Source organism: Streptomyces seoulensis (genome assembly GCF_004328625.1).
GTDB lineage: Bacteria > Actinomycetota > Actinomycetes > Streptomycetales > Streptomycetaceae > Streptomyces > Streptomyces seoulensis.
Window position 1 is genome coordinate 4297796 of sequence record NZ_CP032229.1, and the last position, 57671, is coordinate 4355466.

The 57671-nt window shown below is 71.5% G+C and carries 50 protein-coding genes (2 of these 50 running past the window's edge); 31 read left to right on the top strand and 19 right to left on the bottom strand.

Annotated elements, in window-relative coordinates; translation table 11 throughout:
* The 3 genes from D0Z67_RS20105 to mce form a co-directional block, all read right to left on the bottom strand.
* Positions 1-87, bottom strand: the beginning of a protein-coding gene (locus tag D0Z67_RS20105; RefSeq protein ID WP_031181240.1) for a coiled-coil domain-containing protein. The gene continues 849 nt to the left of window position 1, outside the view; 87 of the gene's 936 nt are visible here — the first part of the coding sequence; it begins with the start codon at positions 85-87; the stop codon falls past the left edge of the window.
* A gap of 157 nt (positions 88-244) precedes the next feature.
* Positions 245-4090: a polarized growth protein Scy gene (gene scy, locus D0Z67_RS20110; RefSeq protein ID WP_031181241.1), complete on the bottom strand. Its 3846-nt coding sequence runs from the start codon at positions 4088-4090 to the stop codon at positions 245-247.
* Positions 4091-4298: 208 nt separating this feature from the next.
* On the bottom strand, positions 4299-4739 hold the full coding sequence (gene mce, locus D0Z67_RS20115) for a methylmalonyl-CoA epimerase (RefSeq protein WP_031181242.1): 441 nt from the start codon (positions 4737-4739) through the stop codon (positions 4299-4301).
* A gap of 149 nt (positions 4740-4888) precedes the next feature.
* On the opposite strand from mce, the gene D0Z67_RS20120 reads away from it, so the two are divergent.
* The 3 genes from D0Z67_RS20120 to D0Z67_RS20130 all read left to right on the top strand — a co-directional run bounded on the left by D0Z67_RS20120 (position 4889) and on the right by D0Z67_RS20130 (position 8440).
* Positions 4889-6088: an acetyl-CoA C-acetyltransferase gene (locus D0Z67_RS20120; RefSeq protein ID WP_031181243.1), complete on the top strand. Its 1200-nt coding sequence runs from the start codon at positions 4889-4891 to the stop codon at positions 6086-6088.
* Between the two features lie 45 nt (positions 6089-6133).
* Entirely contained in the window at positions 6134-7090 is a 957-nt protein-coding gene (gene meaB / locus D0Z67_RS20125) for a methylmalonyl Co-A mutase-associated GTPase MeaB (protein WP_031181244.1), read from the top strand.
* Positions 7091-7225: 135 nt separating this feature from the next.
* A complete protein-coding gene (locus D0Z67_RS20130; protein WP_031181245.1) occupies positions 7226-8440 on the top strand; it encodes an MFS transporter in 1215 nt (404 codons plus the stop codon).
* 102 nt (positions 8441-8542) lie between these two features.
* Here the strand turns inward: D0Z67_RS20130 and D0Z67_RS20135 are convergent, their stop codons facing one another.
* The 4 genes from D0Z67_RS20135 to D0Z67_RS20150 form a co-directional block, all read right to left on the bottom strand.
* A complete protein-coding gene (locus tag D0Z67_RS20135; RefSeq protein WP_031181246.1) occupies positions 8543-9019 on the bottom strand; it encodes a MarR family winged helix-turn-helix transcriptional regulator in 477 nt (158 codons plus the stop codon).
* A 92-nt stretch (positions 9020-9111) separates the two neighbouring features.
* Entirely contained in the window at positions 9112-9918 is an 807-nt protein-coding gene (locus D0Z67_RS20140) for an AIM24 family protein (protein WP_031181247.1), read from the bottom strand.
* Positions 9915-10565, bottom strand: coding sequence for an AIM24 family protein (locus D0Z67_RS20145; protein WP_031181248.1), 651 nt, complete (start codon positions 10563-10565; stop codon positions 9915-9917). The genes D0Z67_RS20140 and D0Z67_RS20145 overlap by 4 nt, the downstream gene beginning before the upstream one ends.
* Before the next feature lies 1 nt (position 10566).
* On the bottom strand, positions 10567-11199 hold the full coding sequence (locus tag D0Z67_RS20150; RefSeq protein ID WP_031181249.1) for an AIM24 family protein: 633 nt from the start codon (positions 11197-11199) through the stop codon (positions 10567-10569).
* A 198-nt stretch (positions 11200-11397) separates the two neighbouring features.
* On the opposite strand from D0Z67_RS20150, the gene D0Z67_RS20155 reads away from it, so the two are divergent.
* Together D0Z67_RS20155 and D0Z67_RS20160 are read left to right on the top strand one after the other, a co-directional pair.
* Positions 11398-11742: a DUF3817 domain-containing protein gene (locus D0Z67_RS20155; protein ID WP_031181250.1), complete on the top strand. Its 345-nt coding sequence runs from the start codon at positions 11398-11400 to the stop codon at positions 11740-11742.
* A complete protein-coding gene (locus D0Z67_RS20160; RefSeq protein ID WP_031181251.1) occupies positions 11739-12032 on the top strand; it encodes an MTH1187 family thiamine-binding protein in 294 nt (97 codons plus the stop codon). The genes D0Z67_RS20155 and D0Z67_RS20160 overlap by 4 nt, the downstream gene beginning before the upstream one ends.
* A 23-nt stretch (positions 12033-12055) precedes the next feature.
* Here the strand turns inward: D0Z67_RS20160 and D0Z67_RS20165 are convergent, their stop codons facing one another.
* A complete protein-coding gene (locus D0Z67_RS20165; protein WP_031181252.1) occupies positions 12056-13033 on the bottom strand; it encodes an ArsR/SmtB family transcription factor in 978 nt (325 codons plus the stop codon).
* Between the two features lie 81 nt (positions 13034-13114).
* Between D0Z67_RS20165 and D0Z67_RS20170 the strand changes: the two genes are divergently transcribed.
* From D0Z67_RS20170 to D0Z67_RS20185, 4 genes are all read left to right on the top strand, one after another.
* Complete coding sequence (locus D0Z67_RS20170) at positions 13115-14353, top strand: MFS transporter (protein WP_037774962.1); 1239 nt, start codon at positions 13115-13117, stop codon at positions 14351-14353.
* An 11-nt stretch (positions 14354-14364) separates the two neighbouring features.
* Positions 14365-14874 carry a MarR family winged helix-turn-helix transcriptional regulator gene (locus D0Z67_RS20175; RefSeq protein WP_031181254.1) on the top strand — a complete coding sequence of 170 codons (510 nt, stop codon included), beginning with the start codon at positions 14365-14367 and terminating at the stop codon, positions 14872-14874.
* Positions 14875-14941: 67 nt separating this feature from the next.
* On the top strand, positions 14942-15280 hold the full coding sequence (locus D0Z67_RS20180) for a DUF3817 domain-containing protein (RefSeq protein WP_031181255.1): 339 nt from the start codon (positions 14942-14944) through the stop codon (positions 15278-15280).
* Positions 15281-15354: 74 nt separating this feature from the next.
* Positions 15355-17055 carry a coenzyme B12-dependent isobutyryl-CoA mutase large subunit gene (locus tag D0Z67_RS20185; protein ID WP_031181256.1) on the top strand — a complete coding sequence of 567 codons (1701 nt, stop codon included), beginning with the start codon at positions 15355-15357 and terminating at the stop codon, positions 17053-17055.
* Positions 17056-17062: 7 nt separating this feature from the next.
* Here the strand turns inward: D0Z67_RS20185 and D0Z67_RS20190 are convergent, their stop codons facing one another.
* On the bottom strand, positions 17063-17713 hold the full coding sequence (locus D0Z67_RS20190; RefSeq protein WP_031181257.1) for a TetR/AcrR family transcriptional regulator: 651 nt from the start codon (positions 17711-17713) through the stop codon (positions 17063-17065).
* A 223-nt stretch (positions 17714-17936) separates the two neighbouring features.
* Here D0Z67_RS20190 and D0Z67_RS20195 point away from each other — a divergent pair, with 223 nt between their 5' ends.
* The 4 genes from D0Z67_RS20195 (at position 17937) to D0Z67_RS29945 (ending at position 22159) form a co-directional block, all read left to right on the top strand.
* A complete protein-coding gene (locus tag D0Z67_RS20195) occupies positions 17937-18908 on the top strand; it encodes a tetratricopeptide repeat protein (RefSeq protein ID WP_031181258.1) in 972 nt (323 codons plus the stop codon).
* Positions 18909-19531: 623 nt separating this feature from the next.
* Positions 19532-20185: a DUF6230 family protein gene (locus D0Z67_RS20205; RefSeq protein ID WP_031181259.1), complete on the top strand. Its 654-nt coding sequence runs from the start codon at positions 19532-19534 to the stop codon at positions 20183-20185.
* A 116-nt stretch (positions 20186-20301) separates the two neighbouring features.
* A complete protein-coding gene (locus D0Z67_RS20210; protein ID WP_031181260.1) occupies positions 20302-20829 on the top strand; it encodes a DUF6114 domain-containing protein in 528 nt (175 codons plus the stop codon).
* Positions 20819-22159: a hypothetical protein gene (locus D0Z67_RS29945; protein ID WP_031181261.1), complete on the top strand. Its 1341-nt coding sequence runs from the start codon at positions 20819-20821 to the stop codon at positions 22157-22159. Before D0Z67_RS20210 ends, D0Z67_RS29945 begins: the two co-directional genes overlap by 11 nt.
* 94 nt (positions 22160-22253) lie before the next feature.
* On the opposite strand, the gene pyk is transcribed toward D0Z67_RS29945, so the two are convergent.
* From pyk to pta, 3 genes are all read right to left on the bottom strand, one after another.
* Positions 22254-23684 carry a pyruvate kinase gene (gene pyk / locus D0Z67_RS20220; RefSeq protein ID WP_031181262.1) on the bottom strand — a complete coding sequence of 477 codons (1431 nt, stop codon included), beginning with the start codon at positions 23682-23684 and terminating at the stop codon, positions 22254-22256.
* A 118-nt stretch (positions 23685-23802) separates the two neighbouring features.
* The gene (locus tag D0Z67_RS20225; protein ID WP_031181263.1) at positions 23803-25011 is read right to left on the bottom strand and encodes an acetate kinase; all 1209 of its coding nucleotides are present in this window, start codon (positions 25009-25011) and stop codon (positions 23803-23805) included.
* Positions 25008-27098 (bottom strand): phosphate acetyltransferase, encoded by a 2091-nt coding sequence (pta, locus tag D0Z67_RS20230; protein WP_031181264.1) that lies wholly within the window; start codon positions 27096-27098, stop codon positions 25008-25010. The genes D0Z67_RS20225 and pta overlap by 4 nt, the downstream gene beginning before the upstream one ends.
* A gap of 205 nt (positions 27099-27303) precedes the next feature.
* On the opposite strand from pta, the gene D0Z67_RS20235 reads away from it, so the two are divergent.
* Positions 27304-28329 carry an ATP-dependent 6-phosphofructokinase gene (locus D0Z67_RS20235; protein ID WP_031181265.1) on the top strand — a complete coding sequence of 342 codons (1026 nt, stop codon included), beginning with the start codon at positions 27304-27306 and terminating at the stop codon, positions 28327-28329.
* 35 nt (positions 28330-28364) lie between these two features.
* On the opposite strand, the gene D0Z67_RS20240 is transcribed toward D0Z67_RS20235, so the two are convergent.
* Both D0Z67_RS20240 and D0Z67_RS20245 read right to left on the bottom strand, forming a co-directional pair.
* Positions 28365-29054, bottom strand: coding sequence for a response regulator (locus D0Z67_RS20240; protein ID WP_031181266.1), 690 nt, complete (start codon positions 29052-29054; stop codon positions 28365-28367).
* Positions 29051-30805 (bottom strand): sensor histidine kinase, encoded by a 1755-nt coding sequence (locus D0Z67_RS20245; protein ID WP_078873300.1) that lies wholly within the window; start codon positions 30803-30805, stop codon positions 29051-29053. The genes D0Z67_RS20240 and D0Z67_RS20245 overlap by 4 nt, the downstream gene beginning before the upstream one ends.
* 123 nt (positions 30806-30928) lie before the next feature.
* Here D0Z67_RS20245 and D0Z67_RS20250 point away from each other — a divergent pair, with 123 nt between their 5' ends.
* Complete coding sequence (locus D0Z67_RS20250; protein WP_051887685.1) at positions 30929-32344, top strand: cation:dicarboxylate symporter family transporter; 1416 nt, start codon at positions 30929-30931, stop codon at positions 32342-32344.
* 82 nt (positions 32345-32426) lie between these two features.
* On the opposite strand, the gene D0Z67_RS20255 is transcribed toward D0Z67_RS20250, so the two are convergent.
* The gene (locus D0Z67_RS20255) at positions 32427-33041 is read right to left on the bottom strand and encodes a TetR/AcrR family transcriptional regulator (protein WP_199812174.1); all 615 of its coding nucleotides are present in this window, start codon (positions 33039-33041) and stop codon (positions 32427-32429) included.
* Positions 33042-33172: 131 nt separating this feature from the next.
* Here D0Z67_RS20255 and D0Z67_RS20260 point away from each other — a divergent pair, with 131 nt between their 5' ends.
* From D0Z67_RS20260 to D0Z67_RS20335, 16 genes are all read left to right on the top strand, one after another.
* Positions 33173-34897: an MFS transporter gene (locus D0Z67_RS20260; RefSeq protein WP_051887664.1), complete on the top strand. Its 1725-nt coding sequence runs from the start codon at positions 33173-33175 to the stop codon at positions 34895-34897.
* A gap of 95 nt (positions 34898-34992) precedes the next feature.
* A complete protein-coding gene (locus D0Z67_RS20265; protein WP_131589674.1) occupies positions 34993-35331 on the top strand; it encodes a hypothetical protein in 339 nt (112 codons plus the stop codon).
* Between the two features lie 52 nt (positions 35332-35383).
* Complete coding sequence (locus tag D0Z67_RS20270) at positions 35384-35713, top strand: hypothetical protein (RefSeq protein ID WP_031181272.1); 330 nt, start codon at positions 35384-35386, stop codon at positions 35711-35713.
* Positions 35714-35735: 22 nt separating this feature from the next.
* On the top strand, positions 35736-36044 hold the full coding sequence (locus D0Z67_RS20275) for a pore-forming ESAT-6 family protein (RefSeq protein WP_031181273.1): 309 nt from the start codon (positions 35736-35738) through the stop codon (positions 36042-36044).
* 59 nt (positions 36045-36103) lie between these two features.
* Positions 36104-36505: a DUF6507 family protein gene (locus tag D0Z67_RS20280; protein ID WP_031181274.1), complete on the top strand. Its 402-nt coding sequence runs from the start codon at positions 36104-36106 to the stop codon at positions 36503-36505.
* Complete coding sequence (locus tag D0Z67_RS29950; RefSeq protein WP_051887671.1) at positions 36502-38724, top strand: YwqJ-related putative deaminase; 2223 nt, start codon at positions 36502-36504, stop codon at positions 38722-38724. Before D0Z67_RS20280 ends, D0Z67_RS29950 begins: the two co-directional genes overlap by 4 nt.
* The gene (locus D0Z67_RS20290) at positions 38724-39095 is read left to right on the top strand and encodes a toxin-antitoxin system YwqK family antitoxin (RefSeq protein ID WP_078873302.1); all 372 of its coding nucleotides are present in this window, start codon (positions 38724-38726) and stop codon (positions 39093-39095) included. The genes D0Z67_RS29950 and D0Z67_RS20290 overlap by 1 nt, the downstream gene beginning before the upstream one ends.
* Before the next feature lie 85 nt (positions 39096-39180).
* The gene (locus D0Z67_RS20295) at positions 39181-39432 is read left to right on the top strand and encodes a hypothetical protein (protein WP_031181276.1); all 252 of its coding nucleotides are present in this window, start codon (positions 39181-39183) and stop codon (positions 39430-39432) included.
* Complete coding sequence (locus tag D0Z67_RS20300; RefSeq protein WP_131589675.1) at positions 39429-39908, top strand: hypothetical protein; 480 nt, start codon at positions 39429-39431, stop codon at positions 39906-39908. Before D0Z67_RS20295 ends, D0Z67_RS20300 begins: the two co-directional genes overlap by 4 nt.
* Before the next feature lie 52 nt (positions 39909-39960).
* A complete protein-coding gene (locus tag D0Z67_RS20305) occupies positions 39961-41271 on the top strand; it encodes an EsaB/YukD family protein (RefSeq protein WP_234312741.1) in 1311 nt (436 codons plus the stop codon).
* 16 nt (positions 41272-41287) lie between these two features.
* Positions 41288-42409 carry a nucleotide-binding protein gene (locus D0Z67_RS20310; RefSeq protein ID WP_031181279.1) on the top strand — a complete coding sequence of 374 codons (1122 nt, stop codon included), beginning with the start codon at positions 41288-41290 and terminating at the stop codon, positions 42407-42409.
* The gene (locus tag D0Z67_RS20315; protein WP_031181280.1) at positions 42406-46413 is read left to right on the top strand and encodes a type VII secretion protein EccC; all 4008 of its coding nucleotides are present in this window, start codon (positions 42406-42408) and stop codon (positions 46411-46413) included. Before D0Z67_RS20310 ends, D0Z67_RS20315 begins: the two co-directional genes overlap by 4 nt.
* Positions 46410-47816, top strand: a complete 1407-nt coding sequence (locus tag D0Z67_RS20320; protein ID WP_031181281.1) for a DUF6177 family protein — start codon at positions 46410-46412, stop codon at positions 47814-47816. Before D0Z67_RS20315 ends, D0Z67_RS20320 begins: the two co-directional genes overlap by 4 nt.
* 43 nt (positions 47817-47859) lie before the next feature.
* Positions 47860-48288: a MerR family transcriptional regulator gene (locus tag D0Z67_RS20325; protein WP_031181282.1), complete on the top strand. Its 429-nt coding sequence runs from the start codon at positions 47860-47862 to the stop codon at positions 48286-48288.
* Complete coding sequence (locus D0Z67_RS20330) at positions 48285-48617, top strand: thioredoxin family protein (RefSeq protein ID WP_031181283.1); 333 nt, start codon at positions 48285-48287, stop codon at positions 48615-48617. The genes D0Z67_RS20325 and D0Z67_RS20330 overlap by 4 nt, the downstream gene beginning before the upstream one ends.
* A gap of 132 nt (positions 48618-48749) precedes the next feature.
* Positions 48750-51023, top strand: coding sequence for a HelD family protein (locus tag D0Z67_RS20335; RefSeq protein WP_199812175.1), 2274 nt, complete (start codon positions 48750-48752; stop codon positions 51021-51023).
* 49 nt (positions 51024-51072) lie between these two features.
* On the opposite strand, the gene glgB is transcribed toward D0Z67_RS20335, so the two are convergent.
* The 4 genes from glgB to D0Z67_RS20355 all read right to left on the bottom strand — a co-directional run.
* On the bottom strand, positions 51073-53427 hold the full coding sequence (gene glgB / locus D0Z67_RS20340; protein WP_078873304.1) for a 1,4-alpha-glucan branching enzyme: 2355 nt from the start codon (positions 53425-53427) through the stop codon (positions 51073-51075).
* Positions 53428-53459: 32 nt separating this feature from the next.
* Positions 53460-54854, bottom strand: coding sequence for a maltokinase N-terminal cap-like domain-containing protein (locus D0Z67_RS20345; RefSeq protein WP_031181286.1), 1395 nt, complete (start codon positions 54852-54854; stop codon positions 53460-53462).
* 106 nt (positions 54855-54960) lie between these two features.
* Positions 54961-56661: a maltose alpha-D-glucosyltransferase gene (gene treS, locus D0Z67_RS20350; protein WP_131589676.1), complete on the bottom strand. Its 1701-nt coding sequence runs from the start codon at positions 56659-56661 to the stop codon at positions 54961-54963.
* Positions 56658-57671 carry the end of an alpha-1,4-glucan--maltose-1-phosphate maltosyltransferase gene (locus tag D0Z67_RS20355; protein ID WP_131589677.1) on the bottom strand. 1095 nt of this gene lie beyond the right edge of the window, so the window shows 1014 of its 2109 coding nt (coding positions 1096-2109); its start codon lies beyond the right edge, outside the window; its stop codon occupies positions 56658-56660. Before D0Z67_RS20355 ends, treS begins: the two co-directional genes overlap by 4 nt.

Below are 57671 nucleotides of genomic sequence, written 5' to 3' on the forward strand. Positions count from 1 at the left end.
GACGAGCTTGGAGATGCGTTCGTCCACCTGAGCGCGGTCGTATCCACGCCGCACTAGCTCGAAGCCGTAGGGGGAAGTGTCGCTCATGGGGTTCCTGTCGAATGAGACCGGTGAGGTGATAGAGGGAATCCTAGGCGCCGAAGCGGTGTGTCATCGAGCGGATACGTGTTTGGTCTGGAGAATGACACCTCTTTCGGGTGGCTGACCCCCCGAAAACTTGCCATCCCCCGTCCCGATCCCCGTCCTAGCCGTCGGAGTTCTTGCCACCCGACCGGGGCGGACCCACCGTCGCTCCCGCCTTGACCCCGCTGTCCTTGCCCGCCGGGCCCTCGAACGACTCCAGCGCCTCCAGTACGTCCTGCACCCGCGAGATCTCGGTGTTGATGTCCTCGCGGCGGCGCACCAGGATCTCCAGCTCGCGCTTGCCCTCCTCGACCGTGCGCCGCGCCTCGCGGATCGCCTCGGCCTTCAGGTCCTCGGCCTCCTTGACCAGCCTGGTCTTCTTCTGCTCGGCCTCCTTGAGCAGACCCTCCGCCTTCTTCACGGCGGCGATGCGCACCTTGCCCGCCTCGGAGTTGGCCTCCGACACCAGCTCCTTGGCCTTCGCCTGCGCCTTGGACAGCTGCTCCTCGGCCGCCTTGATCAGCGCGTCGCAGCGGTCGCCCGTCGACTTCATCGTCTCGGCCGCCTCCCGGCGGGCGCGCTCGTGCAGCTCCTCGATCTCCGTGGTGACCCGCTCGCGCAGCTCCTCGGCCCGCTCCCGGATCGCGGTCGCGTCCCGGCGGGCGCCGACCAGCAGCTCGTCGGCGTCCGTACGGGCCTTCTCCACACGGGAGTTGCCCTCCACCGTCGCCTCGGACACGATCCGGTCGGCCTCGGTGCGGGCCGCGCCCACCATCGAGTCGGCCTGGCCCTCCGCGTCCGCGGTGGCCTGCTGCGCCTGCTGCCGCGCCTCAGCGAGCAGCTTGTCCGCCTCGGCCGCCGTCTCCGAGATCAGGGTGTCGACCTGCTCGGCCGCCTCCGAACGCCGCTTGTTGGCCTCGCCGCGCGCCTCGTCCAGCGTCCGGTCGGCCTCCTCGCGCGCGGAGTTGACCAGCCGCTCGGCCTCCGTCTCCGCCTCCGACCTGACCCGCTCGGCGTCGGCGCGCATCCGCTCGGAGTGCCGCTGCGCCGTACCGACCGTCTCCGCCGCCTCGGCGCGCAGCCGCTCGGCGTCGTCGGTCGCGTCCGCGATCAACTGCTCGGCGTTCGCGACCGCTTCGGCACGGACCCGCTCCGCCTCCGCCGCCGTCTCGTGCTGGAGCCGCTCCGCCTCGGAACTCGCCTCGGTGATGAGGGTGTCGGCCTGCGTCGCCGCGTCCGACCGGATGCGGTTGGCGTCCTCCCGGGCGTCCGCCCGGGTCCGGGACGCGGCCTGGTCGGCCTCCGCCAGCTTGTCCGACGCCTCGGTACGCACCCGCTGCGCGTACTCGGCGGCCTCCGAGCGCAGCCGCTCCGACTCCTCGGCCGCCTCGGCGACCGTGTGCTCGGCGAGTGCCTTGGCCGCCTCCGACTCCTCGCTCGCCTCCCGGCGCAGCCGTGTCGCGTCCTCGCCGGCCCGCTCCCGCTCGGCGTAGGCGTCGGTGCGGAGCCGCTCCGCCTCCTCCTCGGCCTCGCGCCGGGTACGGTCCGCCGCGTGCTCGGCGGCCGAACGCAGCCCGGCGATCTCCTCCTGCGCCTGCTCGTGCAGCCCGCTGACGGAGTCCCGTACCTGCGCCGCGTGGGTCTCGGCGGCGGACACCATCTCGGTGGCCCGGCGGTCCGCCTCCTCCACCAGCCGGGTCGCCTCGGCCTGTGCCTCCTCCACGCGGGTGCGCGCCGAGGCCAGCAGCTCCTCGCTCTGCTCGCGGGCCCGCTCGCGCTCCTGGTCCGCCTCCTCGCGGGCGGCGCCGAGCAGCTCCTCCGCCTCGCGGCGGCGCCGGGTGGCCTCCTCCTGGGCGGCGGCCAGCGTCTCGGACGCCTCCGTGCCCAGCCGCTCGGCCGCGGCCTGCGCCTCCGCGCGGACCCGGTCGGCGCTCTCCTGCGCCTCGGTCTTGAGCCGCTCGGCCTCGGCCGCGGCCTCCGACCGCAGCCGTACGGCCACCGACTCGCCCTCGGCACGCGAGGCGGACGCGTCCGCCGCGGCCTCGTCGCGCAGCCGCTCGGCCTCGGCCGCGGCCTGCTCCTGGAGCGTACGGATGCGCTCGGCGGCCTCCGAACGCAGCCGCTCGGCCTCCTCGCCGGCCTCGCGCCGGATGCGGGACGCCTCCTCGCGGGCCTCGGCCAGCGCCTGCTCGGCCGACTCCCGGCGCTCCTGCGCCTCGGTCTGCAGCCGGGTCAGTTCACCGGCGGCCTCCTCGCGGCGCGCCTCGGCGGCCTTCTCGGCCTCCTCGCGCAGCTCGCGGGCGGCCTTCTCGGCGTCCGCGCCGACCGTCTCGGCCCGCTCCTCGGCCTCGGCCTTGAGCCGCTCGGCCTCCTTGCGGGTGCGCTCCAGCGTCTCCTCGGCCTGCCGGCGCAGGCTGGTCGCCCGCTCGATGGCCTCGGTGCGGACCTTCTCGCTGTCGGTGGTGGCGGTCTTGCGCAGCTCGTCCGCGTCGGCCTTGGCCTTGGCGAGGAGTTCCTCGGCGGACTTGGCCGCCTCCTCGATCTGGGTGACCGCCTCCCGGCGGGCCTCGGCGCGGATCGAGTCGCCCTCGGTGACCGCGTCGGCGCGCAGCTGCTCGGCCTCGCCGCGCAGGCGCCGGGCCTCCTCCTGCAGCTCGACCGTCTTGGCCCGGTACTCCTTGGTGTCGTCCTTCGCCGTGCCCTTGAGCTCCTCGGCGATGTCGTGCGCCTCGGCGCGCAGCCGGTCCGCCTCCGCCTCGGCCTCCGAGCGGATGCGCTCGGCCTCCTCGGTGGCGGCCTTGGTGGTCCTGCGGGCGTCCTCGGACGCCTTGTTCAGGACCTCCTCGGCCGTCCGGGCGGCCTTGGAGAGCTGGCTCGCGGTCTCCTCGGCGGTGGCGCTGCGGGCGTTCTCCCCGGCCTCGGCGAGGATCTTCTCCGCCTCGGCACGGGCGTCGGCGACGATCTGCTCGGCGTCCGCCTTGGTGGACTCGGCCTCCTTGGTGGCCTCGCTGACCAGCCGGGCGACCTGCTCCTTGGCGGTGCGCGTCCGGGTCTCGTTGGCGGCCTCGGCGCCGGAGAGCGCCTTGGCGGCGGCCTCCTTCGCCTCGGTGACCAGCTTCTCCGCCTCGGAGCGGGCGCTGCGCAGCGCCCGCTCGGCCTCCGCCATCCGCTCCTCGGCGTCCCGGCTCAGCTCGGCGGCCTGCCGGCGCGCGGCGTCCGACTCGCTGGCGGTGGAGGTACGGAGCTGCTCGGCGTGGTCGGTGGCCTCCTGCGCCTGCGAGGAGGCGGCGTTCAGCAGCCGCTCGGCGTCGGTGCGGGCCCGGCGCAGGATCTGCTCGGCCTCGCTGCGGGCAGCCTCGGCGTCGGTGCGCAGCCGCTCACGGGCCTCGTGGGTCAGCCGCTCGGCCTCGGCGCGGGCGGCGGCGATGGCCTGCTCGGCCTCGGCGCGCGACTCGTCCAGCAGCCGGCGGGCCTGCTGCTCGGTACGGGCGCGCAGCTGCTCGGCCCAGGACACGTTCTCGTTGACGTGGGACTCGACGGTCTGGCGGCGCTCGGCCAGCTCCTGGTCCAGCTGCTGGCGGCGGGTGACCGCCTCCTGGTGCAGCTCCGCCTGGAGCCGGGCGGAGTGCTCGGCGTGCTCCTGGAGGATGCGCTGGGTCTGCGCGCGGGCCTGGCTCAGCTCGCGTTCGGCGTCCTGCCGCAACTGGTCGGCCTGCACCTGGGCGTTGCGGAGCAACTGCTCGGCCTGGTAGCCGATGTCACCGCCGTCGTAGGCGGGACGGGTCATCAGGGTGCGGCGCGCCTCGTGCAGCTTGGCGCGCAGCACCTCGACCTGGTAGCCGAGATCCTCGGCGTGCTGGATCGCCTTTTCCCGCTCGGTCTTCAGCCGCTTCATCTCGGCCTCGAACCGAGAGAGGTGGTCGACGTCAGCCGCCGGCTCTCGCTCCTGGCTCTCGTAGCCCCGCACTGCGCGGTCCCATCCGTCCCCTGGTGAATTTCTCCGACGAGCACCGTCCATCCGCCGGACGGGGCCCTCCGGGGAATGGTGTCAGATCAACGGCGGAGCACGGGCTGCTGCCCCGACGCTCGTCCCCCGAAACCCGGACCCCGGCATCGGTCGTCCCCCGTGTTCGGGGACGACCGCCCCCAACCCTACCGGCCCTTATGTACGAGAGTCAGTGCTCAGGTGACTCAACTGCCGCCGAAGTGACCAGTTCTGTCAGGACTCCGTGGCAATCCTTGGGGTGCAGGAAGGTGATCCGGGACCCCATGGAACCGATGCGGGGCTCCTCGTACAGGACGCGTACGCCCTTGTCGCGGATGCCGGCGGCGTCCGCGTCCACGTCCGCGGTGCCGAAGGCGATGTGATGGACGCCCTCTCCGTTCTTGGCCAGCCACTTGCCGACCGCGGAGTCCTCCCGCGTCGGCTCCAGCAGCTGGAGGTAGGAGGCGCCGCCGTCCGAGGTCTCGTTGATCTTGAGCATGGCCTCCCGGACGCCCTGCTCCTCGTTCACCTCGGTGTGGAACACCTCGAAGCCGTAGGTCGTCCGGTAGAACTCGACGGTGGTGTCGAGGTCGTGGCAGGCGATCCCGATGTGGTCGATTCGCGTCAGCATGGTTTCAGTGCAGCGCTCAGGCGGTGGTTACGCAACGTGCGCGCGATCACACCGCAATGGCGATGACGGGCTCCGGTACCGGTCAGTACATTCGAAGTAAACCCTCGTTCACTCCTCGGCTGTGCAGGCCGGTAAGGGGATCGCAGCTCATGTCTTCTGGAAAGACCACCTCTGTGATCGTCGCGGGCGCGCGGACGCCCATGGGACGGTTGCTCGGTTCGCTGAAGTCCTTCTCGGGTGCCGACCTGGGCGGCTTCGCCATCAAGGCGGCCCTCGACCGCGCCGGGATCAGCGGCGACCAGGTCCAGTACGTGATCATGGGGCAGGTGCTCCAGGCGGGTGCCGGCCAGATCCCGGCCCGCCAGGCGGCGGTCAAGGCCGGCATCCCGATGAACGTCCCGGCGCTCACCGTCAACAAGGTCTGCCTCTCCGGCCTCGACGCGATCGCGCTGGCCGACCAGCTCATCCGCGCGGGTGAGTTCGACATCGTGGTCGCGGGCGGCCAGGAGTCGATGACCAACGCCCCGCATCTGCTGCCGAAGTCCCGCGAGGGCTTCAAGTACGGCGCGATCGAGATGCTGGACTCGATGGCCCACGACGGGCTGACCGACTCCTTCGAGAACATCGCCATGGGCGAGTCCACGGAGAAGCACAACACCCGCCTCGGCATCGGCCGGGCCGCGCAGGACGAGATCGCCGCGCTGTCCCACCAGCGGGCCGCCGCCGCGCAGAAGAACGGCCTGTTCGAGGCCGAGATCACCCCGGTGGAGATCCCGCAGCGCAAGGGCGACCCGGTGCTGTTCAGCAAGGACGAGGGCATCCGCGGGGACACCACCGCCGAGTCGCTCGGCCGGCTCCGGCCCGCCTTCACCAAGGACGGCACCATCACCGCCGGGTCCGCCTCGCAGATCTCCGACGGCGCCGCCGCGGTGGTCGTGATGAGCAAGGCGAAGGCGGAGGAGCTGGGCCTTGAGTGGCTCGCGGAGATCGGCGCGCACGGCAATGTCGCCGGTCCCGACAACTCCCTCCAGTCGCAGCCGTCCAACGCGATCCAGCACGCGCTGGGCAAGGAGGGGCTGACGGTCGCCGACCTGGACCTCATCGAGATCAACGAGGCGTTCGCGGCGGTCGCCGTGCAGTCAATGGACGACCTCGGGGTGTCCACGGAAAAGGTGAACGTCAACGGCGGCGCCATCGCCCTCGGCCACCCGATCGGCATGTCCGGCGCCCGGCTGGTGCTGCACCTGGCGCTGGAGCTGAAGCGCCGGGGCGGCGGGGTCGGCGCGGCCGCGCTGTGCGGTGGCGGCGGCCAGGGTGACGCGCTGATCGTGCGGGTACCCAAGGGCTGAGTTCCTCTTTTTCCGGCGGTGTGCGCGAGTGAACGGAGCAGTTTGATGCGGGACGTCTCCTCTCTGGTGGCAGAGGCCAGGGAAGGCCGGCCCCGGGCCGTGGCCCGGCTGATCTCCCTGGTCGAGGGGGCGTCCCCGCAGCTGAGGGAGGTGATGGCGGCCCTCGCCCCGCTCACCGGCAACGCGTACGTGGTCGGTCTGACCGGCTCGCCCGGCGTCGGCAAGTCCACCTCCACCTCCGCGCTGGTCACCGCGTACCGCAAGCAGGGCAAGCGGGTCGGCGTCCTCGCCGTCGACCCGTCCTCGCCGTTCTCCGGGGGCGCGCTGCTCGGGGACCGGGTGCGGATGTCCGACCACGCCTCCGACCCCGGCGTCTACATCCGCTCCATGGCCACCCGCGGCCACCTCGGCGGGCTCGCCTGGGCCGCGCCGCAGGCGATCCGGGTGCTGGACGCGGCCGGCTGCGACGTGATCCTGGTCGAGACCGTCGGCGTCGGGCAGTCCGAGGTGGAGATCGCCTCCCAGGCCGACACCTCCGTGGTCCTGCTGGCCCCCGGCATGGGCGACGGCATCCAGGCGGCGAAGGCCGGAATCCTGGAGATCGGTGACGTCTACGTCGTCAACAAGGCCGACCGCGACGGCGCCGACGCCACCGCCCGCGAGCTGAACCACATGCTCGGCCTCGGCGAGGCCCGGGGCCCCGGCGACTGGCGCCCCCCGATCGTCAAGACGGTCGCCGCCCGCGCCGAGGGCATCGACGAGGTGGTCGAGGCCCTGGAGAAGCACCGGGCCTGGATGGAGGAGCACGCCGTCCTCGCCGAACGCCGCCGGGCCCGTGCGGCCCGCGAGGTGGAGACCATCGCGGTCACCACCCTGCGTGAACGCATCGGCGACCTCCACGGCGACCGCCGCCTCTCCGCCCTCGCCGACAGCGTCGTCACCGGCGACCTCGACCCGTACCGTGCGGCGGACGAACTCGTCGAAGGACTTACCCAGGGCTGAGGCCTGCTGCTAGCTTGACCGGCATGTTCCTCCTCATGGCATAGAGCGGCACCCCTCGCGCCAGCGCGGCTCTTCTCCTGAGCCCCGCGGCGCGCACCCGTGCCCTCGTCCCGCCTCCCGTGAGGAACCCCGCGCATGTCCGCGCCCCCTTCCGCGTGCCCCGCCGCGCCGTCCTACGCCGCCGTCCTCCGCGTCCCGCACGCCCGCCGTACCTTCGGCACCGCCCTGGTGGGCCGCCTGTCCTACGGCACCGTCCCGCTGTCCCTGCTGCTCGCCGCCCAGCGCGCCACCGGGTCGTACGCGGCCTCCGGGGCGGTGCTCTCCGTGTACGGCGCCGCCGTCGTCTTCCTGACCCCGGCGCGCGCCTCGCTGGTGGACCGGTACGGCGCCCGGCGTGCCCTGCTGCCGCTGGCCGCCGCCCACGGAGGACTGCTCTGCGTGCTCGCCGCGCTCACCTGGCGGCCCGGTGCGCCGGTGCCGCTGATCGGGGGCGCCGCCGTTCTCGCGGGCGCCTGTGCGCCGCCTTTGGGGCCGGCCATGCGGGCGGTGTGGTCCGCACTCCTCACCGACCGGGATCTGCTGCGACGCGCGTACAGCCTCGACGGGGTCGCCGAGGAGCTGCTCTTCGTGTCCGGTCCCGCTCTGGTGGGCGTCCTCGTCGCCTGGACCGTCCAGGCCTCCGGGCTGCTGCTCGGGGCACTGCTGCTGGTCGGGGGGACCGCCGCCTTCGTCACCTCCCCGGCGATGACGGGGCCCCGGCCTCGGACCGAGGGCGGTGGGCGCCGGGGTGGCGTGCGGGGGCTCGCGGCGCCCGTCGTGGTGGCTGCGGGGACGGGGCTCACGATCAGCGGGGTGGAGCTGCTGGTGCTGGCCCACGTCGGCGCGGACTCCGGGGACACCGACCTCGTCCCGTGGGTGCTGGGCGCCCTGTCGGTGGGGAGCGCGCTGGGCGGGCTGGCCAACGGGGCGATCGACTGGCGCGGCCCCGCCCGGACCCGTCTCGCCGGCTTCGCGGTGGCCCTCGGCCTGACGATCGCCGTGGCGGGGCTGGCGCCCGGGCTGCTCACGCTCGCGGTGGCCATGGCCTGTGCGGGTGCCTTCATCGCCCCGGCGCTCACCACGGCCTACCTCCTGGCGGACGAGTCGGCCCCCGCGAGCGACCGCACCCGGGCCGGCGCCTGGGTGAACATGGCCGTCAACGCAGGCAGTTCGGCCGGCGGCCTGACCGCCGGCGCCCTCCTCGGCCACCTCCCGCTGCCCCTCTGCTTCGCCCTGACCGGAGCCACCGCGCTGGCCTCGGCCGGGGTGGCCCTGCTGGGCGGGAGTCGGACCGAGCCCGCGCGGGCGTGAGCCGGGGGCCTGTCCCGGCCCCGACGGCAGAGCGCCCCGCCCTCCCCGGCACCGGTGCGGTGCGAGGGCGGGCGGGGCGCGTGACCGTGGTGCCGGCCCCGGCTACGGGCGGCCGCGCTGGTCTCTGAGGTGTTCCGCGATGGGCTTCAGGGACTTGTCGAGGTCCTGGAGGGCGTCGGGGGAGAGCAGGTCGATGAAGTGGCGGCGGACGGAGGCCACATGGTGCGGGGCCACCTTCCGCATCGTCTCCAGCCCGTGCTCGGTCAGGACGGCGAAGAGGCCGCGCCGGTCCGACTCGCAGTTCTCCCGGCGGACCAGGTCCGCGTTCTCCATGCGCGTGATCTGATGCGAGAGGCGGCTCTTGGACTGCATGGTCGCGCCCGCCAGGTCGCTCATCCGCATCCGCATGTCGTCCGACTCGGACAGATTGACGAGGATCTCGTAGTCGTTCATCGTCAGGCCGAACGGCTGAAGATCCTTCTCTAGCTGGTACGTCAACAGCCTGTTGACCTCCAGGTGGGTGCGCCAGGCGCACTGCTCCGCATCGGTCAGCCAGTGCGTGGCCGTCTCGGTCTCCATGAATGAAGTCTACCTAAGAAGTTGAATGGCGAACTACTCTGGGTGATGTGACTGTGCGCACGCGTTCGACGTCACACTCCGCAGACTACCGCTCACAGCCCGAAGCGACGCTGGAGGTCTCCCAGCTGTCCGGGAAGGCGCGGTACCCCGGAAGCCTCCGTTCCGGGCCCCATCGGCCCCGCTGCGCCCCCTCCGGGTACCCCCGGCTCGGACGGAACAGCACCCGTGGGCCGTTCCGTCATCAGCGTCTCACTGGACTGGAGCAGCACCGTCCCCGCGCCGGTGAACTCGAACTGGTGCTCCTCCCCGGAGGCCCCGCCGATCCCCGTCATCGCACGTAGACCGCCCATCACGCCGGTGAGATACGCGTGGTCGTAGTGATGGCAGGGGGAGGGGCAGTCGGCCCAGCCGACCAGCGCCTGCGGGTCCACCCGGATCGGCGGCTCCATGAAGACCACCGGCCCGTTCGAAGCGGCGACGAACTTTCCGGTTCCGATGAGCGTCAGAAAGCCGGGCACGATCGATTGTTTGAGTGCCAAGCTTGGCTGAAAAGCGATCAAGTTGCCCGCGCGAACGGTCAGGTTGCCCTGATCCAGGTCGTACGAATTCACATCGAAGGCCCGGTCCGCGAGGAGCATCTTGCCCGAGCCCTCCGCCACCACCCAGTCGCTCGCGTGCAGTGGCGAATGGAAGGAAGTACGCACCAGCCGGTCCAGCCGGCCGTGCCCGATGCCGTTGAAGTCGATCGACCCGTAGTAGGCGATCATCTTCCCCTTCTGCAGGAACCACTGGCTCCCCTTGAGCTCCACGCAGAAGGTGTACGGGTTCACGTTGTCGTCGACGGGGAGCGTCGCCGGGTCGAAGACCACCGGGCCGCCCCCGCTCGGGTAACCGCTCACAGCTTCTCCTCCGACGCCTGGACGTACACCGTGCCGTGCCCGCTCAGCTCCAGCTGGAACGCCTCGCCGGAGCCGCGCCCCACCATGTCGCGCCAGCCCAGCGCGGTGGACAGCTTGTTGCGCACCTCGCCGTGATGGGCGACGTACGCCTGGGGGTCCACATGGACCGGGCGCTGCGGGGTGATGGGCAGCTCGAAGATCCCGCCGTGCGCCATCACCGCGACCGCGCCGTGGCCCTGGAGGGTGGTGGTGAACAGGCCCTGCCCGGTCGCCTGGCCGCGCACCAGCCCCATGACCCCGCCCTGCGAGCCCAGGAACATCGTGCCCTGCCGCAGCGAGCCCTCGAAGGCGAGCAGCCGGTCCGCCTCCACGTACAGGGTGTCGCCGCCGAGGGTGATGACATGGACGTGATGGCCGCCGTGTCCGAACAGCACCGTGCCGCTGCCCTCCACCGTCATCAGCGGAGCCGCCTCCCCGGCGACCCGGCGCCCGAGCATCGACATCACCCCGCCCTGCCCGCTCTGCATGTTCGGGGTGAAGGACACCTCGCCGGTGTACGCCAGCATCGCCCCGCGCTGACTGAACAGCCGCTGCCCCGGCGCCACCCGGGCCTCGACCATCTTGGAGTTGATCTCCCGCAAGCTCATCTCACAGATCCCCCGCGATCGTGTTCCGTTCGCTGGGCTGCACATAGACCAGCCCGTCGCCCTCGAAGCGGATCTGGAACGCCTCTCCGCCGCCCTCGCCCATCAGGGTGCGGAAGGTGACCCCGGACTGGAAGGACTGCCGCACATTGCCCTGGTGCGCGATGTAGGCGCCCGGATCGACGGTCAGCGGGTACTGCGGGCTGACCCGGAGCACCACCGCCGGACCGTCGGACAGGATCGCGGCCTGGCCGGTGCCCTCCACGGTCGTGGTGAACAGTCCGTTGCCCTGGGAGGCGCCGCGCAGCCCGGTGAAGGTGGTGCCGGTGCGCAGGCCGGCGTCGGTCGCCAGCAGGTTGCTCGACTCCACGTACAGCGTGTCGCCGCGCAGGGCGACGAGATTGATCTCGGACGCCCGGTCCGCGAACCAGCAGGTCCCCTGTCCTCTCACCTCCATCACCGTCATCTGCTCGCCGGTGAGCCGCCGCGTCACCATCCCGCGCAGCCCCTCACCGCCGCCGCTCAGCTTCTTGAAGGCCATCTGCCCGTCGTACGCGACCATCGAGCCGTTCTTCGCCTTCACGGCGTCCCCGGTCACGTCGACGGCGAGGACCTTGCTTCCCTGCAGTCGGAACATCGCCACCCCGTGAAAGTAGCCTCCGGCCGGGTGGAGAGAACAGGGCCCACGGGTGGAGAGCGACCCTGAGCACACCCCTAGGGGCGCGGTTTGCCACAATGGGAGGACGCTTGTGCTTCCGTTCACAAAGCGGATCATGAGCCGGCCTCTCCATGGCCGGACCCCGCGCCCCAGCAATCGTTTCCCCGAAGGTGACCCGTGGACCTCAAGACCGCATCCGCCCTCCGCCGCCTCCGCCTGGTCTCGGCGCCGGAGGCCGTGTCCTTCCTCGTCCTGCTGCTGTGCTCGGTGCTGAAGCGGACCACGGACTTCAACGGCGTCCCCGTGATGGGCGCGGTCCACGGCGTGCTCTTCGTCCTGTACGTGGTCTTCTGGCTGGACGCCTGGAACCGGACCAAGTGGAGCTTCGGCACCGCCGCCCTCTACTTCGTCCTCTCGGTGCTGCCCACCGGCGGCTTCTTCGCCGAGCGCAAGCTGCGCCGGGAGTCCGAGAACGCCGTCATCGCGGCCCGCGCCCGCCAGGAAGGAACCGTGAACGCATGATCGTCGCCTTTTCCGTGACGCCCCTCGGCGTCGGCGAGGACGTCGGGGAGTACGTCGCCGACGCCGTCCGCGTGGTCCGCGAGTCCGGGCTGCCGAACCGCACCGACGCCATGTTCACCTCCATCGAGGGCGAGTGGGACGAGGTCATGGACGTCGTCAAGCGCGCCGTCGCCGCCGTCGAGGCCCGCGCGCCCCGCGTCTCCCTGGTCCTCAAGGCCGACATCCGCCCCGGCGTCACCGACGGCCTCACCTCCAAGGTGGAGACCGTGGAACGGCACCTCGGCGCCTGACGCCCGTACCGGACGGTCCTCCGTCAGCCCCCTGACGCCAGCGCCATCCCCAACGGCGTCCGCTCGTACAGCACTTGATGCCCGTACCGGCGGGACGTCAGCAGGCCGCTCTCGCGCAGGACCGTCAGGTGGGACGAGACGGAGGAGGCGGCGAGGTCCAGGCGGTGGGCCAGGGCGGTGGTGGACGCCGGGTCGTCCAGGGCCGCCAGTACCGCCGCGCGGTTGCGGCCCAGCAGGCGTACCAGGGCCTCAGGGGTACGGGCGCCCGGCTCGGCCCACAGGCCGCCGACACCGCGCGCTGGATAGACGAGGGTCGGCTGCCAGGGCGGGTCGAAGCCGGTGATCACGTCCGGCCAGCAGAACACGCTCGGCATCAGCACCAGGCCCCGCCCGCCGAGCCGGCGCTCGTACACCCCGCCCGGCAGGGTCAGCGTGCGGCCGTCCCAGCTCAGCCGGGTGTCCAGCTCGGTCAGCAGGGTGCCGAGGCCGGCCTCGGCGAGGCGGCGCGAGTGGAAGGCCACGTCCGCCTCCAGCAGCGCCCGCAGCCGGGGCCACTCCGGCTCCACCAGCACCCGCCACGCCACCTCCAGGGCGTCCGCCAGCTCCCGCACCATCCGTACCGGGTCCGCGAGCCACGCCCGGCCGCGCTCCGAGGCCAGCGCGCCCGGGGTGCAGGCCAGCGAACGGGCGGTGTCCTCGCGGGCCGCCTCCGGATCGGCCGCCCGTACCGCCGCGATCTCCTCCTCGAAGGTGGCCGCCGGGCCGATCGGCGGCGCCCCGAGCCAGTCCGGGGAGTGGCCCCGGCGGGGCATCAGCAGCCACAGCGGAGCGAGGTCCAGGCCGGCGGCCGCCGTACGGATGCGGCGCAGCCACGGCACGTGGTAGCCCTGCCGGTCCGGGCGGCGCAGCGTGCGTACCGCGTCCTGCGTCTCCCAGAGCGGGGAGACGGCGAACCGGCAGTTCAGGAAGTCCTCCTCACCGAAGTGCAGGTGAGAAGCCACGGCTGCCATCCCTTCCGGTGGACATTCGGCTGGAGCCGAAACTCTACGCCGCCCGGCCCGGCCCCCGGCAGGCTGCCCGGCATGTCCGCACCGCCCACGGCCCCGGTGGCTCCCCGTACCGGGTACCGCCACGTCCTCGCCGTCCCCGAGTTCCGCGCCCTGTTCGCCGCGCATGTGCTGTCCCTGCTGGGGATGGTCGTCAGCGAGATCGCGCTGTCCGTCCTCGTCTACGACCTCACCGCGTCGCCCCTGATGAGCGCGCTGGCCTTCGCGGTGGGCTTCCTGCCGTACGCGCTCGGCGGGACGCTGCTCGCGCCGGTCGCCGACCGGTTCCCGGCCCGGCGGGTGCTGGTGGTGTGCGACCTCGTGTGCGCCGCGTGCGTGGCGGTGATGGTGGTGCCCGGGACGGGGGTCGCGGTGCTGCTGGTGCTGCGCTGCGGGGTCGCCGTCGTCTCGCCGGTGTTCTCCGGGACCCGGATGGCGACCCTCGCGGACGTGCTCGGGGACGGGGACGCCTTCGTGCTCGGGCGGTCGCTGATCCGGATCGTCTCGCAGAGCGCGCTGCTCGTCGGGTACGGGACGGGCGGGCTGCTGCTGACCGTCGTCAGCCCCCGGCACGCGCTGCTGATCACCGTCGGCACCTTCCTCGCCTCGGCGGCGCTGCTGCGGTTCGGCACCCGGCGGCGGCCGGCCCGGCGGCGGGACCGGGAACAGGGCGGCGGGACCCTCGTACTGCTGCGGAAGCGGCGGGTGCTGGTGCTGCTGCTCGTCTTCTGGGTGCCGGCGATGTTCCTCGTCTTCCCCGAGGCGCTCGCCGCGCCCTACTCCCACATGCTGGGCGCGGGCTCCACCGGGCTGGGGCTGCTGATGTGCGCGCTGCCCGTCGGCACGATCGCGGGTGAGCTGTTCGCGGGGGCGCGGCTCGGGGCGGGGACGCGGGAGCGGATCGTGCTGCCGCTGCTCTGCGTCGCGGTGGTGCCGTACCTCGGGTACGCCCTCGCGCCCGGCCTCTGGCCGTCGCTGCTGCTCCTGGTGCTGGCCGGGGCCTGCTCGGCGTACACGCTCGGGCTGGACCAGTGGTTCGTGCGGGCGGTGCCGGAGGAGCTGCGGGGGCGGGCGATGACGTTGCTGAGCGCCGGGCTGATGACGATCCAGGGGGTCGGGATGGCGCTGGCGGGGGTGATGGCCGAGGTCATGGGGGTGCGGGCGGCCGTCGTGGCGGCGGGGGTGGTGGGCACCGTGTGCTGTGTGGGGCTCGCGCTGGGGTGCCGGGTGACCGAAAGCCGAGACGGGGCTGCCCGCGATATGACCGGCCGGTAGGGTCTGATGACGTGCCCAAGCCTCTCAGTCTCCCCTTCGACCCCATCGCCCGTGCGGACGAGCTCTGGAAGCAGCGCTGGGGAAGCGTGCCCTCGATGGCCGCGATCACCTCGATCATGCGGGCCCAGCAGATCCTGCTGGCCGAGGTCGACGCCGTGGTCAAACCGTACGGGCTGACCTTCGCGCGGTACGAGGCGCTGGTGCTGCTCACCTTCTCCAAGGAGGGGGAGCTGCCCATGTCCAAGATCGGCGAGCGGCTGATGGTCCACCCCACCTCGGTCACCAACACCGTCGACCGCCTGGTCCGTACCGGCCTGGTGGCCAAACGCCCCAACCCCAAGGACGGCCGCGGCACCCTCGCCGTCATCACCGACAAGGGCCGCGAAGTGGTCGACGCCGCCACCCGGGACCTCATGTCCATGGACTTCGGCCTCAGCGCCTACGACGCGGACTCCTGCGGCGACATCTTCACCCTGCTCCGTCCGCTGAGGGTGGCGGCGGGGGACTTCGAGGACGCCTGACCTGCGGGTCCTTACGGGAGCCACCCTGGGACAAGATCTCCCGGAACGCGTGGTTACGCTCGTACGTATGAAGAAGAGCGTGCTGACCCGCTACCGGGTGATGTCCTACGTCACCGGTGTGCTGCTGGTCCTGCTGACCCTGGGCGTGATCGCCAAGTACCTGCTCCACCTGGACGGCGCCGGCGACTTCACGCGGATCATCGGCATCGCCCACGGCTGGCTGTACGTGGTCTACCTGGTCTTCGCCTTCGACCTGGGCTCCAAGGCGAAGTGGCCGGTCGGCAAGCAGCTCTGGGTACTGATCGCGGGCACCATCCCGACCGCCGCCTTCTTCGTCGAGCGGAAGATCAGCCACGAGCTGGAGGCCAAGGTCGCGCAGCCGTCGCCGGCGGTCGTCAAGGCGTAACCGGTACCGCCGTACGCACTCGTACGGCGGTTTCCCATCGACATTTACTAGGACGTCCAAGTAAATTCGATGGTATGGACGCTCACGCGATCGAAGAAGGCCGCCGGCGGTGGCAGGATCGGTATGACCGCGCGCGGAAGCGCGACGCGGATTTCAGTACGTTGTCGGGGGACGCGGTCGAGCCGGTGTACGGGCCGCGTGACGGGGACGTGTACGAGGGGTTCGAGCGGATCGGGTGGCCGGGGGAGTACCCGTACACGCGCGGGCTGCACGCCACCGGGTACCGGGGGCGGACCTGGACCATCCGCCAGTTCGCCGGGTTCGGGAACGCGGAGCAGACCAACGAGCGGTACAAGATGATCCTCGCGGCGGGCGGCGGCGGCCTGTCCGTGGCGTTCGACATGCCGACCCTGATGGGCCGCGACTCCGACGACCCGCGCGCGCTGGGCGAGGTCGGGCACTGCGGGGTGGCCATCGACTCGGCCGCCGACATGGAGGTCCTCTTCGGGGACATCCCGCTCGGCGACGTCACCACCTCCATGACGATCAGCGGCCCCGCCGTCCCCGTCTTCTGCATGTACCTCGTCGCCGCCGAGCGCCAGGGCGTCGACCCGGCGGTGCTCAACGGCACCCTCCAGACCGACATCTTCAAGGAGTACATCGCCCAGAAGGAGTGGCTCTTCCAGCCCGAGCCCCACCTGCGCCTCATCGGCGACCTGATGGAGCACTGCGCGGCCGGCATCCCCGCGTACAAGCCGCTCTCCGTCTCCGGCTACCACATCCGCGAGGCCGGGGCGACGGCCGCGCAGGAGCTGGCGTACACCCTCGCGGACGGCTTCGGGTACGTCGAGCTGGGCCTCTCCCGTGGCCTCGACGTGGACGTCTTCGCCCCCGGCCTCAGCTTCTTCTTCGACGCCCACGTGGACTTCTTCGAGGAGATCGCCAAGTTCCGCGCCGCCCGCCGCATCTGGGCCCGCTGGATGCGGGACGTGTACGGCGCGAAGACCGACAAGGCGCAGTGGCTCCGCTTCCACACCCAGACCGCCGGGGTCTCGCTGACCGCGCAGCAGCCGTACAACAACGTCGTCCGCACCGCCGTGGAGGCGCTCGCGGCCGTGCTCGGCGGCACCAACTCGCTGCACACCAACGCCCTGGACGAGACCCTCGCGCTGCCCAGCGAGCAGGCCGCCGAGATCGCGCTGCGCACCCAGCAGGTGCTGATGGAGGAGATCGGCGTCGCCAACGTCGCGGACCCGCTGGGCGGTTCCTGGTACATCGAGCAGCTCACCGACCGCATCGAGGCGGACGCCGAGAAGATCTTCGAGCAGATCAAGGAGCGGGGCCTGCGGGCCCACCCCGACGGGCAGCACCCCGTCGGCCCCATCACCTCCGGCATCCTGCGCGGCATCGAGGACGGCTGGTTCACCGGCGAGATCGCCGAGTCCGCCTTCCGCTACCAGCGCTCGCTGGAAAAGGGGGAGAAGCGGGTCGTCGGCGTCAATGTCGCCACCGGCTCCGTCACCGGCGACCTGGAGATCCTCCGGGTCAGCCACGAGGTCGAGCGCGAGCAGGTCCGCGTCCTGGCCGCCCGCAAGGCCGCCCGCGACGACACGGCCGTACGCGAGTCCCTCGACGCCATGCTGGCCGCCGCCCGCTCCGGCGCCAACATGATCGAGCCCATGCTGGAAGCGGTCCGCGCGGAGGCCACCCTCGGCGAGATCTGCGGGGTGCTGCGCGACGAGTGGGGGGTGTACACCGAGCCCGCCGGCTTCTAGCCCCGCGTCAACTCACCGGTTCACCCGGCAGGGTGAGGTTCGGGGTCGGGGTGGTGAGGCCCAGGAGGAGGATGTGGGTGAAGCCCCGCGCCCACTCCTCGTCCGCCGGTTTGCCGCTGACCAGGGTGCGGTGCACCACCGCGCCCGCGGCCATGTCGAAGATGAGGTCGACCGTGCGCGCGGACTCCTCCGGGTCGGCCTCCGGCGGGAGTTCGCCGCGCTCCTGCGCCCGTGCCCGCCCGGCGAGCACCAGCCGCTTCTGCCGCTCCACGATCGAGGTGCGCACCCGCTCGCGCAGCGCGTCGTCCCGCGTGGACTCCGCGACCACGCCCATCAGCCCGCACTTGGCCTCCGGGCGATTCAGGATCGCCGCGAACTGGAGCACCACGCCCTCGATGTCGGCCGCCAGCGAGCCCCGGTCGGGCAGCACCAGCTCGTCGAACAGCTCCGCCACCGCGTCCACCACCAGCTCGTGCTTGCCCGACCAGCGGCGGTAGAGGGTCGTCTTCGCCACCCCGGCCCGCGCGGCCACGTCCGACAAGGTGAGCCCGGACCAGCCCAGTTCCACCAGGCTCTCCCGCGTCGCGGCCAGGATCGCGGCATCCGCGGCGGCGCTGCGCGGGCGCCCGGTACGACTGGCGGGGGTGCGGCTCTGCATGAAGAGGACCATATCCGGGCACCCCGGATCCCCGTGAGGGAGATCACCGGAAACCGCTGTCGCTCGACCCCCCACTGCTATTACGCTACGACTCGTAGCGAAAGCTCGTGACGGACGTACACGGGCGATGACCACAGGCGCGGGTGGGGACCCGGCGCCGTACGCGATCGCCGACCACGATCGTTTTTTTCCTTCATGCGCCGGAACGGGGGAGGATAGACGCATGCAGCCACGGAACATGTCCATGAGCGGCGTCGTCGACCTCGCCGCGGTGAAGGCGGCCCAGGAGGCCAAGGCCAAGGCGGAGCAGGCGCGCGCCGAAGCCGCCCGGCACGGCGGCGCCGGCGCGGTGTCGCCGGCCGACCTCGTCATCGACGTCGATGAGGCGGGCTTCGAGCGCGAAGTCCTCCAGCGCTCCGCCGAAGTCCCGGTCGTCATCGACTTCTGGGCCGAATGGTGTCAGCCCTGCAAGCAGCTCAGCCCGCTGCTGGAGCGGCTGGCCGTCGAATACAACGGGCGCTTCCTGCTCGCCAAGGTCGACGTCGACGCCAACCAGATGCTGATGCAGCAGTTCGGGGTCCAGGGGATTCCCGCCGTCTTCGCGGTCGTCGCGGGACAGGCGCTCCCCCTCTTCCAGGGCGCGGCCGACGAGCAGCAGATCCGGGAGACCCTCGACCAGCTGATCCAGGTCGCCGAGCAGCGCTTCGGCCTGACCGGTCTGACGGTCGACCCGAACGCCGCTCCGGGCGCCGCCCCCGCCGCCGAGGCGCCGGCGGGCCCGTACGACGCCCTGCTGGCCGCCGCCGTGGAGGCGCTGGACGCGGGCGACCTCGGCGGTGCCGTCCAGGCGTACCGCAATGTGCTGAGCGACGACCCGGCCAACACCGAGGCCAAACTCGGTCTCGCGCAGGCCGAGTTGCTCCAGCGCGTGCAGGGCATGGACCCGCAGCGGGTGCGCAGGGACGCGGCCGACAAGCCCGGTGACGCGGAGGCCCAGATCGCCGCCGCCGACCTGGATCTGGTGGGCGGTCATGTCGAGGACGCCTTCGGCCGGCTGACCGACACCGTGAGCCGTACCGCCGGCGACGACCGGGAAGCGGTGCGCCGGCGGCTGCTGGAGCTGTTCGAGGTCGTGGGTGCCGACGACCCGAGGGTGGTGGCGGCGCGCAGGGCCCTGGCGCGGGCGCTCTTCTGACGCGGCGTCGGGGCGCGTCGCGCGTGTTGCCGGGTTCGCCGAGTGGCCGGTCTGGTGCATGAGTGATCACGCTTTACCAAAACTTGGTAAACCGGCCTGCTGTTACTGCGAGTAAGTCACAGCCGTTGATCTGTCCGGCTTCGCCCGGGGTTCAACGGCTTTGCTCTGCCCACTGATGGCACGGTCTGTCGCGCTCCGAGACCGCTGGGTCGTTGTTCGGTTATCGCGCCGTTACTAGCCGGTAACGGCGCCCCTTGTGCGGGCGGCGAGAATGCACCACGATCGGCCACGCTCGGTCCAATTCCGCACCCCGGCAGCCGGCCGGGAAGCGGGAGTCTCTGGGTCCCCACCGAGCAGAGCCGGCGGCAGTGGCGCCGGCTCTGGGGCAGGGGGGTCTTCACCGTCCCGGTGAAGCCTGTCCCGAAGGTTGTGCGTGATGTGCGTCAGGCGCGACCAGTGGTTGTCGCTCGGGGGTGAACGCCGGTTGTTCGGGCGCGGGTTCGTGCCGAAGAGCACGGGCGCTCCCCTTCCCGAGGACGTAGCACTTCTCCCATCCCTGCCCGGCCGAGCCGCCCGTTGGGGCGATTCCGGGACAGGAGATGTACGTCCGAGAAGGAGGAAATATGGAGTCCCAGGTGCGTGGCGGGACCAGATGGAAGCGCTTCGCTGTGGTCATGGTGCCCAGCGTCGCCGCTACGGCCGTGATAGGCGTCGCCCTCGCGCAGGGTGCTCTCGCCGCGTCGTTCAGCGTGTCCGGTCAGTCGTTCAAGGTGACCGCCGAGACGCTCAACGGCACCGGTTTCTCGCAGTACGGCGCGATCGACTCGGGTTACACCCTGACCGGCGAGAAGACGGCCCACCCGGTGGCGGTGTCGGCGTTCTCCAAGGCCACGATCCACAAGATGTGCCAGTCGGTCGTCACCCCGGGCATCCCGGGGATCGGCTCGGTCACACTGCGGCTGACGGCAGGTGAGAGCTCCGACGCGAAGAAGCAGGTCGAGGCCGACAACCTGTACATCGACGTCGAGGACCTGGGCGCCGACGCCACGTTCCACGACATCAACATCGGTGTCGCGGGCAAGGACCTCAAGGGTCCCGGCATCAAGAGCGGTGAGATCGCCAACAAGCAGGCCAACCCGTACGGGTTCGCCCAGGAGGCGACCAAGGCCGAGCTGACCGATGTGAAGCAGACGGCGTGGGCCACCACCGCCGGAACCTTCAAGCTCAACGGTCTGCACATGGCGCTGTCCACCGGCACCAAGGCCGAGTGCTACTAGGCACTGCCTGAACGGGCGGGGGAGTGAAGGCTCTCCCGCCCGTCCACTCGCAGGCCGCCGCTGACCCGCGGCCCCCATCTCCACCACAGCAATGCCGCACCAGGGAGCTGTTTTCCATGAGCGCCGAGACTCCTGCCGCCGCACCCGGCCAGTTCACCCGCCGGAGGCTGCAGTTCCGCGCCTGGCGGGGCGCCCGGCCTTTCTGGGCCGGTCTGTTCGTCATGCTCGGCGGCTTTCCGATCATGTACTTCCCGTACGCCCATCTTCAGATCGGTCATCTGACGGTGGCGATGGCCACCACCGCCGGAGCCGGTTCGCTGATCATCGGCGTGCTGCTCATCGTGCTGGGCATCAGCCTCTGGTTCCAGAAGCACGTACGGGTGTTCGCGGGCGTCGCGGCGATCCTGCTCGCGCTGGTGTCCATCCCCGTGTCCAATTTCGGCGGCTTCGTCATCGGCTTCCTCCTCTCCATGGTGGGCGGTGCCATGGGCATCGCCTGGACGCCCGGACCGGGTGCCAAGGCGGAGGAGTCCGGCCGGTACGGCGTCCCGGCCCCGCGCGGCGCGGAGCCGGTGGACGCGCCGATGGACCTGTCAGGAACGAGCCCGGCCAACGAGGTGAACGGGAGGCACAGTGCCGGCTGACGAGGTGACCCACGGGCCCGATGTGGACGGGTCCCGTGCGAGAACCGGGCCCCGCCACGCGGCCCCCAAGAAACTGCTGTTCACCCGGCTCCACATGCCGGCCGGGAAGGCCATCGCCTCCGTGGCGATGCCGACCGCGGTACTGATGGGCATGGGATTCACGTCCACGCTCGCCATCGCCGACAGCGGCGGCGGCACCCCGGCCTCCAACAGCCAGAAGGCGGCCGACTACAAGAACTGCGTCGAGGCGCTGGGCGGCAAGGTGGACGACACCTCCGCGAGCCCCTCGCCCTCCGCCGCCGAGAGCACCGGAACGGCCAAGCCCAGCCCCTCGGCCTCCGCCGGGGACAAGGCCGGCAACGCCGATGAGGGGGACGGCAAGACGTCCTCGCCGGATTCAGGTTCCGGCGACGACGGCAAGGACGGCAAGACCGCCGACGGTTCCTCCTCGGCCGCCTCGAAGCCCCAGGCCGCGCAGCCGCCGGCCGCCAAGGACACCCCGTCGGCCCCGGCTTCGTCTCCGGCGGCTTCCAAGAGCGCCGACGGCGGGCTGCTCGGGACGATCGGGGACGCCCTCGGCGACGTCCTGACCGGTGGCAAGAAGGCCGGTACGCCGTCCGCGACCCCCACGCCCTCCGCGACCGGCTCCACGCCCTCCGCGACCAGCACCCCCGCGCCCTCCGCGACCTCCTCGGCTCCCGCCAGGGGCGACGAGGACAAGCAGGCGGGGAAGACGGACCCCACGGCGGGCGCCAAGAGTTCGGCGAAGGCCGGTGAGAAGGCCGAGGAGACCCCCGAGCCGAGCACCTCGGCCTCCGCCAGCCCGAGCCCCTCCGCGAGCGCCTCCGACGCCGCCAAGGGGTGCGAGAAGGCCACGGACGACGTCGGCGGCGTCGACAACAAGCAGCTCCTCGCCGACGACCCCTGGTACCTCAACGCCAGTTCGCTGCTGCTCAAGGGCGCCGACTACCAGGGCGTCGTCCAGGTACGGACCGCCAACGGCACGGTCAAGAAGGTGCTGAAGTACGTCATCTCCGGCGGCACCGACATCGGCGACCTGCACCAGACGGTGAAGGACAAGGCGTCCGGCAAGACGTACCACGTCCAGGCCGGCAAGGGCACGACGTCCACGATCCGTGACGGCGACACCACCATGTACACCGAGAGCATCTCGGGCAAGCTGTTCGGTCTGATCCCGATCACCTTCAGCCCGGACAGCCCGCCGCCGCTGAACATCCCGCTGATCTACTTCACGGACGTCACCGTCCAGCAGGCCGCGCAGTTCGGCGGCACGCTGACCATCCCCAAGCTTCACCAGTACGCGGACTGAGCCGCACCACCGAGAGCCCGTCCGGGAGCCGCACAACACCGTGGCCCGGTCCCCCTCGACGAGGGGGACCGGGCCACGGTCCTGTCTTCAGGCGTCAGTTGCGGTCGCCGCCGCCGACGTGGTGCACCCGGACCATGTTGGTGGTGCCGGGGACACCGGGGGGCGAGCCCGCGGTGATGACGACCGTGTCGCCGTCGTTGAACCGGCCCAGCTTGGCCAGCTCCTGGTCGACCATGTCGACCATCTCGTCCGTGGTGTTGACGAACGGCACCACGTGCGACTCCACGCCCCAGCTCAGCGTGAGCTGGTTGCGGGTGCCCTCGTCCGTGGTGAACGCCAGGATCGGCTGGGCCGCGCGGTAGCGGGAGAGCCGGCGGGCGGTGTCACCGGACTTGGTGAACGCGATCAGGCCCTTGCCGCCCAGGAAGTCGGCGATCTCGGCCGCCGCACGGGCCACCGAACCACCCTGCGTACGCGGCTTCTTGCCCGGCACCAGCGGCTGGAGGCCCTTGGAGAGCAGATCCTCCTCGGCCGCCTTGACGATCTTCGACATCGTCTTGACGGTCTCCACCGGGTACGCGCCCACGCTGGACTCGGCCGACAGCATGACCGCGTCCGCGCCGTCCAGGATCGCGTTGGCCACGTCGGACGCCTCGGCGCGGGTCGGCCGGGAGTTGGTGATCATCGACTCCATCATCTGGGTCGCGACGATCACCGGCTTGGCGTTGCGGCGGCACAGCTCGATCAGGCGCTTCTGCACCATGGGGACCTTCTCGAGCGGGTACTCGACGGCGAGGTCACCACGGGCGACCATCACACCGTCGAACGCCATCACGACGTCCTCCATGTTCTCGACCGCCTGCGGCTTCTCCACCTTGGCGATCACCGGGACCCGGCGGCCCTCCTCGTCCATCACCTTGTGGACGTCCTGCACGTCCTTGGCGTCGCGGACGAAGGAGAGGGCGACCATGTCGCAGCCCATGCGCAGGGCGAAGCGCAGGTCCTCGACGTCCTTCTCGGACAGCGCGGGCACGTTGACGGCCGCGCCGGGCAGGTTGATGCCCTTGTGGTCGGAGACGACACCGCCCTCGATGACGATCGTCTTGACCTGCGGACCCTCGACGTCCACGACCTTCAGCTCGACGTTGCCGTCGTTGATCAGGACCTGGTCGCCGCGCGAGACGTCACCGGGCAGGCCCTTGTACGTCGTACCGCAGATGTGCTTGTCGCCCGGGACGTCCTCGGTCGTGATGACGAACTCGTCGCCGCGCTGCAGCTCCACCGGACCCTCGGCGAAGGTCTCCAGCCGGATCTTCGGGCCCTGGAGGTCGGCCAGGACGCCGATGGCGCGCCCGGTCTCCTTGGCGGCGGCCCGGACGCGGTCGTACCGCGCCTGGTGCTCGGCGTGGGTGCCGTGACTGAAGTTGAACCGGGCCACGTTCATGCCCGCCTCGATCATGGCGACGAGCTTGTCGTGGGAGTCGACCGCGGGGCCGAGAGTACAGACGATTTTCGAACGGCGCATGAGGCGATCCTATCGGTTTGTTTCACTGCGGAATATTCCGGCCGGCGGAAGAGGGCGGAAGATACAGACGATGCAAATGGGCGGACAGGCGCTCAGGCGTGTTACTGCGGTGTAATGCTCAGCTCTTCTTTCCGACCAGCGCATAGGTCTGCGTCGCGATCTCCAGTTCCTCGTCGGTCGGCACCACGGCGACGGCCACCCGCGCGGACGCGGGCGAGATCAGCCGGGCGTCGTCGGACCGTACGGCGTTCAGCTCCTCGTCCACCGCAAGGCCAAGGCCCTCAAGGCCCGCGACCGCCGCGGCGCGCACGGCCGCCGCGTTCTCCCCGACGCCGGCCGTGAACGCCACCGCGTCCACCTGTCCGAGTACGGCGTAATAGGCGCCGATGTACTTCTTGATGCGATGAATGTAAATGTCGAAGGCGAGGGCCGCCGCTTCGTCGCCCTCGTCGACGCGGCGTCGGATCTCCCGCATGTCATTGTCCCCGCACAGACCGAACAGGCCGCTCCTCTTGTTGAGAAGAGTGTCGATCTCGTCCATGGACATATCCCCGACACGGGCAAAATGGAAGATGACCGCCGGGTCCAGATCACCGGACCGGGTACCCATCACCAGCCCCTCCAGCGGGGTCAGCCCCATCGAGGTGTCCACGCACCGGCCACGCTCCACCGCGGAGGCGGACGCGCCGTTGCCCAGGTGCAGCACGATCACGTTCACCTCTTCGGGCGCCCTGCCGAGCAGCCGCGCGGTCTCCCGGGACACGTAGGCGTGCGAGGTGCCGTGGAAGCCGTAGCGGCGGATGCGGTACCGGTCGGCGATCCTCGGGTCGATCGCGTACCGCGCCGCGGACTCCGGCATCGAGGTGTGGAACGCGGTGTCGAAGACGGCCACCTGCGGCAGGTCCGGGCGCAGCGCCCTGGCGGTACGGATGCCGGTCAGGTTGGCCGGGTTGTGCAGCGGGGCGACCGGGATCAGCCGCTCGATCTCGGTGAGCACCGAGTCGTCGATGACGGTGGGCTCGGTGAAGAACATGCCGCCGTGCACCACCCGGTGCCCGATCGCGGCCAGTTCCGGGGAGTCCAGGCCGAGGCCGTCGCGGGCCAGTTCCTCGGCGACCGCCTTCAGCGCGGTCTCGTGGTCGGCGATCGGCCCGCTCTGCTCGCGGGTCTCGCCGCTTGCGAGCGGGGTGTGGCGCAGCCGGGAGGTCTGCTCGCCGATCCGCTCCACCAGACCCACCGCGAGACGGCTGCTGTCCCGCATGTCCAGGAGCTGGTACTTCAGCGAGGACGAGCCGGAGTTGAGGACGAGTACACGGGTGGGGGTCACTGCTGGGAAGCCCTTTCGGTCGGCGCCTGCGCCTGGATTGCCGTGATCGCGACGGTGGTCACAATGTCTTGGACCAACGCGCCGCGCGAGAGGTCGTTGACCGGCTTGCGCAGGCCCTGGAGGACCGGCCCGACGGCGATGGCCCCGGCCGAGCGCTGGACGGCCTTGTAGGTGTTGTTGCCCGTGTTGAGGTCGGGGAAGATCAGCACGCTGGCCTGGCCGGCCACCTCCGAGCCCGGCAGCTTGGTCGCGGCCACGGCGGCGTCCACGGCCGCGTCGTACTGGATCGGGCCCTCGATCTTCAGGTCGGGCCGGTGCTCGCGGGCCAGCTCGGTGGCCTCGCGGACCTTGTCCACGTCGGCGCCGGAGCCGGAGGTGCCGGTGGAGTACGACAGCATGGCGATCCTCGGCTCCACGCCGAACTGCGCGGCCGTCGCCGCCGACTCCACCGCGATGTCCGCGAGCTGCTCGGCGTTCGGGTCGGGGTTGACCGCGCAGTCGCCGTAGACCAGCACCTTGTCGGCCAGGCACATGAAGAAGACCGAGGAGACGATCGCGGAGTCCGGCTTGGTCTTGATGATCTCGAAGGCCGGGCGGATGGTGGCCGCGGTGGAGTGCACCGAGCCGGAGACCATGCCGTCGGCCAGACCCTCCTGCACCATCAGGGTGCCGAAGTAGTTCACGTCGGAGACCACGTCGTAGGCCAGCTCCACGGTGACGCCCTTGTGGGCGCGCAGGGCGGCGTACTTCTCCGCGAAGGAGTCGCGCAGCTCGGAGGTGGCCGGGTCGATCAGCTGGCAGTCGGCCAGGTCGATGCCGAGGTCGGCGGCCTTCTTGCGGATCTGGTCCACCGGGCCGAGCAGGGTGAGGTCGCACACGCCCCGGCGCAGCAGCACCTCCGCCGCGTGCAGGACGCGCTCCTCGGTGCCCTCGGGCAGCACGACACGGCGCTTGTCGGAGCGGGCCTGCTCCAGCAGCTTGTGCTCGAACATCATCGGGGTGACCCGGCCACCGCTGGGCGCGGAGACCCGGCGGGCGAGGTCGGCGGTGTCCACGTACCGCTCGAACAGGCCGAGGGCGGTCTCCGCCTTGCGCGGGGTGGCGGCCGTCATCCGGCCCTCCAGCGAGAACAGCTGCCCGGCGGTGGGGAAGCTGGTGCCGGCCACCGAGAGCACCGGGGTGCCGGGGGCGAGGCGGGCGGCCAGGGTGAGGACCTCCTGGCTCGGCACCTCGTTCAGGGTGAGCAGCACACCGGCGATGGGCGGGGTGCCGGCGCTGTGCGCGGCCAGCGAGCCGACGACGAGGTCGGCGCGGTCGCCCGGGGTCACGACCAGGCAGCCGGGGGTCAGGGCGGCGAGGAAGTTGGGCAGCATGGCGCCGCCGAAGACGAAGTCCAGCGCGTCGCGGGCGAGGCCCGAGTCGTCGCCGAGCAGCACCTTGGCGCCGAGGGCATGCCCTATCTGCGAGACGGTCGGCGCGGAGAGGGCGGGCTCGTCGGGCAGGACGTAGCAGGGGACCGGCATGCGGTCGGTGAGCCGGTCGGCGATCTCGTCGCGGTCCTCGCGGGCGGCGCGGTTGGCGACCATGGCGAGGACGTCGCAGCCCAGGCCGGCGTAGGCGCGGTAGGCGTTGCGGGTCTCGGCGAGCACCGACTCGGCGGACTGCTTGCGGGCGCCGACCACCGGGATCACGGACGCGCCGAACTCGTTGGCGAGGCGGGCGTTGAGGGCCAGCTCGTCGGGGAGCTGGGTGTCGGCGAAGTCGGTGCCGAGGACGAGGACCACGTCGTAGTCGCGGGCGACCAGGTGGAAGCGGTCGACCAGGGCGGAGACCAGTTCGTCGGTGCCGCGCTCGGCCTGGAGCGCGGACGCCTCCTGGTAGCCCATGCCGTAGACGGTGGCGGGGTCCTGGTTCAGGCGGTAGCGGGACCGGAGCAGTTCGAAGAGGCGGTCGGGGCCGTCGTGGACGAGGGGGCGGAACACCCCGACCCGGTCGACCTGCCGGGTCAGCAGTTCCATGACGCCCAGGTCGACGACCTGGCGGCCGTCGCCCCGGTCGATCCCGGTCACGTACACGCTGCGTGTCACGCGTGCTCTCCGATCCTTGCTTCCTTGCTCTCACAAAAATCGCCCACCTGAGGTGAGCGGAACCCTCTTGACAATACCTCCGGGCCTGGATAAAGCGCCCGTCAGCCTTCCGGCGCTGGTGGGGCGGTGGTCGTCGGCCGTTCGGCGGCCGTGAAAGAATCGGAGCGGCTCACCGGTACCCACAGCGAGCAGGAGACACAGCACGATGCGCATCGGAGTTCTCACCGCAGGCGGCGACTGCCCCGGCCTGAACGCCGTGATCCGGTCGGTCGTGCACCGCGCCGTGGCGCACTACGGCGACGAGGTCATCGGCTTCGAGGACGGCTACCGGGGTCTGCTCGACGGGCACTACCGCTCCCTCGACCTGGACGCGGTCAGCGGCATCCTGGCGCTCGGCGGCACCATCCTCGGCTCCTCCCGGTTGGAGCGGGACCGGCTGCGCGAGGCGTGCGAGCGGGCCACCGACATGGCCGAGGAGTTCGGCATCGACGCGCTGATCCCGATCGGCGGCGAGGGCACCCTGACGGCGGCCCGCATGCTGTCCGACGCGGGTCTGCCGGTCGTCGGCGTGCCGAAGACCATCGACAACGACATCTCCGGCACCGACCGCACCTTCGGCTTCGACACCGCCGTGGGCGTGGCCACCGAGGCGATGGACCGCCTCAAGACCACCGCCGAGTCCCACCAGCGGGTGATGGTCGTCGAGGTCATGGGCCGGCACGCGGGCTGGATCGCGCTGGAGTCCGGCATGGCCGCCGGCGCCCACGGCATCTGCCTGCCCGAGCGCCCCTTCGACCCGGCCGACCTGATGAAGATGGTCGAGGAGCGGTTCGCGCGCGGCAAGAAGTTCGCCGTGATCTGCGTCGCCGAGGGCGCCCACCCGCTCGACGGCACGATGGACTACGGCAAGGGCGACATCGACCAGTTCGGCCACGAGCGCTTCCAGGGCATCGGCACCGCCCTCGCCTACGAGCTGGAGCGCCGCCTCGGCAAGGAGGCCCGCCCGGTCATCCTCGGCCACATCCAGCGCGGCGGCACCCCCACCGCCTACGACCGCGTCCTCGCCACCCGCTTCGGCTGGCACGCCGTCGAAGCCGCCCACCGGGGCGAGTTCGGCGGCATGACCGCCCTGCGCGGCACCGACATCGCCATGGTCCCGCTGGCCGAGGCGGTCACCGAACTGAAGACGGTCCCGGTCTCCCGCATGGACGAGGCGGAGTCGGTCTTCTAGACGCCGGGCCTTCTGGACGCCGGACGCGGGAGCGCTCAGCGCTCCCGCAGCCAGTGGTACCGCAGCTCGGGCCGCCCCACCTGGCCGTACTGCGGGCGCCTCGCCGCGCGGGCCGCGTCCACCAGGTACTCCAGGTAACGGCGGGCCGTGATGCGGGAGATGCCGACCTCCTCCGCCACCTCCGCCGCCGTGCGGCCCTCCGGCGTCGCGCGCAGGACGCCCGTGACCCGCTCCAGCGTGGGCGCGCTCAGGCCCTTCGGCAGGGCCGCCGGGGCCGGGGCGCGCAGGGCGGCCAGCGCCCGGTCCACCTCGTCCTGGCCGCTCGCCTCGCCCGCCGCCGCGTGGTACTCGGCGTAGCGCAGGAGGCGGTCGCGGAGGGTGGCGAAGGTGAAGGGCTTCAGGACGTACTGGACCACGCCCAGCGAGACGCCCTCGCGGACCACCGCCAGGTCTCGGGCCGAGGTGACGGCGATGACGTCCGCCTGGTGGCCGGCCGCGCGCAGGGAGCGGGCGAGCTGGAGGCCGTGCACGTCGGGGAGGTGCAGGTCGAGCAGGAGGAGGTCGACCGGGGCGCGGTCCAGGACGCGACGCGCGGCGGCGCCGGTGCCGGCCCGGCCGACGGCGACGAAGCCCGGTACGCGGCCCACGTAGAGGACGTGCGCGTCGGCGGCGACGGGGTCGTCCTCGACGACGAGGACACGGAGGGGTGCCTGTTCGGGGATCATGCGCCGCCTCCCGACGCCGGGCGCGGGGGCGCCTCGGTCCTGGTACCGGCCGGCCGGGTCTCCACGCTCTCCGCCGGAGGTTCACCCGGCAGCCGGGGCGGGAGCGTGGAGCCACCGGTCCTGGTACCGGTCGGCCGTATGCCCTCGCCCTCCGCCGGAGGCTCCAGCGGCAGCCGGGTCTCGAACACCGCGCCGCCGCCCTCCGCCTCGGCCACTGTCAGGGTGCCGGTGAGCCGGGTGACCGCCTGCCGGGCCAGTGCCAGGCCGAGGCCGCGCCCGCCGGGGCCGGCCGGCTTGGTGGTGAAGCCGCGCCGGAAGACGAGGTCCGCGTGGGCCGGGTCGACGCCGGGGCCGGTGTCCGCCACCCGCAGCAGCAGCGCCTCCCCGGCCGCGTACGCCGTCACCGTGACCCGTGCCCCCGCGCTGCCCTGCGCCGCGTCCACCGCGTTGTCGATCAGGTTGCCCAGGATGGTGACGAGGTCGCGCACCGCGAGGTCCGGCGGGAGTACGCCGTCGTCGATCCGGCTCTCGGGCGAGACGACCAGCTCCACGCCCCGCTCGTGCGCCTGCGCGGTCTTGCCCAGCAGCAGCGCGGCCAGCACCGGCTCGCCCACCGCCGCGACCACCTGATCGGTGAGCGTCTGGGCCAGCTCCAGCTCGGCCGTGGCGAACTCCACCGCCTCCTCCGCCCGCCCCAGCTCGATCAGCGACACCACGGTGTGCAGCCGGTTGGCCGCCTCGTGCGCCTGCGACCGCAACGCCTGGCTGAACCCGCGCTCGGAGTCCAACTCACCCATCAGCGACTGGAGTTCGGTCACATCCCGGAGCGTGACGACCGTACCCCGGTGCTCCCCGCCGGACACCGGCGAGGTGTTGACCACCAGCACCCGGGACGCGGTCAGATGCACCTCGTCGACCCGGGGCGCGGAGGACAGCAGGGCCCCGGTGAGCGGACCGGGCAGACCGAGGTCCGCGACCGAGCGGCCGACCACCTCGCCGCCCACCCCGAGCAGCTCCCGCCCGCCGTCGTTGATCAGCGCCACCCGGTAAGCCCCGTCCAGCATCAGCAGCCCCTCGCGCACCGCGTGCAGCGCCGCCTGGTGGTAGTCGTGCATCCGGCTCAGCTCGGCCGCGTTCATCCCGTGGGTGTGCCGCCGCAGCCGCGCGTTGATGACGTACGTACCCACCGCCCCCAGCAGCAGCGCCGCCCCCGCCACCCCGAGCAGCGCCGTCACCTGGTCCTGGACCCGCGCGCTGATCGCCTCCACCTTGATCCCGGCGCTGACCAGCCCGATCACCCGGCCCCCGTCCGTCACCGGCGTCACCGCGCGCACGGACGGGCCCAGCGTGCCGGTGTACGTCTCGGTGAAGGTGTGCCCGCGCAGGGCGGGCCCGGTCCGGCCGAGGAAGCGGCGCCCTATCTCGTCCCGCGTCGGATGCGTCCAGCGGATGCCGCGCGGGTCCATGATCGTGACGAAGTCGACGTCGGCGTCCCGCATCACCTGGAGCGCGTACGGCTCCAGCTCGGCGGAGGGGTCCGGGGCGCCGATCGCCGCTCGCACCGAGGGGGCGTCCGCGATGGACCGGGCCACCGCCGTGACCTGGCGTTCCGCCGCGTCCCGCGCCTGGCGCTGGTCGCTGACGTAGGTGAACAGCGCGTACCCGGCCACCACCACCGCGACCAGCACCGCCTGCATGGCGAAGAGCTGGCCCGCCAGGCTGCGGGGTCGGGGGAGGGCTGGGGCGCGCATGCCTAGCAGTGTGCCTGTCCGTTCGGGTGTGAACTAAATGAACGGAAGGGTGACCGCCCTCACACGGCGGGAGATAGTCACCGCGATCCCCTGCAACGCCCGGACGTGAGCCGCACGCCGGTCATGCCGACGAAGACGTCAAGGAGAGCAGTCGTGGCCGCCAGCACCCCCGGTACGGCACCAGCCGCCCCCGCCGTGAAGCGGGACCGTACCCATTACCTGTACATCGCCGTCATCGTGGCGGTCGCGCTCGGCATCGCCGTGGGCCTGATCTGGCCCGATGCCGGGGTGGAGCTGAAGCCGCTCGGCACCGGGTTCGTGAACCTGATCAAGATGATGATCTCGCCGGTCATCTTCTGCACGATCGTGCTCGGGATCGGCTCCGTACGGAAGGCCGCGAAGGTCGGCGCGGTCGGCGGCATCGCGCTCGGCTACTTCACCGTGATGTCGCTGGTGGCGCTCGCCATCGGCCTGGTCGTCGGCAACGTGCTGCACCCCGGCGAGGGTCTGCACCTCACCGCCGCGCTGCGCCAGACCGGCCACGCGCAGGTGTCCGCCGACGCGCTGCCCCCGGTGGACTTCGTGCTCTCGATCATCCCGGTCACCTTCGTGTCCGCCTTCACCGAGGGCCAGGTGCTCCAGACCCTGCTGGTCGCGCTGCTCACCGGCTTCGCGCTCCAGGCGCTGGGCGCGGCCGGGCAGCCGGTACTGCGCGGCATCGAGCACATCCAGCGGCTGGTCTTCCGCATCCTGGCCATGGTCATGTGGGCCGCGCCCATCGGCGCGTTCGGCGCGATCGCGGCCGTGGTCGGCTCGTCGGGCATCGACGCGCTCAAGAGCCTCGCGGTGCTGATGTTCGGCTTCTACGTCACCTGCGTGCTGTTCGTCTTCGTGGTGCTCGGCGCGCTGCTGCGGATCGTCTCCGGGCTGAACATCTTCCTGCTGCTGAAGTACCTCGCCCGCGAGTTCCTGCTGATCCTGTCGACGTCGTCCTCGGAGTCCGCGCTGCCGAGGCTCATCGCCAAGCTGGAGCACCTCGGCGTCAGCAAGGCGGTCGTCGGCATCACCGTGCCGACCGGGTACTCCTTCAACCTCGACGGCACCATGATCTACATGACCATGGCGTCCCTCTACATCGCGGACGCGCTCGGCACCCCGATGTCCCTCGGCGAGCAGATCCCGCTGCTGCTGTTCCTGCTGCTGGCGTCCAAGGGCGCGGCGGGCGTCAGCGGCGCCGGCCTCGCCACGCTCGCGGGCGGTCTCCAGTCGCACAAGCCGGCGCTGGTGGACGGGATCGGCCTGGTCGTCGGCATCGACCGCTTCATGAGCGAGGCGCGGGCGCTGACCAACTTCGCGGGCAACTCCGTCGCCACGGTGCTGATCGGTACGTGGACGAAGGAGATCGACCAGGAGCGCGTGCGGCGGGTGCTCGCGGGTGAACTTCCCTTCGACGAGACGACGTTGCTGGACGAGGGACGGGACGAGGAGCGGCCCCCGGCGGCGGAGGAAGAGGGCGGTAAGGAACTCGCCAAGGCGTGACGGGAGTTCCGGCCCCCGTGTGAGGGGCCTTCTGTCGCCGGCCGCCCGACCCCGCCTGAACCGGGGCCGGACGGCCGGTCTTTCACGCCGTCTCGCCCGCCCGCGCCACCAACTCCCGTGCCGTGTCGGCCGGCACGCCCGCCGCCGTGAGCGCGGTGACCGCCGCCGCGTGCCCCGCCTCCTCCGGCGGAAGCAGCCCCTCGTTCACCGCCTCCATGACCGCGAAGAGCAGCTGCTCGTGCACGAAGGCCAGTGCGGCGGCGGGCAGCGGTGAGCTGAACACCCCTTCGTCCAGACCGCGTTGGAGCACCCGTGTCTTCTCCTCACGCAGGGGGGCGAGGCGGTCGCGGATGCCCTGCACGGTGACCGTGCGCTGGGCCAGCGCGATCAGCAGGCGGTAGCGGTCGGCGATCTCCCACACCGCGAGCACGGAACGGGCCACCGCGTCGGCCGGCCCGGCGCCGTCGTCCCGGGCGCACAGGTCCGCGTCGGTCAGCACCTGCACCGCCTCGTCGACGAGCGTGCCGATCAGCGCCTCCCGGCTGGGGAAATGCCCGTACACCGTGCGCCGTACGACACCGGCGGCGCGCGCGATCTGGTCCATCGAGGCGTCCGGGTCGCGCAGCAGCTCGGCGAGGGCGACGTCGAGGATGCGGCGGCGGTTGGTGTCGGCGCGGCTGGTGTTACCCGTGGTCATGGCAGTCATTGTGCACACCTTCTCGACTTGCACGGCAGTGTGCAAGGTCGTACATTGCACATGGTTGTGCAATTGCACGCCGCTGTGCAAGTACCTGTTGTGCCCGCTGTCGAGGAAGGTCAGCCGCTGTCATGCGACTCGTCATGAACGAACCGGTCGAGAGGATGGAGCGCCCGTACGCCCGGCGCTGGTGGGCGCTGCTCGTGCTCTGCCTCAGCCTGCTGATCATCGTGATGGCCAACACCGCCCTCACGGTCGCCGCGCCCGACATGACCCGCGACCTGGGGCTGTCCAGCGCGGACCTGCAGTGGGTCATCGACGGCTACACCGTCCCGTACGCCGCGCTGATGCTGCTGCTGGGTGCGATCGGCGACAAGTACAGCCGGCGCGGGGCGCTCGTCCTCGGCCTCGTCGTCTTCGGCGGCGGCGCGGTGTTCGGCAACCTCGCGGACTCGTCCGCCACGGTCATCGCGGCCCGCGCGGTCATGGGCGTCGGCGCGGCGCTGATCATGCCCGCGACGCTCTCGCTGCTCGCGGCGACCTTCCCGCGCGCCGAGCGGGTCAAGGCGATCACCCTGTGGACCGCGACCGCGGGCCTCGCCATCGCGGCCGGCCCGGTCGTCGCGGGCGCGCTGCTGCGGGACCACGGCTGGGCCTCGACCTTCCTGATCAACGTGCCGGTCGCCGCCGTGGCGATCGTCGGCGCGCTGGTCCTCGTACCGCCGTCCAAGGCGGGCCACCACGACCGTATCGACTACGTCGGCGGCCTGCTCTCGGTCCTCTGGATCGCCGCGCTGGTCTACATGATCATCGAGGGGCCGCACTTCGGGTGGGGCGTCAAGGCGGTGACGGCGGCGGTCGTCGCGGGCGTCGGCCTGATCGCCTTCGTCCTGTGGGAACTGCGCCACCCGCGCCCGGTGCTGGACGTACGCCGCTTCGCCAACCGCCGCTTCGCGGGCTCCAACCTCGCGGTCGCCCTCTTCTTCCTGGCCGTCTTCGGCGCGTTCTACTACCTCACCCAGCACCTCCAGTTCGTCCTCGGCTACGACGCCCTGGAGACCGGCGTCCGCATGCTCCCGCTGGCCGGCGCGGTCTTCGCCGGCTCCGCCCTGACCGGCTACCTCACCCCGCGCGTCGGCATGCGGTGGACGGTCGGCGCGGGCATGGTGGCCGGCACGGTGGCGCTCGCGCTGCTGACGCGGGTGGACGCGGGGTCGACGTACTCCGACTTCGTCCCCTCCCTGGTCATCCTGGGCCTCGCCATCGGCCTCGCCCTCTCCCCCTGCACCGACGCGATCATGGGCGCCTTCCCCGAGTCCGAGCTGGGCGTGGGCGGCGCGGTGAACGACACGTCGCTGGAACTGGGCGGCTCGCTGGGCATCGCGATCCTGGGCTCACTGCTGGCGACGTCGTACGACGACCACCTGACCTCGGCCACCAAGGGCTCCGGCCTCCCGTCCCAGGCCCTCGCCACGGCCCAGGACTCCGTCGGCGCGGGCTACGCCGTGGCCCAGTCCATCGGCGAGAAGGCCCAGTCCCTGGCGGCGAAGGCGGCCGCCGCGACCGACCCGCAGCAGGCCGCCCAACTGAAGCAGCAGGCTTCGTCCTTGGCGACCGGCGCCCATCGGATGGCGGAGGCTGTGGGGGCGTCGTTCTCGGACGCGGTGGCGCATACGAGCCTGATCGGTGCGGTGATCCTCGGGATCGGGACGGTCGTGGTGGCGGTGTTGCTGCCGGGGCGGGAGGGTGTGCCTTCGGGGGAGAAGGGGGAGGGGACTCCGGCTGAGTCCGCTGAGTCCGCCGGCTCCGCCGAGTCCGCCGAGTCCGCCGAGAAGGCTGACGCGACCGCCAACTGACATCTGCTGACGTGCCGCTCCGGGATCGAGGGGGCGGCACGTCGGCGCGTGTGCCACGGCTCGATGAAGTGGCACTCCTCCCCGGCGATGGCGATGTGACGACCCCGGACATCGCCCGGTCCTACAGCGGGTCTCACATGTTCCGGAAAGGGCCGGCCGAGGCGGAGGGGTTCACGCTGGCCGCGATGGAGGGCTTCGGCTGGGACCGTCAGTGGCACAGCGTCTCCACCACCCTGGCGCCCCTGCTCGACCACCCGGACGACGACGGCCCCGACCTCACACCCGCCCTGTGCGCAGCCATGCTGCCCCGACTGCAAGAGATGCTCGACCGGGGCGGCAGTTCAAGCCAACTCGGTGTTTATGCGTTGCACCCGCAACCACCCTCGGTGAGTATGTGTGATGAGATGGGTGGCGGGTGTGGCGTCGGAGGGTGATGGGGCGTCATGACCGCCGACGATCTGGACCACGGGTGCGGGGGGAATCTCCATGAAGTTCGACATGGGGTCGACGACGCTTGCGACGCTGACGAAGAGCACCGTCGGGTCGAGTGACGATCTGGGGTCGCTGATCCACCAGTTGATCGCCGCGGCCCAGCCGTTGGAGGGGAAGTTCAACGGCGAGGGCAAGGCGATGTTCGACTCGTTCAAGCAGCGCGCGGACGAGATCACGGCCGCGCTGAACGGCTCGCTCGCCTCGATCCTGGGCGGCCAGTCCGGGATGGACGGCGCGTTCGCGGGCGGCGACCAGGAGCAGTCCGACAACGCCCACCGGACGATGAGCGCCGCCAACTTCGACGCGGCCCGCTTCCGCGGCTGAACCACGAGGGGGACTTGAGCACATGGGCAACCAGGACCGCCGCTCCTACGACACCGGCGCCTCCGGCGACGTACAGAGCAGCCTTCAGGGAATCATCGGCCGGCTGGAGACCGTGCTCGGCGAGCGCGAGCGCGCGGTGAAGGCCGCGATGGCCGACTACCAGGCCGACGGGGTCTCGGACGAGTACCACGGCAAGGAAGTCCGCTGGCACAAGGCCGCCGGCGAGGTCCGCGACATCATCCAACTGGTGCGCGGCACGCTGGAGAAGAACGACGGCACCGCGCAGGCCACGCTGGCCAAGGCCCGTGCCGCGGTCGACAACATCGGCTGACACGGCGGTGGGAGCCCGTCGGGCAGGTGCTCGACGGGTACGGGGATGAGGGGCATTTCGTGACGGGGTGGGACGTCGATCCGGCCGGGGTGTACAGCGTGCTGTCCAAGGCCGGCACCGCGGCGAAGAGCATGTCGGACACGGGCAGCGCGATGCAGGGCAACCTGGAGGAGGCGGCGTCCGCCGCGGGCACGCTGACCAGCCAGTACGGTCCCTACAGCAGTACGGTCGGGCTCGTCGGCTCGGCGCTGGGACAGTTCGCGCAGGCCTGGGGCCGGGACCTGCTCTACATCGCCAAGCGCACGTCGAAGTCCCTCGACGGGGCTGATCAGGCGACCCGTTGCTATGTCGCCGGGGCGCTGGAGCAGGCGGCGAACGCGCAGCGGGAGGCGGCCAAGGAGCCGAAGGTGGACCTGCCCGGTGAGGGCGGGGGCCACGGGGGAGGCCGGCCGCAGCGATGAGCGACGACGCGAAGCTGATCGACCCGTCCGGCATACCGCACTTCATCGGTGACCTGGGCACGCTGGACACCGACGTGATGCTGCTGACGGCGGACGCGGGCCAGTTCCGCGCCTCCGGGGCGGACGTGCACACCGAGTTCCAGGGGCTGTCGGCGTTCTACGAGGCGCCGGAGGCGGAGCAGTTGTTCGCCACCACGCTTCCGGTGAAGCAGAAGTCCGACGCGTTCGCCGACGACCTGGAGAAGGTCGCCACCGCCCTGTCGGACTACAGCTTCGAGGTCCAGCCGCTGGCGAGGAAGCTGGACACGCTGAAGTCCGACGCCACCGCCTTCGTGAACTCCGTCTCCGGTGACGACGACTGGCGCAAGGACCAGGACAAGGTCGACCACAACAACGACCTGTGGCACGACGTCAACCACACCGTCGCCGCCTTCCAGGACGCCGAACGCACCGCCTACAACAAGATCATGGCCTTGATCGGCGGCACCCGGATGGGCGTCGACGACGGCTCCGGCGGCAAGGACAAGTACGGCTACCGGTCCGAGGACCTCGACCATGCCGAGGCGACGCCCTGGGGAGCGCCCGCCGAGCGGGAGTACGAGGGGTGGGCGTGGCTGGCCCACCAGGGCAAGCAGGTGTGGGACGGCGTCTGGCAGGACGGCGTCATCGGCACGATCCACGGCGTGGGCACCCTGTTCGGCTCGGACGGCTGGGACGCGGCCGGTGAGGCGTGGAAGAACCTGGCCAAGCTGAGCACGGCCTCGGCGCTCACCAGCGTCACGATGGGCGCGTGGTGGCTACTGCCCGAGGACAAGCAGCCGTCCTGGCTGCGCGACTCCCGGAAGGCGTACAAGGAGACGGCCAAGGGCTTCATCGCCTACGACCAGTGGAAGACGAACCCCGCCCGTGCGGCGGGCGCGGTCGGCTTCAACGTACTGACCATCGTCGGCACCGAGGGCGCGGGCAGCGCGGTGAGCGGCGCGGGCAAGGCGGGCGCCGCCGCCCGCACCCTCTCCCTCGCCGGCAAGGTCGGCCGCGCCATCGACCCGATGACCTACGCGGGCAAGGCCGCCAAGTTCGCCTTCGTCCGGGTGGGCGACACCTTCACCACCCTGAAGAACCTCCACACGGGCGCGTACGCGGACATGGCCGACCTGGGCGGGAGGTATGCGCCGGCGGAGCATCCGGTGGGGGTGGGGGAGCGGCCGGTTTCTGTGCCGGAGAGTGCTGTTGAGTACGTGGATGCGCGGGGCAGGTCTGTTTACCTGACCGAGGACGGCCACGTACTGAATGCGGACGGCAGCGTGCGCCAGAACCCTGACCACGCCATGGTGGAACCCTCGGCCAATGACCGAAGTGGGCTGAACGTCCATGCCCATGCTGGACACGACAACCATTCGGCGCATGGCGCCGAGTCGAGCGAACGTTCTGCTGTGCAGGCCCATGCCGGACGCGACGAGGCTGCTCACGGTGTCGGCAGCGCCGACGGCTCACACTTTTCCTCATCCAAACCGTCAGTCGGCGACGGCCCACACTCTCTCGATCATCATCACGTCCATCATCCATCACTCGGTGACGAACATCCGCCGGATTCGATGCATGCGGACCTCGAGAGCGCACCCCTTCCGGGTCACGGCAATAAAATTCTCGTTGAACTCCCCGAGACACGAGTGAGGCGAGTGAACGGCCTGATTACACACGTCGACGGCCAACCTGCCAGTGATTACCTCGACGGGTTGTCCCAGCGACGTGGCGCGGCCTACCTGGCAGCGAAGGAAGCCGGGACCTTTCCGCGCAAGCAGGCTGGCGCGTGTGTGGGTGCCGTGATCGACTTGCGCACGGGTGAGGTCGTCGAAGGGCTTAATGGCAAGCCCGGCAACGTGATCCCCGTCGATCAGCTCCACCCGACGCTGGCTGCCCGTTACGAGGAAATTCGTGCGCAGCCTCCGCACGAGGACCATCCGCTGGGCCATGCGGAGGTGAAGGCGGCCAACGCGCTACTCTGGGAGCGCGCTAAACGTGGCATGCCTGACGGTGAAGAAGCGCTGCACGAGATGCGGGCCTCCGTCGTATTCCCTTACCTTGCGGACAGGGTGACGGGGGTTCAAGGCAGGTCGGCGCCATTCTGTGCGAACTGCAATCACATGCTCAGGGGGGTGCCTAGCAGCCACGGGCGATTTACCGGGTACCCGCCGAGTGACGAGAATTGGATTCCTTAATGAGTGATATCCCTAGAATCGACATCGACGACCCCGACGTTGATATGGACGATGCGCAGCGACTGCTTTATCGCGGCAATCTATTCACGGGCGAGGTGACTGAACATCTTGCTGGCAAGCTCGTCAGTTTGGATGCCTATGCTGACGGATTGCTGAATGGTTTGTCGCAGGAATGGTACAAGGATGGAACTCTCCGATCCGAAGGTCTCGTACGCAGTGGCCTGCCTCGCGGAGAACACCGAGAGTGGCACCCGAACGGGGTCTTGGCGTCGTTGAAGATCTTCGACGAGGACGGCCTCACGCTCAGAGGCGACTTCGAATGGGATGAAGAAGGTAGGCCGACGCGTCAGTGGCGGCTGAAAGACGGCTGAGGGAATTCCTTGTCGGACGCCGTCCTGGATTTCGACACCAGCCATTCGTGTCACTTGAGGGCTTGTCACCGGAAGGAGCCTGCCCATGTCGGCCCATGACTACGACAGTCAGCTTCTCGAATCCGTTGCCGTGCGGCGGCGGCGGTTGCGAGATGCTGCGTTGTTCGGGGGGCAGCGGCAGCGGCGTACCGTCGATGAGCGGCTGGGGAAGGTGTTCGCGGGGCTGGTGATCGGTGCCGTGCTCTGTGCCGGGTGCGTGGGGTGGTCGTTCGTGTCGCACCGGGTACTGCCCGCGACCACCGCGCCCGCCCCCACCAGCACCTCGTCCCCGCAGTGAACGTGGAACCGGACCTGCATAGCTGGGCCGTCGGCGAGAGGCGCAACGTCCTTGATCTGGCGGACGTGCTCGGAGTGTCCCCCGAGGTGTACCTAGCCGAACCGGCGAGTCTCGTCCCCGCCCCTCAGGACTACGTCTCGCGCGCCCCTCTAGAGGAGTTCGAGCAGGCCGACTGGATCACCCTGCATGCCGACCTGATGTCGTACGTCGCGGACTACGCCATCAGAAAGCACGGCGCCCGGTGGAATGTCGCCGACGACCCGACGGCACCGCGCGGATACCGCTATGTCGTCGAGGCCATCGGACGAGACGGGCAGACCCGGCAACTCGGTCCGCTCCGAGCGGTGGCTCGGGAGATCGTAGACCTTCCCATCGAGATCACCCGCATGCTGGCCGGCGCCGAGCTGACCCTCGGACTGGCCTCAGGGGTGCTGCCCGCCACGCACTCGCCCACCGGGCCGACCACCACTCGGTGATAAGTTCGAACGCGTGCTATCTACGGGGACATCGAGCCGTACGGGACCGGCGTTGAGCCGGGTCACTCTGGTCGGTGGGCGGCGGCGGGTCGATCTGGTCCTTCCTTCGCGGGAGCCGGTCGGGCGGCTGCTTCCCGAGGTGATGCGCCTGCTGGACGACCAGGTCGGTACGCGACCGCAAACGCGGCATCTGGTCGCCGGCGACGGCAGTGTCCTGGAGCCGGACGCCACCCTGGAGTCGGCGGCCGTGGCCGACGGCGCGGTGCTGCGGCTCGTGCGCGTGGAGGACGCCCCCTCGGCGCCCGTCGTCCACGATGTGACCGACGAGGCCGCCGACGATCTCGACGCTAGGGCCTGGCGCTGGACCCCCGCCGCGCGACGGGTCGTCGCCGGGGCCGCCACGGTCGCCTGGGCCCTCGCCGCGTCCGCCCTCGCCCGGCAGGAGTTCGCGGCACAGACCGTGGGAACCGCACTGGTCGTCCTCGCCGTACTCGGCGCGGCCTCAGGGGCCGTCGCCGGACGGGCCGGAGCGCGCGGGCTCGCCGCCACCCTCGTCGTCACCGGCGGTGCCCTCGGCGTCTTCGGTGTCTGGACTCTCGGGGACGCCCACGCCTGGTCGGGCCCGGCCCGGCTCGCCGGTGTCACGGGCGTGACGGCCGGAACGCTGCTGCTGCTCGGCCGGTGTACGTCCCTCGGGCGGGCCGGACTTTTCGGTGCGGCCGCGCTCGCGGGCGGTGGCGTCTGCTGGGAGGCCGCCCTCCTCTTCCAGCCGGCCGCCCGCTCCGGGGCGCTGCTCGCCGTGGTGTCCGTGGTCGTGCTGGGACTGCTGCCCAGGTGCGCGCTGATGGCCTCGGGCCTCACGGGGCTCGACGACCGCCGTTCCGGCGGGGTCTCCGTGAGCCGGTATCAGGTGTCGGCCGCGCTCGCCGCCGCGCACCGGGGCCTCGCGCTGGCGACGGTCGTGACCGCGGCCTCCGCCGCCGTCGCCGGGGCGCTCGCGCTGCTTACGGTCTCGCTCTGGACGGTGCTGCTCGCGATGGCCGTCGCGCTGGTACTGGGCCTGCGGGCGCGGGCGTACCCCCTGGTCCCCGAGGTCGCGGCGCTGCTCGTGGCCGCTTCGGCCGTGCTGCTCCGGCTGGCCTGGGTGTGGCAGGAGCGGTCGGACACGGCCGCTCCGCTCGCCGTACCGGTGGCGCTGGCGCTCGTACCGCTCGCCGTCCTCGTCGTCCAGCCGCCCGAACATGTACGGGTACGGCTGCGCCGGCTCGGCGACATGACGGAGTCCATCGGGGTGATCGCGCTGTTCCCGCTCCTGATGGGCGTCTTCGGGGTGTACGGGCGGCTGCTCGGCACGTTCGCGTGAGCGGGAGGCGGCAGGCATGACCCGGCCCCAGGACGGCTGGCAGGACGATGTGTTGCGCGAACTGCGAAGTGACATCTCCCCGCCGAGCCCGGCAGCGGCAGCGGAGACGGCCGAGACCTCCGTGGACGGCAGCACCGGACCCGAGGCACCGCCGACGGAGGTGCGGCCGAACACGTCCCCCGTCCTCCGTGCCCCCACCGCCCTCTCCCGACCCCTCCCCACCCCCGAGTCCGTCCCGACCATCGACCCCCGCCTCGCCGTCGCCCTGGGCAAGCCGCAGCACGGGGACTCCGTCACCCGGCGCACCGGGCGCGCGATGCGGCGGCTGACCGCGTCCGCCTCGCAGGAGGTCGCGGAGGAGACGCGGATCGCGCAGGAGCTGCAGCAGCCGGTGACGACCGGCCGAGTGATCGCCGTGACCTCGATCCGGGGCGGAGTCGGCAAGACGACGACCGCCGCGCTGCTCGCCCGCTCCCTCCACCACTACCGGCACGACCCGGTGCTGGCGCTGGAGGCGGACGCCGCGCTCGGCACGCTGCCCGTGCGGATGGGCGCGGAGTCGGTGCGCTGGTCGTGTGCCGAACTCGCCCACATCCTCACCCCGTCGATGCAGCTCACCGACATCACCGGCTATCTGGTGCCCGTCCCGGACGGCGGCTGGCTGCTGCCCGCGAGCCAGGGACGGGTCGGCGCGCCCCTGGAGACACGGGTCTACCTCAAGGTGACGCAGGCGCTGCGCCGGTACTTCGCCGTCACCGTGGTGGACTGCGAGACGCTGCCCGCCGAAGTGGCCCGCGCCGCGATGGACACCGCCCATGCCCGTGTCGTCGTCGCGCCGCTCACCGCCGAGGGAGTGGACGGCACCCGGGTCGTCCTCGACTGGCTGGGCCGGCTTCCGCACGACGCCCTCACCTCCACCACCGTCGCCCTCACCTCCGGCACACCCGACATGAACCTCGATCTGAAGACGGCCACGGCGCATCTGCGCGAGACAGGGGTCACCATCGTGCACCTGCCCTACGACCGGCATCTCGCGGCCGGCGGACCCATCCGCGCGGAGCTGCTCGCGTCCGCCACCCGTGGCGCGGCCACGCGGCTGGCGGCGGAGGCTCTCGGGCGGGCGGTGCGGGTCCGTTGACGCAGCATCTGGTCCACCGGCCGGCCCGCGCCACCCGCCCGCTGCCCGAGACCGGGGCGCGGACCATCGAACCGCCGCCCAACCTGCCCGAGGGCAAGACGGGCGGCGCGGCCACCGCGCTGCTGCCCATGACCGGTGTCATGGGGTCCGTGGTGATGATGACCGTCATCCGGTCCAGCCAGTTCGCGGGCCTCGGCGCGGTCGTGCTCGTCATCGCGCTGCTGGGCGCGGTGGCGCTGTTCCTGTCACAGCGCGGCAAGGCCCAGCGCCAGCGCAGGGTGCAGCGCGAACGGTATCTGGAGTACCTGGAGGAACTGCGCGAGGAGCTCGGCGCGGCGGAACGGGCCCGTCGGCAGGCGGCCCGGGAACTCAGCCCGCCGCCCGCGGCCCTGTACGACCTGCTGCGCGACCCGGCCCGGCTGTGGGAACGGCGTCGCGCGGACGCGGACTTCCTGCGGGTGCGGGTGGGCGTCGGCGATGTGCCGGTGCAGGACATCGTGGTCGGTCAGAACACGGCGGGCGGCGTGCTCACCCCGCCGGACCCGTTCATGCTCAACGAGGCGCGCGCGCTCCAGGCCCGCTTCACCACGTCGGCCGGCCATCCGCTGACGGTGCCGCTGGACCGGGTGGGCGACGTGAGCGTGGTCGGCGACCGCGAGGGCGTACTGCGCGTCGCGCGGGCGCTCCTCGTGCAGGCCGCGGTGACCCACGCCCCGGACGACCTGGCGCTGGGGCTCGGTGTGCCCGGTGAGCGCCTGGCGGAGTGGGAGTGGGCCAAGTGGCTGCCGCACGTCCTCGACACCGGCGCGGACGACGGCCCCGTCGCCGCCCGCCGGATCGCGCCGGACATGACCCGGTTGGCCCGGGTCCTCGACGCCGACCTGAAGAAGCGCGCCTCCTACGCGGCCGAGGTGCGCCGCGGTCTCGCCGACCGTACGGCGCTCGCCCTTGGCAGCCGTCTGCTCGTGGTGAGCGACGAGTACGGGCACAACGCGGCCGAACTCCCGCGACCGGACTCTGCCGTGGCCCTCTCCGACATGGGCGTGACGGTCCTGCACCTGCTCGCCGAGCAGGTGCAGGAGCCCGGTGACGTGGCGGTGCGGATCGTCGTCGACGAGGACCGGGTCGTGGTCGAGGACCTGCGGGGCGAGCGGGTCGTACGCGTCGCCGGCACCCTGGACCCGGTCGGCGAAGCCGAGGCCGAGGGGCTCGCCCGGATGCTGGCGCCGCTCCGGCTCTCCCCGGAGTCGTCCGCGGAGGGCGCCCCGGTGTCGGGGCCGGTGGACTTCCCGTATCTGCTCGGCATCGACGACCCGGCGGCGCTCGACCTGCCTCGGCAGTGGGCGCCGCGCGGGGAGCGCGACTTCCTGCGGGTGCCGATCGGGCTGGACGACCGGCACCGGCCGGTCCTGCTCGACCTGAAGGAGTCGTCGGAACTCGGCATGGGGCCGCACGGTCTCTGCGTGGGCTCGACGGGCTCCGGCAAGAGCGAGCTGCTGCGCACCCTCGTGCTCGCGCTGGTGACGACACACCCGCCCGAGGACCTGGCCATGGTGCTGGTCGACTACAAGGGCGGCGCCACCTTCGCACCGTTCGCGGGGCTGCCCCACGTGTCGGGTGTCATCACCAACCTGGAGAACCAGGCCGATCTGGTGGAGCGCGTCCACACCTCGCTGGCCGGCGAGATCAAGCGGCGCCAGCAGGTCCTGGCGGACGCCGGGAACATCGCGGACATCGGGCACTACCGTTCGCTGCGCGAGACCTCCCGCCCGGATCTCGAACCCCTTCCACATCTGTTCGTCGTGATCGACGAGTTCGGTGAACTCCTCACCGCCAAACCGGACTTCATCGACCTGTTTCTCTCCATCGGCCGGATCGGCCGTTCCATCGGCGTACACCTGCTGCTGTCGAGTCAGCGCATCGAGAGTGGCAGGCTGAAGGGTCTGGAGACCTATCTGTCGTACCGGCTCGGGCTGCGCACCTTCTCGGCGGACGAGTCGCGTACGGTCCTGGACACCCCGGACGCCTTCAACCTGCCGCCGCTGCCCGGCTTCGGCTATCTGAAGGTCGACACCTCCACCTACACGCGCTTCAAGGCCGGGTTCGTCTCCGGCGCGTACCGGGGGCCGCTCCGGCCGGACGCGGTGGCCGACGAGAAGCCCTCGGCATGGCCCTACCCGGCGTACAACACGCTGGACGCACAAGCCGGTTCGGAACGCGAGGACCAGCCGGCCGCTTCCCGCGAGCGGGAGACCGGGCCCACCGTGCTGTCCGTCGTGGTGGACCGGCTGACCGGTGCCGGACAGCCGGTGCGCCGGATCTGGCTGCCGCCCCTGCCCGACGCGCTGACGCTCACGGAAGCGGCCGGACCGGTACGGGCGTCGGGCGAGGGGACGCGACTCGCCTCGGTGGACGGGCCGTTGAGGGTCCCCCTCGGCGTGCTGGACGATCCGGCGCGGCAGTGGCAGAGCAGATGGGTGCACGACCTGAACACCGCCGGCGGCCACACCGCCGTCATCGGCGGTCCCCAGTCCGGCAAGACCACGCTGCTGCGCACCCTGGCCCTCTCGCTGGCCGTCACGCACACCCCGCGCGATGTCGCGGTCTACGGGCTCGACCTGGCCGGCGGTGGCCTCGGCGCGCTCGCCGGACTGCCGCACGTCGGCGGTATCGCCGGCCGGGCCGACCACGAACGCGCCGCCCGCACGGTCGCCGAGGTGCGCGCCATGCTCACCGAGCGGGAGGCGGTCCTCCGCGAGCGCGGCATCGACTCCGTCGACCAGCTCCGGGCCCTGCGCGCCAGGGGCGAACTGCCCGAACTGGGCTCCACCGACGTGGTGCTGCTCATCGACGGGTTCGGCGCGCTGCGGGACGAGTTCGCCGAGCTGGACGAGCCGGTGGCCGACCTCCTCAAGCGGGGTGGCGGCTACGGCATCCACGTCGTGGCGGGCATGCTCCGCTGGAACGACGTACGCATCGCCACGCAGTCGATGTTCGGCAGCCGGATCGAGCTGCGGCTGAACGACCCCGCCGACTCCTCCGTGGACCGCAAGCTCTCCGAGACCCTGCCCGCGGGCATCCCCGGCCGGGCCCTCACCGACGGCAAGCTGTTCGCCCAGACCGCCCTGCCGAGGCTCGACGCGACCGCCTCGGCGACCGGCCTGGGTCCGGCCCTGGAAGCCGCCGTACGTTCCATCCGGGCTACCTGGCACGGTGAATCCGCCGCCCCCGTACGGGTGTTGCCCACCCGCCTGCCCGCGCAGCGCCTGCCCGGCCCGGACAAGGAGCCGCGCGCGGTGCCGATCGGGGTCGACCAGGAGTCCCTGGCCCCGGTCGTGCTGGACCTGTTCGGCACCGACCAGCACCTGCTGGTCCTCGGGGACAACGAGTGCGGCCGGACGAACCTGCTCCGCCTGATCTCCGGCGCACTCGTCGAGCGGTACGGCGAGGACGAGCTGGTGTTCGCGGTCTTCGACCCCCGGCGGGGTCTGCGCCGCGCGGTGCCGGAACCGTACCGGGGCGGTTACGCGCACAACGCCGCGCTCTCCCTCGCGCTGGCGACCGGCATCGAGGCCGAGCTGGCCAAGCGCCTCCCGGACACCGTCGACCCCGACGCCATGACCGACGAGCCCGGCTTCACCGGCCCGCGCATCGTGATCCTGGTCGACGACTACGACGTCCTCACCGCGGCGGGCTCGCAGCCCCTCGCGCCGTTCCTGCCGTACATCTCCGCCGCCCAGGACATCGGACTCCACTTCGTCGTCGCCCGCCGCGTCGCGGGCGCCTCGCGTGCCCTGTACGACCCGGTGCTGACAGCGCTGCGCGAGACCGGCGCCACGGCACTCGTGATGACGGGCGACCGGACGGAGGGCCAGCTCTTCCCCGGTCTGTACGCCTCCGCGCAGCCGCCGGGCCGGGGCACGCTGGTGCGCCGGGGCCGCCGCCATCAGCTCGTCCAGACGGCCCTCGCGGCGGAGAGCCGGCCCGGGGAGGCACCGGCGTGACCAAGGACGTCATCGCGCTCACCCCGAAGATGCCCGACACCGGTGCCCTGCTGGCCGCGCTGCACGCGGGCGGACCCGAGCTGGGCCTCACCGCCACGGACGACGGCGCGGTCCTCCAGCTCTGCACCGCGGACGGACGCCCGCTGGTCTCGGTGGAGGCCCCGCTGCTCGTCCACACCCCCGGCGAGGCGGAGCGTCTGCTCGGCTCGCCGGCCGGGGTGCCCGCACCGCCGTACTGGTGGACGGAGACCCGGGCGTCCACGGCGGTCCCCGCCGCCGAGTCCCTCGCGGGCTCGGTGTGCGGACGCCTGACGATGCTCCTCGGCGGTACCACCTGGCCGCCCGGGGCCGGCCACACCGCCCGCGTGACGACGCCCGACGAAGGGGCTCGCCCGTCGGCGGCCTCCGCTCCCGTCCTGCCCGTCGTCGACGTACTGACCGACTCCACGGCGGTGGTCCTGGCGGACCGACCCGTCGTCCCCCTCACCGCGTGGCTCTCGGACCTCCTGCGCGCCACGACCCGGTCGGACCGCGCGTTCCACCTCGTCACCCCGCCGCACGTCCGGCTGACGCTGCCGCTGCGCACCGCGCTCGGCGGCACCCCCAACCGGTGGGTGGTCCAGGACCCCGCGGGCGGCTATCACGACGGCCTGTCCGGCGTCCGGCTCGCCTGGCGCGACGGTACGTTCGCCCCGTTCGGCACCGAGGCCGCCGACGCGTTCACCTCGCGGGTGACGCCCGACGGACACCGGCAGCTCACCGTCTCCTTCCGCACCGTGCACGCGCCCGACGCCGGTCTGGAGCTGGGCGGCGCGCTCGAAGCCGCCTGGCGGCATCTCACCGGCGCACCCCCCGCCGGCTGGGGCACCGCGGAGCCGGTGAACCTGCCCTGGTCGCGCCGTCAGCTGACCGAGGCGGCCCGCGACCGGGCACCCGCACCGGCCCACCTCGTCGTCATCGGCACCCCCGAACGCCCCGCCATCGCCACGCACCGCGTCACCCGCACCACCGCAGGAGTGGCCGAGGACACCACCCTGACCCTCGGGTACACCGCCCCCGACGAGGTCCCCCTCGACGTCCTGGAGGCCCTGGCCGAGAAGCTGGTCACCGAACACGGCCTGACCACCATGCTCACCACCCTGCGCCGGGCCCGCGCCGACCTCACCCTGCCGCCCCACCTGGAGCCCCCGCCCCTGCCCGTCGCCTTCACCCTCGGCGCGCGCGACATACGGACCATCGGCCTCACCCACGCCCGCCGCCCGCCCCTGGCCGTGCGGCCCCGGCAGCTCGGACCGGCGACCGCCCCGGCGCTCCACTACCCCCTGGGCGACGGAACCGACGCCGCCGCCTGGACGGCGCTCCAGGTGCTCTCCGACCACCTCAAGGCCGGTTCCCCCGCCTGACCGCCTTGCCCTGACGCCCACGTCACCCCCTACCGTCAGGCCCATGCGAATCGGTGAGCTGGCCGAGCGTGCCGGGACGACCGTGCGGGCGCTGCGGTACTACGAGACGCGGGGGCTGCTGCCCGCGCGGCGGGATGCCAAGGGGCACCGGTGGTACGACGAGCGGGACCTCACGCTGCTCAGGCAGATCCGCACCCTCAGGGACTTCGGCTTCGAGCTCGAGGAGACCCGCCCCTTCGTGGAGTGTCTGCGGGCCGGGCACGCGGAGGGGGACGCGTGTCCGGCGTCGCGGGACGTGTACCGGCGGAAGCTGGCGGAGCTGGACGGGCTCATCGGGGAGCTGGCGGCGGTGCGGGAGACGGTCGCGGGGCAGTTGCGGCGGGCCGAGGAGGCGCGGGCCGGGCTGGCCGCCGAGGCGCTGGTTCCGGGGGGCCCGGAACCCGTGTGCGAGCTGGGAGGGCGAAAGGCATGAGTGTCATCAGCGGTCTTGACGAGGTCACGGACGCGAATTTCGAGGCGGAGGTGCTCCGGGCCGATCTCCCGGTGCTGGTGCAGTTCACCGCCGACTGGTGCGGGCCCTGCCGGCAGCTCGCGCCGGTGCTGAGGGACATCGCCTTCGCGGAGGGCGACCGGCTGAAGGTGGTCCGGCTCGACGTGGACCGCAACCCCGCCACCACCCTCGCCTACCAGGTGCTCTCCACCCCCACCCTGCTGGTCTTCCAGGACGGTGAGCCGGTGCGCTCCATGGTCGGCGCCCGCCCCAGGCGCAGGCTGCTGGAGGAGCTGGCCGACCTGCTCTGAGCAAGGCCCCGTAAGCAAAGAAATCCCCCGGGCATTGGCGCCCGGGGGATTTCTTTCGGTATATTGGACCGTTCACGACTTCTTTCTGATGCTTTGGCGAAGAAGTCATGCGGAAGCTGATGAGCACAGTATATGCGGGCGGGAGTGGAATTGTCAAACACCGAATTTCCGGACGATGAATTGCGGTTCGAGCAGGAATTCATCGACGGACTCTACGAGCGTGTGGACGAGTTGCGCGGCGACGCCGAGACCGGCGTCAAGGACGCCCTCGCGCAGGGCGACAAGCCCCAGCAGGCACGCCTGGAGCGGGACATCCTGGTCGCCGAGCGCTCCGGGCTGCTCGCCGCGCTGAACTCCGTCGACGGCTCGCTCTGCTTCGGCCGGATCGACCTCGCCGACGGCACCACCCACCACATCGGCCGTATCGGCCTGCGCCGCGAGGACACCGAGCGCACCCCCGTCCTCATCGACTGGCGCGCCGACGTCGCCCGCCCCTTCTACGTGGCCACCGGCCACACCCCGATGGGGCTGCGCCGCCGCCGGCACATCACCAGCGAGGGCCGTACCGTCACCGCGCTGCACGACGAGATCCTCGACCTCGGCGACGACACCCGCACCGGCCACGAGGACCCCACCGGCGACGCCGTCCTGCTCGCCGCGCTGAACACCGCCCGCACCGGCCGCATGAACGACATCGTGCAGACCATCCAGGCCGAGCAGGACGACATCATCCGGGCCCCGCACCGGGGCGTCATGGTGGTCGAGGGCGGCCCCGGCACCGGCAAGACCGCCGTCGCCCTGCACCGCGCCGCCTACCTGCTCTACGAGCACCGCGAACTGCTCGCCCGCCGCGCGGTGCTCATCGTCGGCCCCAACCCCGCCTTCCTCGGCTACATCGGCGAGGTGCTGCCCTCGCTCGGCGAGACCGGCGTCCTGCTGGCCACGGTCGGGGAGCTGTTCCCCGGCGTGAAGGCCACCGCCACCGACACCCCGGAGGCGGCCGTGGTCAAGGGCCGCGCCGAGATGGCCGACGTGCTCGCCGCCGTCGTCGCCGAGCGGCAGGCGCTGCCCGACCCGGTGATCGCCGTCGAGCACGACCGCGAGGTGCTGATGCTCGACGAGGGCCTGGCCGCCACCGCCCGCGAGCGCACCCGCGCGGCCAGGCTGCCGCACAACGCGGCCCGCGAGCACTTCGAGGGGCACATCCTCAACACCCTCACCGACCTGTACGCCGAGCGCGTGGGCACCGACCCCTACGACGGCAGCAGCCTGCTCGACCCCGCCGACATCACCCAGATCCGCGACGAACTCGCCGAGAACCCCGAAGTCTGGGCCGCCATCGACCAGTTGTGGCCCCGGATCACCCCGCGCCGGCTGGTCGCGGACTTCCTCGCCGAGCCCGACGACCACCTCTCGCCCAGGGACGCCGACGCGGTGCGCCGCCCGGTCACCCGCGCCTGGACCGTCGCCGACGTGCCCCTGCTGGACGAGGCCGCCGAACTCCTCGGCGAGGACGACCGATTGGCCCGCGCCCGCGCCGACCGGGAGCGGGAGACGCAGATCGCGTACGCGCAGGGCGTGCTGGACGTGTCGTACGCGTCCCGCACCTACGAGTTCGACGACAAGGAGGAGGACGACCCGGAGTCCTCCGAGGTGCTCTCCGCGCACGACATCATCGACGCCGAGCGGTTCGCCGAGCGGCACGAGGAGGACGACCACCGCAGCGCGGCCGAACGCGCGGCCGCCGACCGTACCTGGGCGTTCGGGCACATCATCGTGGACGAGGCGCAGGAGCTGTCCCCGATGGCGTGGCGGCTGCTGATGCGGCGCAGCCCGACCCGCTCCATGACCCTGGTCGGCGACCCCGCGCAGACCGCCGAGGCGGCCGGGGTCGGCTCCTGGTCGGACATCCTGGAGCCCTATGTCGAGGACCGCTGGGAGCACACCCGGCTCGGGGTCAACTACCGCACCCCGGCCGAGATCATGGACCTGGCCGCCGCCGTGGTCCGCGCCGAGCACCCGGACTTCGAGCCGCCCAGCTCGGTCCGCTCCACCGGCGTACGGCCCTGGGTGCGCGACGCCTCCGGCGACCTGCCCGGCGCGGTCGAGCGGGCGGTGGCCGAGCTGACCCCAGCCGAGGGGCGGCTCGCCGTCATCGCGCCGCGCGCCCTGCACGACGCCCTCGCCGCCCGGCTGGACGGCGTCACGGCGGGCGGCGAGCCCGACCTGACCCGGAACGTGGTCCTGCTCGACCCCCGCCAGTCCAAGGGCCTGGAGTTCGACTCGGTCCTGGTCGTCGACCCCGCCGCCTACGGCACCAGCGACCTCTACGTGGCCCTCACCCGCGCCACCCAGCGCCTCGGTGTACTGCACACCGGCGAGGTCCCGGCGGCGCTGAAGGGGTGACCGGGGTCCGTCCGGGGGCCCGCACACCGGTCCCCGGACGGTCGCGGTCTCAGGCCGGCCGCAGCCACACCGCCGCGAGTGGCGGCAGCGTCAGGCGGATGCTGGCCGGGCGGCCGTGCCAGGGCTGGGGTTCGGGCTTGACCGTGCCCTGGTTGGCCACGTCGCTGCCGCCGTAGCGGGCGAGGTCGGTGTTGAGGGTCTCGTGCCAGGCGGGGATGTCGTCGGGGACGCCGAGGCGGTAGTCGTGGCGGGCCAGCGGGGAGAGGTTGGCGACGCACAGCAGCGGGCCACCCTCGGCGTCACGGCGCAGGAAGGCGAAGACGTTGTCCTCAGCCGCGTCCCCGACGATCCACTCGAACCCCGCCGGATCGGTGTCCCGCTCCCACAGGGCCGGGGTCGCCCGGTACGCGGTGTTCAGGTCGCGGACCAGCTCCCGTACCCCCCGGTGCTCGGACTCGGCGCCGTAGGCCGGGTCCAGCAGCCACCAGTCCGGGCCGTGCGCCTCGGACCACTCGGCGCCCTGCGCGAACTCCTGTCCCATGAAGAGGAGTTGCTTGCCCGGGTGGGCCCACATGAAGGCCAGGTAGGCGCGCAGGTTGGCGCGCTGCTGCCACCAGTCGCCCGGCATCTTGGAGACCAGCGACCGCTTGCCGTGCACGACCTCGTCGTGGGAGATGGGGAGCACGTAGTTCTCGCTGTACGCGTACACCATCGAGAAGGTCATCTCGTGGTGGTGGTACTTGCGGTGCACCGGCTCGTGGCTCATGTACGCCAGCGAGTCGTGCATCCAGCCCATGTTCCACTTCAGCCCGAAGCCCAGCCCGCCGAAGCCGCTCGGCCCCTTGTGGTGGGTCGGCCGGGTCACGCCGTCCCAGGCGGTGGACTCCTCGGCGATGGTGACCACGCCGGGGCAGCGCCGGTAGACGGTGGCGTTCATCTCCTGGAGGAAGGCGACCGCGTCCAGGTTCTCCCGCCCGCCGAACTCGTTCGGCGTCCACTGACCCGCCTCGCGCGAGTAGTCCAGGTAGAGCATCGAGGCGACGGCGTCCACCCGGAGCCCGTCGATGTGGAACTCCTCGCACCAGTACACCGCGTTGGCGACCAGGAAGTTCCGCACCTCGCGCCGCCCGAAGTCGAACTCCAGCGTGCCCCAGTCCGGATGGGCGGCCCGCAGCGGATCACCGTGCTCGTACAGCGGGCGCCCGTCGAACTCGGCCAACGCCCACTCGTCGCGCGGGAAATGGGCGGGCACCCAGTCCATCAGCACCCCGATGCCCGCCTGATGCAGCTTGTCCACCAGGTACTTGAAGTCGTCGGGCGTACCGAGCCGAGCCGTCGGCGCGTAGAACCCGGTGACCTGATACCCCCAGGAACCCCCGAAGGGATGCTCGGCCACCGGCATCAACTCGACGTGGGTGAAGCCGAGATCACCGACGTACGCGGGCAGCTGCTCGGCAAGCTGCCTGTACGTCAGTCCCGGACGCCAGGACGGCAGGTGCACCTCGTACACCGAGAAGGGTGCCTCGTGCACCGGGCGGTCCGCGCGGTGGGCCATCCACTCGGCGTCACCCCACTCGTGGCGGGAGACGTCCACGATCGAGGACGTGGCCGGGGGCACCTCCGTACGGCGGGCCATCGGGTCCGCGCGCAGGGTGTGCGAGCCGTCCGGGCGGGTGATGTCGAACTTGTACAGCTCACCCTCCCCGACCCCCGGCACGAACAGCTCCCACACCCCGGTCGAGCCCAGCGAGCGCATCGGGAAGCCGGTCGCGTCCCAGAAGTCGAAGCCGCCCGCGACCCGCACCCCGAGCGCGTTCGGCGCCCACACCGCGAACCGGGTCCCGGTCACGCCCTGCAGGGTCAGCACCCGCGAGCCGAGCGCCTGCCACAGCTCCTCGTGCCGCCCCTCACCCAGCAGATGCAGGTCCAGCTCGCCGAGCGTCGGCAGGAAGCGGTACGGGTCCTCGGTCTCGTGCGCCGTGCCGTCGTACGACACCAGCAGCCGGTAGGCCGGGACCTCGGTCAGCGGGAGCAGGCCGGAGAAGAAGCCCTGCCCGTCGTCGGTCAGCTCCGCCCGCACGTCGTCGAAGACGACGGTCACCGCTTCCGCGTACGGCCGGAACACCCGGAAGGCGACCCCGCCGGGCACCGGGTGCGCGCCCAGCACGGTGTGCGGGTCGTGATGCGTGCCCGCGAGCAGCCGCTCCCGGTCGGCCGGGGCCAGGGCGGGGGAGACCGCGGGCACCTCCGGCGTACGCGCCTTCGGGATCGCGGGCGCGTTCTCCGGCGAGTCCGCCTGCCTGCCGGGTTTCGCCCGGACCTGCTTCGCCGGGGCCGCCTGCGAGGACTTGGCCTGCTTCTTGCCGGACTTGCTCTTCGGGCCGGCTGGCTTCTTGGACGTCACGGACGAGTCTCCCGGTCGGGGTCAGGTCGGGCTCATGACAGGTCGGGCGTGGCGAGACGGCGCACCGCCGACATCGGGACCGGCAGCCACTCGGGCCGGTGCCGGGCCTCGTAGACGACCTCGTAGATCGCCTTGTCGGTCTCGTACGCGCGCAGCATCACCGGGTCGGTACGGGGGTCGCGGCCGGTGACCTCGGCGTACCCGGTGCAGTAGGCGGCCCGGCAGGCGTGGGCCCAGTCGGGCGCCGGGGTCTTGGCGGAGTGGGCGGCGTAGTCGAAGGAGCGCAGCATGCCCGCGATGTCGCGCACCGCCGGCTGCGGCATGCGCCGCTCGGCCAGCGGGCGGGACGGCTCACCCTCGAAGTCGATCAGCGACCAGCCGTCGCCCGGCGAACGCAGGCACTGCCCGAGGTGCAGATCGCCGTGCACCCGCTGCGCGGTCCAGGTCTGGCCCTCCCGGGCCAGGTCGGCCAGCGCCTCGAAGGCCGAGCGCAGCCCGGTCTCGTACGGCCGCAGCGCGGGCACCGCCTGTACGGCGGCCGTCAGCCGCTCGGTCATCCCGCCTGCCATCAGCTCCAGTTGGGCATGGCCGAGGGTGACGGTCGGCAGGGCGCGGGCGAGCGCGGTGTGCACCTCGGCGGTGGCCCGGCCCAGCTCCCGCGCCTCCCGGGTGAAGTCCTCGCCCTTGGCCAGCTCGCGCAGGGCCAGCTCCCAGCCGTCGCTCGCGCCGTTCATGAAGGGCTGGAGCACCGCGAGGACGTACGGCTCGGTGTCCAGGTCGGCGCGGAGCCAGGCGACCGGCGCGGGCACCCGCGCGCAGCCCTCGCGGGCCAGCGCGAGCGGCAGCTCCAGGTCGGGGTTGACGCCGGGGGTGACCCGGCGCAGCAGCTTGAGGATGAACGTATCTCCGTACACCACCGAGGAGTTGGACTGCTCGGCGGTCATCAGCCGGGCCACCAGCTGGTCCCGGATCTCGTGCGCCGGGTCCCGCTCGAAGCTCAGCGCGCCGACGCGGGCGCCGGTGCGCAGGGCCTCCAGCAGTACCTCGGCGGGCCGGGGGTCGTACAGGGCGTCGTAGACCGTGCGGCCGTCGAGCGGGCCGTCCACGACATGGCCGATCAGCGCGGGCGCCAGCCGGGGTGGCAGCGCCTCGCGCACGCCTATCAGCAACTGGTAGCAGTCACCGGGCTGCGGGAGGGCGCCCGGCACCGGCGGCTGGTGGACGCGTAGAAGTACGTGGTAAAGACCCAACCTCCCCTCAGAAGGCAGGAGTTCGGTGGCGGCCACCAGGTCGAAACCGGTGACCGCGCGCCCCTTCCCGGCGAACCAGCGCTGCCGGGGCAGCCATTCGCGCAACAGGGGATCGAGCGATTCGAGCAGCTCGGTCGTGGTACCTGACGTGCTGGAGGGGGTGACCGTTTCCGCCATGGGCGTCACGTCCTTTCCCCGGGTCGTCGGGGTGTTACTGAACGGTGCCCCGAGCGGGGCGGCGGAAACCGGTGTCCGCCGCCCCGCTCGATCACAAGTGCCCGGACTACACGGCGTCCTGGCGCAGCCGGAACCAGTAGAAGCCGTGCCCGGCCAGGGTCAGCAAATACGGCAGCTCGCCGACGGCCGGGAAGCGCACCCCGCCGAACAGCTCCACCGGGTGCCGCCCGGTGAACTGGCGCAGATCCAGCTCGGTGGGCTGCGCGAACCGCGAGAAGTTGTGCACGCAGACCACGAGGTCGTCCTCGTACTCCCGCAGGAACGCGAGCACCGCCGGGTTGGACGAGACCAGCTCGGTGTACGAGCCCAGTCCGAAGGCGGGGTTCTGCTTGCGGATCTCGATCATGCGGCGGGTCCAGTGCAGGAGGCTGGACGGGGAGGACATGGAGGCTTCGACGTTGGTGACCTGGAAGCCGTGGACGGGGTCCATGATGGTCGGCAGGAACAGCCGGCCGGGGTCGCAGGAGGAGAAGCCGGCGTTGCGGTCGGGGGTCCACTGCATGGGGGTGCGGACGGCGTCGCGGTCGCCGAGCCAGATGTTGTCGCCCATGCCGATCTCGTCGCCGTAGTAGAGGATCGGCGAGCCGGGCAGGGAGAGCAGCAGGGCGGTGAACAGCTCGATCTGGTTGCGGTCGTTGTCGAGGAGGGGGGCGAGGCGGCGGCGGATGCCGATGTTGGCGCGCATACGCGGGTCTTTCGCGTATTCGGCCCACATGTAGTCGCGTTCCTCGTCGGTGACCATTTCGAGGGTCAGCTCGTCGTGGTTGCGCAGGAAGATGCCCCACTGGCAGTTGGTGGGGATGGCGGGGGTCTTGGCGAGGATCTCCGAGACCGGGTAGCGGGACTCGCGGCGGACGGCCATGAAGATGCGGGGCATGACCGGGAAGTGGAAGGCCATGTGGCATTCGTCGCCGCCGGTGGAGTAGTCGCCGAAGTAGTCGACCACGTCCTCGGGCCACTGGTTGGCCTCCGCCAGCACGACTTTGTCGGCGTACTGCTCGTCGACCTCCTTGCGGACCCGCTTCAGGAAGTCATGGGTCTCGGGGAGGTTCTCGCAGTTGGTGCCCTCGCGCTGGTAGAGATACGGCACCGCGTCCAGCCGGAACCCGTCGATGCCGAGGTCCAGCCAGAACTTCAGCGCCGAGATCATCTCCTCCTGCACGGCCGGGTTCTCGTAGTTGAGGTCCGGCTGGTGCGAGAAGAAGCGGTGCCAGTAGTACTGCTTGCGCACCGGGTCGTAGGTCCAGTTCGACGCCTCGGTGTCGACGAAGATGATCCGGGCGTCCTGGTACTGCTTGTCGTCGTCGGCCCAGACGTAGTAATCCCCGTACGGGCCGTCGGGGTTGTTGCGGGACTCCTGGAACCACGGGTGCTGGTCGCTGGTGTGGTTCATGACGAAGTCGATGATGACGCGCATGCCCCGCTGGTGGGTGGCGTCGACGAACTCCACGAAGTCCGCGAGGTCCCCGAACTCGGGGAGCACTGCCGTGTAGTCCGAGACGTCGTAACCGCCGTCGCGCAAGGGGGACTTGAAGAACGGCGGGAGCCAGAGGCAGTCCACGCCGAGCCATTGCAGATAGTCGAGTTTGGCGGTCAGACCCTTGAGGTCACCGACGCCGTCGCCGTTGCTGTCCTGGAAGGAACGGACCAGGACCTCGTAGAAGACGGCACGTTTGAACCATTCCGGGTCCCGGTCCTTGGCCGGGGTGTCCTCGAAGGTGTCGGGAACGGGCTCGTTGACGATCATATGGCGGGTGACCCTCCGATCCGCGGGTTGGACGGTCGCAGAACCGAGAACACATGCGCGGGTCGACGACCCGGTTCGAGTCGCACATAGTTGGCCCTGCCCCAGTGATAGGACTCGCCGGTGAGCAGGTCGCGCACCGGCACCGACTCGTGCCAGTCGAGGCCGAGTTGCGGCATGTCCAACGAGACCGTGGCCTCCTGGGTGTGGTGCGGGTCGAGGTTGGCGACCACCAGAACCGTGTTCGAACCACTGCGCTTGGAGTAGACGATCACTCCGTCCTGGTCCGCGTGGTGGAAGTGGATGTCCCTGAGCTGGTGCAGTGCCGGGTTCTCCCGGCGGATCTGGTTGAGCCGGGTGATGAGGGGGGCGATGGTGCGGCCCTCGCGGGCGGCCGCCTCCCAGTCCCTCGGCCTGAGCTGGTACTTCTCCGAGTCCCAGTACTCCTCGCTACCCGACTTCAACGGCTCGTTCTCACACAGCTCGTAGCCGCTGTAGATGCCCCAGGTGGGGGAGAGGGTCGCCGCGAGGATCGCGCGCACCTCGAAGGCCGGGCGCCCGCCCTGCTGGAGATAGGCGTGCAGGATGTCCGGGGTGTTGGCGAAGAAGTTGGGCCGCATGTAGGCGGCCGCCTCCCCCGAGAGTTCGGTGAGGTACTCCGTCAACTCCTGTTTGTCGTTACGCCAGGTGAAGTAGGTGTACGACTGCTGGAAGCCGACCTGGGCGAGGGTGTGCATCATCGCCGGGCGGGTGAACGCCTCCGCCAGGAAGATGACATCGGGGTCGGCGCGGTTGATCTCGCCGATCACGCGCTCCCAGAACACCACGGGCTTGGTGTGCGGGTTGTCGACGCGGAAGATGCGGACACCGTGCTCCATCCAGTGCCGGAGCACCCGCACGGTCTCGGTGACCAGGCCGTCCATGTCGGCGTCGAAGGCGATGGGATAGATGTCCTGGTACTTCTTCGGCGGGTTCTCGGCGTACGCGATCGTGCCGTCGGGGCGGTGGTGGAA

Excerpts from the sequence above, each read along its gene's own strand:
- D0Z67_RS20185 (WP_031181256.1), top strand. The coding sequence starts at position 15,355 with ATGGACGCTCACGCGATCGAAGAAGGCCGCCGGCGGTGGCAGGATCGG.
- D0Z67_RS20170 (WP_037774962.1), top strand. The coding sequence starts at position 13,115 with ATGTCCGCACCGCCCACGGCCCCGGTGGCTCCCCGTACCGGGTACCGC.
- D0Z67_RS20250 (WP_051887685.1), top strand. The coding sequence starts at position 30,929 with ATGCCGACGAAGACGTCAAGGAGAGCAGTCGTGGCCGCCAGCACCCCC.
- D0Z67_RS20120 (WP_031181243.1), top strand. The coding sequence starts at position 4,889 with ATGTCTTCTGGAAAGACCACCTCTGTGATCGTCGCGGGCGCGCGGACG.
- D0Z67_RS20245 (WP_078873300.1), bottom strand. The coding sequence starts at position 30,805 with ATGCGCGCCCCAGCCCTCCCCCGACCCCGCAGCCTGGCGGGCCAGCTC.
- D0Z67_RS20210 (WP_031181260.1), top strand. The coding sequence starts at position 20,302 with ATGAGCGCCGAGACTCCTGCCGCCGCACCCGGCCAGTTCACCCGCCGG.
- mce (WP_031181242.1), bottom strand. The coding sequence starts at position 4,739 with ATGCTGACGCGAATCGACCACATCGGGATCGCCTGCCACGACCTCGAC.
- D0Z67_RS29950 (WP_051887671.1), top strand. The coding sequence starts at position 36,502 with ATGAGCGACGACGCGAAGCTGATCGACCCGTCCGGCATACCGCACTTC.
- D0Z67_RS20235 (WP_031181265.1), top strand. The coding sequence starts at position 27,304 with ATGCGCATCGGAGTTCTCACCGCAGGCGGCGACTGCCCCGGCCTGAAC.
- D0Z67_RS20195 (WP_031181258.1), top strand. The coding sequence starts at position 17,937 with ATGCAGCCACGGAACATGTCCATGAGCGGCGTCGTCGACCTCGCCGCG.
- D0Z67_RS20150 (WP_031181249.1), bottom strand. The coding sequence starts at position 11,199 with ATGTTCCGACTGCAGGGAAGCAAGGTCCTCGCCGTCGACGTGACCGGG.
- D0Z67_RS20310 (WP_031181279.1), top strand. The coding sequence starts at position 41,288 with ATGACCCGGCCCCAGGACGGCTGGCAGGACGATGTGTTGCGCGAACTG.
- D0Z67_RS20330 (WP_031181283.1), top strand. The coding sequence starts at position 48,285 with ATGAGTGTCATCAGCGGTCTTGACGAGGTCACGGACGCGAATTTCGAG.
- D0Z67_RS20180 (WP_031181255.1), top strand. The coding sequence starts at position 14,942 with ATGAAGAAGAGCGTGCTGACCCGCTACCGGGTGATGTCCTACGTCACC.
- D0Z67_RS20135 (WP_031181246.1), bottom strand. The coding sequence starts at position 9,019 with ATGGAGACCGAGACGGCCACGCACTGGCTGACCGATGCGGAGCAGTGC.
- D0Z67_RS20290 (WP_078873302.1), top strand. The coding sequence starts at position 38,724 with ATGAGTGATATCCCTAGAATCGACATCGACGACCCCGACGTTGATATG.
- meaB (WP_031181244.1), top strand. The coding sequence starts at position 6,134 with ATGCGGGACGTCTCCTCTCTGGTGGCAGAGGCCAGGGAAGGCCGGCCC.
- D0Z67_RS20345 (WP_031181286.1), bottom strand. The coding sequence starts at position 54,854 with ATGGCGGAAACGGTCACCCCCTCCAGCACGTCAGGTACCACGACCGAG.
- D0Z67_RS20190 (WP_031181257.1), bottom strand. The coding sequence starts at position 17,713 with ATGCAGAGCCGCACCCCCGCCAGTCGTACCGGGCGCCCGCGCAGCGCC.
- D0Z67_RS20255 (WP_199812174.1), bottom strand. The coding sequence starts at position 33,041 with ATGACCACGGGTAACACCAGCCGCGCCGACACCAACCGCCGCCGCATC.
- D0Z67_RS20275 (WP_031181273.1), top strand. The coding sequence starts at position 35,736 with ATGGGCAACCAGGACCGCCGCTCCTACGACACCGGCGCCTCCGGCGAC.
- D0Z67_RS20205 (WP_031181259.1), top strand. The coding sequence starts at position 19,532 with ATGGAGTCCCAGGTGCGTGGCGGGACCAGATGGAAGCGCTTCGCTGTG.
- D0Z67_RS20270 (WP_031181272.1), top strand. The coding sequence starts at position 35,384 with ATGAAGTTCGACATGGGGTCGACGACGCTTGCGACGCTGACGAAGAGC.
- D0Z67_RS20325 (WP_031181282.1), top strand. The coding sequence starts at position 47,860 with ATGCGAATCGGTGAGCTGGCCGAGCGTGCCGGGACGACCGTGCGGGCG.
- D0Z67_RS20295 (WP_031181276.1), top strand. The coding sequence starts at position 39,181 with ATGTCGGCCCATGACTACGACAGTCAGCTTCTCGAATCCGTTGCCGTG.
- D0Z67_RS20160 (WP_031181251.1), top strand. The coding sequence starts at position 11,739 with ATGATCGTCGCCTTTTCCGTGACGCCCCTCGGCGTCGGCGAGGACGTC.
- pyk (WP_031181262.1), bottom strand. The coding sequence starts at position 23,684 with ATGCGCCGTTCGAAAATCGTCTGTACTCTCGGCCCCGCGGTCGACTCC.
- D0Z67_RS20145 (WP_031181248.1), bottom strand. The coding sequence starts at position 10,565 with ATGAGCTTGCGGGAGATCAACTCCAAGATGGTCGAGGCCCGGGTGGCG.
- D0Z67_RS20260 (WP_051887664.1), top strand. The coding sequence starts at position 33,173 with ATGCGACTCGTCATGAACGAACCGGTCGAGAGGATGGAGCGCCCGTAC.
- D0Z67_RS20240 (WP_031181266.1), bottom strand. The coding sequence starts at position 29,054 with ATGATCCCCGAACAGGCACCCCTCCGTGTCCTCGTCGTCGAGGACGAC.
- D0Z67_RS20130 (WP_031181245.1), top strand. The coding sequence starts at position 7,226 with ATGTCCGCGCCCCCTTCCGCGTGCCCCGCCGCGCCGTCCTACGCCGCC.
- treS (WP_131589676.1), bottom strand. The coding sequence starts at position 56,661 with ATGATCGTCAACGAGCCCGTTCCCGACACCTTCGAGGACACCCCGGCC.
- D0Z67_RS20335 (WP_199812175.1), top strand. The coding sequence starts at position 48,750 with ATGCGGGCGGGAGTGGAATTGTCAAACACCGAATTTCCGGACGATGAA.